At 52.7% G+C, this 57,671-nt stretch carries 50 protein-coding genes (2 of these 50 cut by a window edge); 18 read left to right on the plus strand and 32 right to left on the minus strand.

What is annotated here, in order from left to right; all coding sequences use genetic code 11:
* The 5 genes from H6F67_RS03665 to H6F67_RS03685 all read right to left on the minus strand — a co-directional run.
* Positions 1–730, minus strand: the 5' portion of a protein-coding gene (locus H6F67_RS03665) for a hypothetical protein (RefSeq protein WP_242020478.1). It extends 236 nt beyond the left edge of the window; 730 of the gene's 966 nt are visible here — the first part of the coding sequence; it begins with the start codon at positions 728–730; its stop codon lies off the left edge, out of view.
* 163 nt (positions 731–893) lie between these two features.
* The gene (locus H6F67_RS03670) at positions 894–1,130 is read right to left on the minus strand and encodes a hypothetical protein (RefSeq protein ID WP_190763430.1); all 237 of its coding nucleotides are present in this window, start codon (positions 1,128–1,130) and stop codon (positions 894–896) included.
* 31 nt (positions 1,131–1,161) lie between these two features.
* Positions 1,162–1,413, minus strand: coding sequence for a DUF1830 domain-containing protein (locus H6F67_RS03675; RefSeq protein ID WP_313926753.1), 252 nt, complete (start codon positions 1,411–1,413; stop codon positions 1,162–1,164).
* Between the two features lie 53 nt (positions 1,414–1,466).
* Complete coding sequence (locus H6F67_RS03680; protein ID WP_190763432.1) at positions 1,467–1,751, minus strand: hypothetical protein; 285 nt, start codon at positions 1,749–1,751, stop codon at positions 1,467–1,469.
* 158 nt (positions 1,752–1,909) lie between these two features.
* Positions 1,910–2,602: a response regulator transcription factor gene (locus tag H6F67_RS03685; RefSeq protein ID WP_190763434.1), complete on the minus strand. Its 693-nt coding sequence runs from the start codon at positions 2,600–2,602 to the stop codon at positions 1,910–1,912.
* Positions 2,603–2,630: 28 nt separating this feature from the next.
* Here H6F67_RS03685 and H6F67_RS03690 point away from each other — a divergent pair, with 28 nt between their 5' ends.
* The 5 genes from H6F67_RS03690 (at position 2,631) to H6F67_RS03710 (ending at position 7,666) form a co-directional block, all read left to right on the plus strand.
* Positions 2,631–4,040 carry an ATP-binding protein gene (locus H6F67_RS03690; protein WP_242020480.1) on the plus strand — a complete coding sequence of 470 codons (1,410 nt, stop codon included), beginning with the start codon at positions 2,631–2,633 and terminating at the stop codon, positions 4,038–4,040.
* A gap of 75 nt (positions 4,041–4,115) precedes the next feature.
* Positions 4,116–4,988, plus strand: coding sequence for a prolipoprotein diacylglyceryl transferase (gene lgt / locus H6F67_RS03695; protein ID WP_396797567.1), 873 nt, complete (start codon positions 4,116–4,118; stop codon positions 4,986–4,988).
* Positions 4,989–5,132: 144 nt separating this feature from the next.
* Positions 5,133–5,903 (plus strand): precorrin-4 C(11)-methyltransferase, encoded by a 771-nt coding sequence (gene cobM / locus H6F67_RS03700; protein WP_190763436.1) that lies wholly within the window; start codon positions 5,133–5,135, stop codon positions 5,901–5,903.
* A gap of 78 nt (positions 5,904–5,981) precedes the next feature.
* Positions 5,982–7,280 carry an exonuclease subunit SbcD gene (gene sbcD / locus H6F67_RS03705; protein WP_190763438.1) on the plus strand — a complete coding sequence of 433 codons (1,299 nt, stop codon included), beginning with the start codon at positions 5,982–5,984 and terminating at the stop codon, positions 7,278–7,280.
* Between the two features lie 104 nt (positions 7,281–7,384).
* Entirely contained in the window at positions 7,385–7,666 is a 282-nt protein-coding gene (locus H6F67_RS03710) for a DUF6679 family protein (protein WP_190763439.1), read from the plus strand.
* A gap of 44 nt (positions 7,667–7,710) precedes the next feature.
* Here the strand turns inward: H6F67_RS03710 and H6F67_RS03715 are convergent, their stop codons facing one another.
* From H6F67_RS03715 to pilM, 8 genes are all read right to left on the minus strand, one after another.
* On the minus strand, positions 7,711–8,934 hold the full coding sequence (locus H6F67_RS03715; RefSeq protein ID WP_190763441.1) for an NAD(P)/FAD-dependent oxidoreductase: 1,224 nt from the start codon (positions 8,932–8,934) through the stop codon (positions 7,711–7,713).
* Positions 8,924–10,033 (minus strand): threonine-phosphate decarboxylase CobD, encoded by a 1,110-nt coding sequence (gene cobD / locus H6F67_RS03720; RefSeq protein ID WP_199304224.1) that lies wholly within the window; start codon positions 10,031–10,033, stop codon positions 8,924–8,926. Before cobD ends, H6F67_RS03715 begins: the two co-directional genes overlap by 11 nt.
* Before the next feature lie 7 nt (positions 10,034–10,040).
* A complete protein-coding gene (locus tag H6F67_RS03725) occupies positions 10,041–10,319 on the minus strand; it encodes an HU family DNA-binding protein (protein WP_190763443.1) in 279 nt (92 codons plus the stop codon).
* A gap of 266 nt (positions 10,320–10,585) precedes the next feature.
* A complete protein-coding gene (locus H6F67_RS03730) occupies positions 10,586–12,346 on the minus strand; it encodes a hypothetical protein (protein WP_206753882.1) in 1,761 nt (586 codons plus the stop codon).
* A 69-nt stretch (positions 12,347–12,415) separates the two neighbouring features.
* Positions 12,416–14,758, minus strand: coding sequence for an AMIN domain-containing protein (locus tag H6F67_RS03735; RefSeq protein ID WP_313926755.1), 2,343 nt, complete (start codon positions 14,756–14,758; stop codon positions 12,416–12,418).
* Positions 14,759–14,803: 45 nt separating this feature from the next.
* Positions 14,804–15,670 (minus strand): hypothetical protein, encoded by an 867-nt coding sequence (locus tag H6F67_RS03740; protein ID WP_190763447.1) that lies wholly within the window; start codon positions 15,668–15,670, stop codon positions 14,804–14,806.
* A complete protein-coding gene (locus H6F67_RS03745) occupies positions 15,667–16,497 on the minus strand; it encodes a PilN domain-containing protein (RefSeq protein ID WP_190763449.1) in 831 nt (276 codons plus the stop codon). Before H6F67_RS03745 ends, H6F67_RS03740 begins: the two co-directional genes overlap by 4 nt.
* A 19-nt stretch (positions 16,498–16,516) precedes the next feature.
* The gene (gene pilM, locus H6F67_RS03750; protein WP_190763451.1) at positions 16,517–17,629 is read right to left on the minus strand and encodes a type IV pilus assembly protein PilM; all 1,113 of its coding nucleotides are present in this window, start codon (positions 17,627–17,629) and stop codon (positions 16,517–16,519) included.
* A 312-nt stretch (positions 17,630–17,941) separates the two neighbouring features.
* Between pilM and H6F67_RS03755 the strand changes: the two genes are divergently transcribed.
* The 3 genes from H6F67_RS03755 (at position 17,942) to H6F67_RS03765 (ending at position 20,268) form a co-directional block, all read left to right on the plus strand.
* The gene (locus H6F67_RS03755) at positions 17,942–18,124 is read left to right on the plus strand and encodes a hypothetical protein (RefSeq protein WP_190763454.1); all 183 of its coding nucleotides are present in this window, start codon (positions 17,942–17,944) and stop codon (positions 18,122–18,124) included.
* Between the two features lie 552 nt (positions 18,125–18,676).
* Complete coding sequence (locus tag H6F67_RS03760) at positions 18,677–19,471, plus strand: DUF2993 domain-containing protein (protein ID WP_190763456.1); 795 nt, start codon at positions 18,677–18,679, stop codon at positions 19,469–19,471.
* 86 nt (positions 19,472–19,557) lie between these two features.
* Positions 19,558–20,268, plus strand: a complete 711-nt coding sequence (locus tag H6F67_RS03765; protein ID WP_190763457.1) for a GerMN domain-containing protein — start codon at positions 19,558–19,560, stop codon at positions 20,266–20,268.
* Between the two features lie 9 nt (positions 20,269–20,277).
* Here the strand turns inward: H6F67_RS03765 and H6F67_RS03770 are convergent, their stop codons facing one another.
* Positions 20,278–21,267, minus strand: a complete 990-nt coding sequence (locus H6F67_RS03770; RefSeq protein WP_190763459.1) for a stage II sporulation protein M — start codon at positions 21,265–21,267, stop codon at positions 20,278–20,280.
* Positions 21,268–21,427: 160 nt separating this feature from the next.
* Here H6F67_RS03770 and H6F67_RS03775 point away from each other — a divergent pair, with 160 nt between their 5' ends.
* The 3 genes from H6F67_RS03775 (at position 21,428) to H6F67_RS03785 (ending at position 23,454) form a co-directional block, all read left to right on the plus strand.
* Entirely contained in the window at positions 21,428–22,249 is an 822-nt protein-coding gene (locus tag H6F67_RS03775) for a hypothetical protein (RefSeq protein WP_242020481.1), read from the plus strand.
* A 15-nt stretch (positions 22,250–22,264) separates the two neighbouring features.
* Entirely contained in the window at positions 22,265–23,026 is a 762-nt protein-coding gene (locus tag H6F67_RS03780; RefSeq protein ID WP_190763463.1) for an RDD family protein, read from the plus strand.
* A gap of 137 nt (positions 23,027–23,163) precedes the next feature.
* A complete protein-coding gene (locus H6F67_RS03785) occupies positions 23,164–23,454 on the plus strand; it encodes a YkvA family protein (protein WP_190763465.1) in 291 nt (96 codons plus the stop codon).
* Positions 23,455–23,513: 59 nt separating this feature from the next.
* On the opposite strand, the gene coaBC is transcribed toward H6F67_RS03785, so the two are convergent.
* The 3 genes from coaBC to H6F67_RS03800 form a co-directional block, all read right to left on the minus strand.
* Positions 23,514–24,728, minus strand: a complete 1,215-nt coding sequence (coaBC, locus tag H6F67_RS03790; RefSeq protein WP_190763467.1) for a bifunctional phosphopantothenoylcysteine decarboxylase/phosphopantothenate--cysteine ligase CoaBC — start codon at positions 24,726–24,728, stop codon at positions 23,514–23,516.
* Positions 24,729–24,958: 230 nt separating this feature from the next.
* On the minus strand, positions 24,959–25,171 hold the full coding sequence (locus tag H6F67_RS03795; protein ID WP_190763469.1) for a DUF2555 domain-containing protein: 213 nt from the start codon (positions 25,169–25,171) through the stop codon (positions 24,959–24,961).
* Between the two features lie 50 nt (positions 25,172–25,221).
* Positions 25,222–25,875: an alpha/beta hydrolase gene (locus H6F67_RS03800; RefSeq protein WP_190763471.1), complete on the minus strand. Its 654-nt coding sequence runs from the start codon at positions 25,873–25,875 to the stop codon at positions 25,222–25,224.
* A gap of 102 nt (positions 25,876–25,977) precedes the next feature.
* Here H6F67_RS03800 and purH point away from each other — a divergent pair, with 102 nt between their 5' ends.
* The 3 genes from purH (at position 25,978) to H6F67_RS03815 (ending at position 29,704) form a co-directional block, all read left to right on the plus strand.
* Positions 25,978–27,510, plus strand: coding sequence for a bifunctional phosphoribosylaminoimidazolecarboxamide formyltransferase/IMP cyclohydrolase (gene purH / locus H6F67_RS03805; RefSeq protein ID WP_190763473.1), 1,533 nt, complete (start codon positions 25,978–25,980; stop codon positions 27,508–27,510).
* 5 nt (positions 27,511–27,515) lie between these two features.
* Positions 27,516–28,394: a 2OG-Fe(II) oxygenase gene (locus H6F67_RS03810; protein WP_190763475.1), complete on the plus strand. Its 879-nt coding sequence runs from the start codon at positions 27,516–27,518 to the stop codon at positions 28,392–28,394.
* A gap of 98 nt (positions 28,395–28,492) precedes the next feature.
* The gene (locus H6F67_RS03815) at positions 28,493–29,704 is read left to right on the plus strand and encodes a PQQ-dependent sugar dehydrogenase (protein ID WP_242020482.1); all 1,212 of its coding nucleotides are present in this window, start codon (positions 28,493–28,495) and stop codon (positions 29,702–29,704) included.
* Here H6F67_RS03815 and H6F67_RS03820 read toward each other — a convergent pair.
* A complete protein-coding gene (locus H6F67_RS03820) occupies positions 29,701–30,474 on the minus strand; it encodes an ABC transporter permease (RefSeq protein ID WP_190763477.1) in 774 nt (257 codons plus the stop codon). The two genes, H6F67_RS03815 and H6F67_RS03820, sit on opposite strands and share 4 nt — an antisense overlap.
* A gap of 151 nt (positions 30,475–30,625) precedes the next feature.
* Positions 30,626–31,597, minus strand: a complete 972-nt coding sequence (locus H6F67_RS03825; RefSeq protein ID WP_190763479.1) for an ABC transporter ATP-binding protein — start codon at positions 31,595–31,597, stop codon at positions 30,626–30,628.
* An 82-nt stretch (positions 31,598–31,679) separates the two neighbouring features.
* Between H6F67_RS03825 and H6F67_RS03830 the strand changes: the two genes are divergently transcribed.
* From H6F67_RS03830 to H6F67_RS03840, 3 genes are all read left to right on the plus strand, one after another.
* Entirely contained in the window at positions 31,680–35,168 is a 3,489-nt protein-coding gene (locus tag H6F67_RS03830) for an MASE1 domain-containing protein (RefSeq protein ID WP_190763482.1), read from the plus strand.
* Between the two features lie 92 nt (positions 35,169–35,260).
* The gene (locus H6F67_RS03835; protein ID WP_190763484.1) at positions 35,261–38,218 is read left to right on the plus strand and encodes a hypothetical protein; all 2,958 of its coding nucleotides are present in this window, start codon (positions 35,261–35,263) and stop codon (positions 38,216–38,218) included.
* 19 nt (positions 38,219–38,237) lie between these two features.
* Positions 38,238–39,353 (plus strand): AI-2E family transporter, encoded by a 1,116-nt coding sequence (locus H6F67_RS03840; protein ID WP_190763487.1) that lies wholly within the window; start codon positions 38,238–38,240, stop codon positions 39,351–39,353.
* A 33-nt stretch (positions 39,354–39,386) separates the two neighbouring features.
* On the opposite strand, the gene H6F67_RS03845 is transcribed toward H6F67_RS03840, so the two are convergent.
* The 9 genes from H6F67_RS03845 to H6F67_RS03885 all read right to left on the minus strand — a co-directional run bounded on the left by H6F67_RS03845 (position 39,387) and on the right by H6F67_RS03885 (position 50,533).
* Positions 39,387–39,533, minus strand: coding sequence for a hypothetical protein (locus H6F67_RS03845; RefSeq protein ID WP_190763489.1), 147 nt, complete (start codon positions 39,531–39,533; stop codon positions 39,387–39,389).
* A 106-nt stretch (positions 39,534–39,639) separates the two neighbouring features.
* A complete protein-coding gene (gcvP, locus tag H6F67_RS03850; RefSeq protein ID WP_190763491.1) occupies positions 39,640–42,579 on the minus strand; it encodes an aminomethyl-transferring glycine dehydrogenase in 2,940 nt (979 codons plus the stop codon).
* A 101-nt stretch (positions 42,580–42,680) separates the two neighbouring features.
* Entirely contained in the window at positions 42,681–42,920 is a 240-nt protein-coding gene (locus H6F67_RS03855; protein ID WP_190763493.1) for a hypothetical protein, read from the minus strand.
* Positions 42,921–42,997: 77 nt separating this feature from the next.
* Entirely contained in the window at positions 42,998–44,083 is a 1,086-nt protein-coding gene (gene gmd, locus H6F67_RS03860; RefSeq protein ID WP_190763495.1) for a GDP-mannose 4,6-dehydratase, read from the minus strand.
* Between the two features lie 57 nt (positions 44,084–44,140).
* Positions 44,141–45,010 carry a WcbI family polysaccharide biosynthesis putative acetyltransferase gene (locus H6F67_RS03865; protein ID WP_190763497.1) on the minus strand — a complete coding sequence of 290 codons (870 nt, stop codon included), beginning with the start codon at positions 45,008–45,010 and terminating at the stop codon, positions 44,141–44,143.
* 64 nt (positions 45,011–45,074) lie between these two features.
* The gene (locus H6F67_RS03870) at positions 45,075–46,205 is read right to left on the minus strand and encodes a hypothetical protein (protein WP_190763499.1); all 1,131 of its coding nucleotides are present in this window, start codon (positions 46,203–46,205) and stop codon (positions 45,075–45,077) included.
* A gap of 41 nt (positions 46,206–46,246) precedes the next feature.
* Positions 46,247–47,014 carry a DUF6492 family protein gene (locus H6F67_RS03875; RefSeq protein ID WP_190763501.1) on the minus strand — a complete coding sequence of 256 codons (768 nt, stop codon included), beginning with the start codon at positions 47,012–47,014 and terminating at the stop codon, positions 46,247–46,249.
* Between the two features lie 65 nt (positions 47,015–47,079).
* A complete protein-coding gene (locus tag H6F67_RS03880; protein ID WP_190763503.1) occupies positions 47,080–48,525 on the minus strand; it encodes a tetratricopeptide repeat protein in 1,446 nt (481 codons plus the stop codon).
* Positions 48,526–48,547: 22 nt separating this feature from the next.
* Positions 48,548–50,533, minus strand: a complete 1,986-nt coding sequence (locus H6F67_RS03885) for a tetratricopeptide repeat protein (protein ID WP_396797584.1) — start codon at positions 50,531–50,533, stop codon at positions 48,548–48,550.
* Between H6F67_RS03885 and H6F67_RS03890 the strand changes: the two genes are divergently transcribed.
* Positions 50,417–50,701 carry a hypothetical protein gene (locus H6F67_RS03890; RefSeq protein WP_190763507.1) on the plus strand — a complete coding sequence of 95 codons (285 nt, stop codon included), beginning with the start codon at positions 50,417–50,419 and terminating at the stop codon, positions 50,699–50,701. The genes H6F67_RS03885 and H6F67_RS03890 overlap by 117 nt on opposite strands.
* Here the strand turns inward: H6F67_RS03890 and H6F67_RS03895 are convergent.
* The 4 genes in view from H6F67_RS03895 to H6F67_RS03910 are tightly spaced (at most 49 nt apart) and all read right to left on the minus strand, a layout consistent with a single transcriptional unit that may run on beyond the window.
* Positions 50,686–52,311 (minus strand): tetratricopeptide repeat protein, encoded by a 1,626-nt coding sequence (locus H6F67_RS03895; protein ID WP_190763509.1) that lies wholly within the window; start codon positions 52,309–52,311, stop codon positions 50,686–50,688. The two genes, H6F67_RS03890 and H6F67_RS03895, sit on opposite strands and share 16 nt — an antisense overlap.
* Positions 52,312–52,322: 11 nt before the next feature.
* A complete protein-coding gene (locus H6F67_RS03900) occupies positions 52,323–53,639 on the minus strand; it encodes a tetratricopeptide repeat protein (RefSeq protein WP_190763511.1) in 1,317 nt (438 codons plus the stop codon).
* Positions 53,640–53,643: 4 nt separating this feature from the next.
* Positions 53,644–55,572 carry a tetratricopeptide repeat protein gene (locus tag H6F67_RS03905; RefSeq protein ID WP_190763513.1) on the minus strand — a complete coding sequence of 643 codons (1,929 nt, stop codon included), beginning with the start codon at positions 55,570–55,572 and terminating at the stop codon, positions 53,644–53,646.
* Between the two features lie 49 nt (positions 55,573–55,621).
* Positions 55,622–57,671: the 3' portion of a tetratricopeptide repeat protein gene (locus tag H6F67_RS03910; RefSeq protein WP_190763515.1), read on the minus strand. 311 nt of this gene lie beyond the right edge of the window; only the last 2,050 of its 2,361 coding nucleotides appear in the window; its start codon lies off the right edge, out of view; the stop codon is at positions 55,622–55,624.

Here is a 57,671-nt window from a genome sequence, read left to right on the forward strand (position 1 = left end):
GATGACGAATATTTTCATGAAGCGCCGAGTTTGTTTTGAGCTGATGAATTGAGCCATCCATGAGTAGAGGCACAACATCTAAATTTTCCTCCAGAAAAATCAAACTTCCTTCTTCGTTATAGACTTCAATTCCATCAATTCCCAATGCGCCAAGATCGGCCAGCGCCAGAATACGAGCGACGATCGACAGCGATCGCCCATTCTGCAAACTCGGCTGATAAATCGCTTGCTCGATCGGGTCATACACACAAATCGTTGCTTCGATCGATTCTCGAATGATGTCAATATCTGCTTCAGTTAGCCGCGCCGAACTGTCTGCATCTAGTCGTGAATTAAGCTGATGAATGTACTGCAAAATCTGTTCGATCGTAGCCATTTCACTCACGCCAGTATCGCGCTTTCGGGCGGTGTTCTGCTGCGAATTCTGAGCGAATACCTGCACCATATCGTGAGCCACTACGCAAAGATCAAGCAGCAGTTCGGTTCGCGATCGATCAATTTCAGGATGATAATCGGCGATCGCTTGAAAGATTTGCTGCGATCGCCGCTGCACGTTTTGAATGTGTTCGTGATTGTGATAGTAAAGCTGTTTGGTTGCGGCTTCTTGAGTAAAGTTGTAAAGCGCAAACGTTTTGATTTCAGTGATACTTTCAGCGATCGACTGTGGTGGCGGCAGCGAAGACCCAACGTTTTGATCAAAAAAGTCAGGCTGTTGGTCGTCCCCGCTCATAAATCTTGCTGTTGCGCTTGCAGATCCAAGTATCTGCCGATCGCGGAGTTAATTTCATGCGTCTTTCGAGTAGTTTATGCAGCCAATATGAGTAGATTTCGGTGTGGCAGACTCGACTCAATCGATCGCGCTGGTAAAACCAGCGGCTTGCCGCCGCAGAAATTCAGCTAGCGTTACGAAGTTCGCGCAGTGCAACGCCTACTAACCGCTGACCAATTTTTGTGTCACAAACCGCAATCTCACTGAGCCAGTCGATCGCAACAATTCGCAAGTCTTGATTTCCATAGTCTTGCTGAATCTTAGGATTGCGACCGATATAACGAACCCAGTCTCCTTGCTGAAATGAAACAGACTGCTGCAAGGGAACAGGAGGCTGTTGCAGCGAATACAATTTTGCCATTGCTTTTCAATTCAAGATGAAACGATCGATTTTAGGATTCAATCACCTGCAATTGAGAACAGGCAATTCGATCGATTTGCATAAACCCAGTTGGCGTGCTGCTGTAGATGTCAAGCGTGTCTTCTGGCGCAGCGTGAAACAGTATTCGATCGCCTGGAAAAATAACTTTCTCTAAGGTCTGTCTGATTCGGAGCAGTTGAACTTGGCTCGTGGCGTTTTGATAGTAGCAAAGGCCAGTTGTTGCATGATTCGCAACGAGGGGGAGCACGGAGATCTCAATCACTTTGACCTTTTTAGATTGAATGAGAGGTTCAAAACTACAGAGCGACAGAACGCTTAGACAGTATTGATGTAGCGATCGATCGAATTTTCCAAAGCCGTTTGTTCGTCTGGATAAAGCCAAACGAGCTTGAGCTTACCGCGCAGAAAACTGGTCAGCGAGAGTCGCACACTTTCCAAGTCAGCTCGCAGTCGGCCTGCCTGCAAAGCCTGCTCAGGTGTGGAATAGCATTGGGCATCACTGACACGGCCATGTCGATCAATCATTCGACACTCAAAGCAATAACCCGCTGGTTTCTGCACCACCCGAATGACCCAGCCGTGATAAAACTCTTTCTTCATGGTCGCCGATTCCGCAATACTGCTTACATCCGAGGTATCGAAATCTATCTGCCCAAGGCAGGAATTTCGCTGTGCAGACCTCAGAATACGAAAGCTTTGTTCAACTTTCGTGCAGAAAAAATGCAGAAATCGTGCAGATAAGCAAAAGGTATTTTTGCTTATTTCAGACGATATCCCAAACCATGTACTGTTTCAATGAAATCTTCCGGTGCGCCTTTCGCTTTCAGCTTTTGTCGCAGTCCGCGAATATGCGAATTTACCGTTTCTGCAACGGGTGAATCATCCACCGACCACAACTGTTCAATGATGCCCGATCGACTTAAAATTCGTCTGCCGCTTGCCACCAAAAGCTCTAGCAAAGCATACTCTTTCGGAGTTAAAGTTAGCACCTGATCCGCATACGTTGCTTCATGCATATTGGGGTTTAACTGAAGATTTCCCCACTGCAACGTAAACTCGGTTGTAGACAATCCTCTTCGCAGTAGAGCGCGTACCCGCGCCATTAATTCTTCTAGATCAAACGGCTTCGTCACATAATCATCTGCACCTGCATCTAATCCTACAATCTTATCGGCAACCGTATCTCGCGCTGTTAGCATGAGGACGGGAACTGCACTTTTCAACTGCTTATGTTTTTGAACTTCTGCAATTCGTAACTGTTGGCAAAACTGAAGACCATTGAGCTTTGGCAATGTGACATCCAAAACAATCAGGTCATAGTCGATCGCCTCGACCAAATTCCAAGCTGCTGCTCCATCTCGCGCTATATCGACGACATACTGACGGCGTGTTAGCGCTTCCGTTAAAACTTCTGATAGCTGAACGTCATCTTCAACAATTAAAATTCGCATGGCTATGTCACGATTAAAAAGTTATTTCATGTTGATGTGTCCTTGGATGAAAGGCGCACTTGAAGAAAAATTACTGGCAGGCAGTTTGGGAGTCATCTTGCTCCTGCTGGGTGCTGTCAACCTGATGTCTCCTAAAAATACTACACAGCTTGTCGAGAACGCCAATCAGGTGCGATCGACCTACAACATATTAAGAGATCTAACCGATTTTTATGCAGCAATGAGCGTCGCGGAATCCGGGCGACGTGGCTATATTTTCTCTGGAAGACCAGAAGAATTAAACCGACATCGAGTCGCCGTGCAGGAAATGAAAGCCGAACTCAATCAGCTTCAACAGCTTACGAATCTCGATCGAGCGCAACAGCAGCGCATCGATCGAATTGATGAACTTTCAGCCCGACGAATCGAATTATTTCAGCAGTCGATCGATCTCTATCAGCGCGAGCGATCGGCAGCAGCCATGCAGACTCAAAATTCAATTACAGATTACAGTGTGCAGCTTCGAGAGCAAATTCAAACGCTGCTAGCTGAAATCAAAGATACAGAAAATCAGCAACTCCAAGCTTCACTTGAACAAGCACAAGCAAATATTCAGATTCGATCGTCGATCGAACGCATCGCCAGTCTCCTAAGCCTAATCGTGACCTGTGGCATGGTCATCATCTTTTACTGGGCACTCAAGCGGCGTCAGAAGCTACAGGCACTCGAACAAACACTGGCGCAAGAACAAGAACTCAGTCAGCTTAAGTTACGCTTATTCTCGATGATTTCGCACGAGTTTCGCACACCGCTGAGCGTCATTCTTGCCTCTTCGCAACTTTTAGCAGAAATATTGGAGCCAAAGATTGAACAGAGTCAGCTTAAAAATCTGTATCGAATTCAAACTTCTGCCAAGCTGATGAATCGATTGATTACTGATATCCTAACGTTGACCAGAGCCGAAGCAGGTAAGCTGGAATATCAGCCAGAATGGATAGATGTTGAAGCATTTTGCTTGAACTTGCTGGATGATATTCAATCTTCTAATTCCGGCGATCAAAAACTACATTTTACCAGTCGAGGAAAATGCGGACGAGTTTATCTAGATGAAAAATTACTTTATTCAATTTTGAGTAACTTACTGCTGAATGCAATGAAATATTCTCTTGTTGATGGAGTGATTTCCTTGAAATTGTACTGTGAACAAGAGAAAGTTGAGTTTGAAATTCAAGATCAAGGAATTGGCATTTTGCCGATCGATCGTACCCACATTTTCACTCCTTTTTATCGCGGTCAAAATGTCGAGAACATTCCGGGCAGTGGACTAGGATTGGCTGTTGTGAAGAAATGCTTAGAACTGCAAAACGGCAGCATTTGGGTTGAAAGTAACGTTGGGGAAGGGACGCGCTTTACAGTTCAAATTGCTTGTCCGCACAAAAGCGATCGCGGCCTGATTTAGTCGCAACCCTTTTCGATCGCAAAATCGGTACAATCAAGCTGATCCTTGCTGGGGCGACGCGATCGCCTTAGGTTGATGCTTCAGATGATGCTGGCCGAATTTACCTCACCGGGGCCAATTATTTACGAGATTGGCCCAATTACAATCCGCTGGTATGGAGTGCTGATTGCGTCTGCCGTGCTGGTTGGCGTGTGGCTGTCGCAAGAACTCGCCAAGCGGCGCAACGTCAATCCTGAGCTGTTGGGCGATTTGGCAATCTGGCTAGTCGTCGGGGCAATTCCTTGTGCAAGGCTGTATTACGTGCTGTTTGAGTGGCAAAGCTACGCGCAAAATCCGCAAGACATTATTGCAATTTGGAAGGGCGGCATTGCAATTCACGGCGCGATTTTGGGCGGACTGATTGCCGCTTTAATTTTTGCTCGCGTCCAGAAAATTTCTTTTTGGCAGCTAACCGATCTGGTTGCGCCCTCGCTGATTTTGGGACAGGCGATCGGACGCTGGGGAAATTTCTTCAACTCCGAAGCGTTTGGTCGTCCGAGCGATCTGCCCTGGAAATTGTTTATTCCTGCCGATCGCCGTCCGCCCGGATACGAACAGTTCGCCTATTTTCACCCCACGTTTCTGTATGAATCGCTGTGGAACATCGGCGTATTTGCCCTACTCATTTGGCTGTTTTTCTGGGGCTTGCGTCATCCCGGACGACTAAAAGTCGGCACGCTGTTTCTGTCTTATTTAATTGCCTACAGCAGCGGTCGTTTTTGGATCGAAGGACTGCGAACCGATAGCTTGATGCTGGGGTTCTTGCGAATTGCTCAAGTTGTTAGCTTGGTGCAAATTGCGATCGGGCTGTTTGGCCTGTTTTGGCTGTATCGGTTGGGGCGATCGCTCCCTGACGTTGTCTCTCCACAAACTGATACAACAAATGCCGCCCCAAGAACCAAAGTTTAAAGCAAAAAAAACCCCAGAGCGTGAACTCCGGGGTTGAAATCAGGGTGCATCTACCATTCCCTTCTACCCAAACTAGCCGCGCCATCCGGAAAGAATGGAAAGATTTTTCCCGTTATTGAGATCGAGAATACAGGAGTCAAATTGATGTCGATCGATGCCCTCGCGCCCGCTGTGTACATTGTTGGAGCAGGTCCCGGCGACCCGGAACTGCTCACCGTCAAGGCGCAGCGGTTGCTGTCTCAGGCGGACGTGATTTTGTTTGCCGATTCGCTCGTGCCGCGATCGATTCTGCATATCGTGCGATCGGATGCCGAGGTGATTCGCACGGCGAACAAAACGCTGGAAGAAATTTTGCCGATCATGGTCGATCGCGTCCGAGGTGGAAAATCCGTCATCCGCCTGCATTCGGGCGATCCCTGCTTGTATGGCGCGGTTCACGAGCAGATGACTATGCTGAGCGAAGCGGAGATTCCGTTTGAGGTGATTCCGGGGATCAGCGCTTTCCAAGCTGCCGCCGCCAAATTGAAAGTTGAACTGACGGTTCCCGAACTGGTGCAGACCATTATTCTGACGCGAATCAGCGGGCGTACGCAGGTTCCCTCTAGCGAAGAACTGGGTTCGCTGGCTGCCCATCGCGCTAGCTTGTGTCTCTACCTCAGCGCTCGCCACATTGAAGACGCACAGGCAAAACTGCTGGAACATTACGCTGCGGATACGCCCGTCGCTATTTGCTTCCGAGTCGGCTGGCCGGATGAAAAAATTTGGGTCGTGCCGCTTTCAGAAATGGCAGAACTGTCGCGACGCGAACAACTGATTCGCACCACGATGTATTTAATTAGTCCGGCACTTTCGGCAACTGCGGCAAGGTCGCGCCTCTACAATCCCGACCATTCACATTTGTTTCGATCGAATTAAAATTGCTTTTTTCAGGCAGTTTTGACGCGATCGATCGAATCAAGCTGCATACTGAAATAGCAGCGATCGCCGAATAGAATGATTAAAATTCTTCACCTTTCGGATATTCATTTGGGCAGCGGTTTTTCGCATGGCCGCATCAATCCTGAAACCGGATGGAATACGCGACTGGAAGATTTTATCGATGCCCTGAGTTTATGTATCGATCGCGCCATTTCCGAAGCGGTCGATCTAGTTTTGTTCGGCGGCGATGCTTTTCCTGATGCCACGCCTGCGCCCTACATTCAACAAGCCTTTGCCCGTCAGTTTCGCCGCTTGGTGGATGCTGAAATTCCCACTGTTTTGCTGGTCGGAAATCACGATCAGCATTCGCAAGGGCAAGGCGGCGCAAGCTTGTGTATCTATCGAACCTTGGGCGTTCCGGGCGTGATTGTGGGCGATCGACTCGACACGCACAAAATTTCGACGCGATCGGGTGAAATTCAAATTATCACGCTGCCCTGGCTGACCAAATCGACGCTGCTGACGCGCCCGGAAACCGAAAATTTGTCGCTCGCGCAGGTGAATGAACTGCTGATCGATCGCCTCCGCATTGCCCTGGAAGGTGAAGTTCGTCAGCTTGATCCCGCTTTGCCGACTGTGCTGCTCGGCCACCTGATGACGGACACGGCGCGATTTGGTGCAGAGCGATTTCTCGCCGCTGGCAAAGGCTTTACCGTGCCGATGGCTTTGCTGACGCGATCGAATTTTGATTACGTTGCCTTGGGTCATGTGCATCGTCACCAGATTTTGTGCGAACAGCCCTATGTCGTTTATCCGGGCAGCATTGAGCGGGTGGATTTCAGCGAGGAAGCGGAGGAAAAAGGATTTGTTCTGGTGAAGGTCGATCGCGGCCAAACCGAACTGGAATTTTGCCCGATCCCAACGCGCCAATTTCGCACTTTACGCATCGATGTTTCCAAGGCAGACGATCCGCAGGCGGCATTGGTGGCGGGACTTTTAGCGGAATCGATCGAGGATGCGGTCATCCGCTTGATCTATCAGGTGCGAGCCGACCAACTGCCGCAGATGGATAACACTGTGCTGCATGAACTGCTTGCCGCCGCGCACACCTATACAATTCACCCAGAATTGGTCAGTCAGCTTGCTCGCCCGCGATTGCCAGAACTTTCGAGCAGCAACATCGAGCCGATGGAAGCGCTGTCAGCCTATTTAACGCATCAAACGGAATTGCAGGACATCGCGCAGGACATGATCACAGCAGCCCAAGCACTGATAGCACGTGAACCGATGGAGTGGCTGGAGGAGGAAATGGTGGAGGGAACGAGCTTGCGGAGTGGCGAGGCTGTCCAGGATGCTCAACTCCGCTTGCTGTAGATTCTAGCGGTTTGCAGCATCTATCTCAAGATAGAGATTGCCTTAATGTTGCAAAACCCTTACAGTGGTAGGAACGTCCTTTGCGACCTGTTCCTCTCCTCACCATGAAAGAAAAGCTCCGCGACCTAATTGGTCAACCGCATGTCTGGCTCTATGTGAAAAGCACGAGTAGCTGGATTCGCAATGCCCAAATTCTCGATGTTACTGACGATTCTGTAACGTTTCGTTACGAACACGAAGTCGAAAACGAAAAGCGCCTGTGGGAAAAAACGACGCGCATCGACAACATTTCTGAAATCGATATCAAGCTGCTAACGCTGCCCAAGCAAGATGCTCAGGTGAGCGCAATTAAAAATCGGCTGAAGAATTTGCTAGAGCAGGAGTAGGAGATTGAGTGTCGGAAACTGCGATCGACTTTCCGACACTCCTTCTACCTGCGCCAGTCGAACCAGCGCTCGATCGATTCTCGCTGCCAATTTGGGCGGCGATCGCGCTGCCACTGCTGCGTGGCCTCAGACAAAATTTCGCCCCAAGTGGCATGAGGCGCGATCGCTCCCAAATCTTGAATCGAAAGATTTTGCTGAAGGGCAAGCGCAATCGGGACGATCGTTTCACTCGCGTTTGCGCCAAACAAATGCGCTCCCAAAATCTTGCCATCCGGTTTCAAGATTAATTTGCACAGGCCGATCGGTTCGCCGGAAATTGTGGCGCGATCGATCGATCCATACCTCTGTCGGACAACGCTGACCTTGCGGCCATATTGCCGTCGCGCCTGTCGCTCTGTGAAGCCAACCTGCGCGAGTTCCGGCGTCGTCTGAATTGTCCAGGGAATTTGGGCGTAGCGGATGCTGCGGCGCGGCCAAAAGAGCGCATTTTCGATCGCGATCTGCGCTTCCACTTCGGCCAAATGCGGCAATTCGTAGCCGCCCAGCGCTTCACCACAAGCGTAAATTCGCGGATTAGACGTTTGCAGTCGCGCATTGACGGGAATCAGGTTCGATCGCACTTCAACGCCTGCCGCTGCCAGATTCAGCGAGGAAAGCTGCGGCAGTTGATCGAGCGAGAATGCCTGAGCACTTGGCGGATCAGTTTCGATTCGCACACCTTCCGCTTCCAGGTACGATCGCAACAGCCGAAACGTTTCGGCGTCTGTTCCCGCTAGCGGTCGCGGCAGATAAAGCGTCACCTCGATCGATCGACTCAAGATCTGACTGAGTTCCAGCGCGATCGGACTGCTGCCAATTAGCGTGATTTTTTCCGTCGGCAGATGACCCGCAGCGATCGATTCAATCGACAAGCGATCGACAGGTTGAGAAGCAGGCGCGAGTAAATAGGTGCGCGATCGAAACTTCCGCCCATCCGCCACAACCATAAGCGGCGGCTGAAATTCTGCCTGACCGATGCAGACATCCACACCTTGTGTGGCAAGAAAAGCGATCGATCGCTTTTCAGTGAAACTGGCGGCTCGCGATCGCGCCACTGCCAGATCTGCGCCTTGCCGCCACTGCTGATAAAACAGCGGCAGAAAATCGGGCGAGGTCGATCGCGCAGGCTCGATCAAGGCGACGCGCGATCGCAGTTGGGCGGCTTTGAGTGCAGCCAATCGGCCTACACTGCTGCCGCCCAAAATCACCAGATCGTAGTCAACCGCCATGCTGAAAAATTGCGGCTAAGCCGTCGATCAAGCGTTGATTTTCTGGTTCGGTGCGGACGGCAACGCGAAAGAAGCGATCGCCCAGTTGGGCAAAACTGAGGCAGTCGCGAATCAAAATGCGATGCTGCTGCAACAGTTGCCGCTGAAGTTCCACGCTCGCTTCGCACTCAACCAGCAGAAAATTTGCCGCGCCTGGAAAAGGATTGAGTCCAAGCTGCTGAAAGCCGTCGAAGAGTTGCGATCGCGCCAGCTTCAGCCAGTTCCAAGTTTTTTGCTGAAACTCCACATCTTGAAGAACGACTTCGCCCACAGCGGCGGCCAAGACGTTCACCGCCCAAGGATCGCGCCACTGCTGCCAGCGCTTGAGGCGATCGGGATGGGCGATCGCATAGCCGAGCCGCAGTCCGGGCAGACTGTAGAACTTGGTGAGCGATCGCAAAATCACCAGATTGGGAAAATCCGCTACGCGATCGATCAGGCTTTCCTGCTCGGCAGGCGGCAAAAAATCCATGAACGCTTCATCGATCACGACAAGCGCAAACTGATCGAGCAGCGGCAGAATTTGCGCGACGCTGAACAGTTGGCCTGTGGGATTGTGCGGATTGTTGAGCAGCAAGCCGCCCGTTGCGGTTGCAGGAATGGGGATCAATCGATTCTGTGTGATCGCGCAGCGCTCCCGCTCCGGTATCGCGCAGCCATCCCGGAGGGGGATCGGCCAGTCTACAGTTTGAGCGCCAAACGCATCGAGCGCGCGGCCATAGTCACCAAAGGCCGGAACCAGTCGATGTGTCTGCGGTAGAGTCGCCAGTTCGCGGCAAGACCAGGTGAGCAGTTCGGCTGCGCCGTTGCCGGGAAGAATCCAGTCGGGAGAAATTGAGTGAAACTGGGCGATCGATCGCCGCAGTTCCGTATAGCGAGGATCGGGGTAGTGGCACAGATCCGTGAGATGCGAGGCGATCGCATCCAGGGCAGAGGCAGGTGGCCCCAGCGGATTGATGCTGGCCGAAAAATCCAAAATGACAGAGGGGGGACACTGGGCAAGCTGAGCTGCCCAAGCGAGATTCCCCCCATGCACAGGTCGCACGGAAGGTAGAGGCAATCGCAACTTAGCTTGATGAAACTTTTTCTTTGAACAGTTTGCCAGCAGAGAAGGCGGGCACGATCGTTTCAGGAATTTCCATCGGCTCCCCGGTTTTGGGGTTGCGGCCTTCGCGAGCTTTGCGCTTGCGCGGCTCAAACGAACCAAATCCCACCAGTGTCACTTTTTCTTCGGCAGAAACGGCTTCCATGATCGCTTCCAAAGCGGCAGTCAGCACGGCGTCTGCTTGTTTTTTCGTGACATTTGCTTTTTCTGCAACCTTATCGACCAAATCACCTTTGTTCATAACACGCTCCTGAGCGTAGAGGATGAATTGAATGAGTCTAACTTAAATCTCTTAACGAGATCGATCGCAATTTGTTCGAGCGGGAATCTTTGGGCGAGATCGCTGAAACTCCCTCAGACTCGAATTTTCAATGCTCTATTCTAAGGGCAAGTTAGCAGATATGGAACGCCAAAATCTTGAATTAATAATCTGTAAAGAAGTTCTTGAAGTATTTTTTTGGATTTTGCACCAGATCGCCTGCCAAAATCAGTACTTCTACTTAGCAATCAGGTCGTTGGCGTGAAAATCCGCAGTTCGCGTCCAAAGGTTGGCGAGGTTGCAGCAAACACGACATTGTTGCCAAACAACACGAAATCGCTGGGATCGGAATCATCGCTGCCCGGATTGATGTTGCTGATCAGCTCCGGTTGCGAGTTGGGCTGAGCAGTGGCCGGATTAAAGCGGTAGAGTTCTGTCCCGAACAATTGCGAGGTTCCCGCAAAATACAGGACACCGTTGATGTTGGTGAGATTAGTGGGATCGAGCGAGTTGCCTCCGATGCTGAGGCTGGCGGCAATCTCCGTGCCCTCGGTTGTGCCGTCACTGCGGTAAAGTTGTCGCCTCAAGAGGCTGCTGGTAGCGGCAAAATACAGTTCGTTGCCCACCGCGACGATCGCGCTGCGGCGATTGGTGCGATCGGCAAGGAAGGTGTTAATCGAGGCGGGATCGTCGGCGGTGAGCGGCGTGAAGTCGGTTCCCGGACTCGCTCCGGCTGCGCCATTCAAGATTTCGGAGACAGGTTCACGCAGCGAATTGAGTCCCACAGCCGGATCAAATCGCCACAGTTGCCGCCCGATCGTGCCGTCTCCGGTGGCCGCAAAGTACAGCACATTGTTCAAATTCACCAAATCAGTTGGAATCGAACTGTCTGCATTAATGCCTGTGCCACCAGTGTTGATGTCGGCTTCCAAGCGCGTTCCGTTTTGTGTGCCGTCGGTGCTGTAAAGTTCGCGCCCGTTGAGGCCGTTATCGGCGGCGAAATAGAGTCGATTTCCAACAACGGCAAAATCGGTTGGGTTGGAGTCATCAATGCCCGGATTGATGTCAGCCACGCGGAACGTGCCCTGCGTTGTGCCGTCGCTGCGATAGAGTTCGCGTCCGTCTACGCCATCCGCAGCAAAAAACACCAGATTGTTAAACACCGTCAATCCAGTCGGATTTGCACCATCGCCAGTTAGATTGATGCTGCTCACTCTGGTTGCGGTGTTGGCATTATTGGCGATCCGAAACAGTTGTCGTCCGGTCGTTACCCCGTCGCTTGCCGAAAAAAAAAGCGAATTGTTCAGGCTGACAAAATCTCGCGGCGCGGAGTCTTCGCCTGGTGTGCGGTTGATGATGATCTGCTGGGTGGTGTTGCTGCCTTGGTTGATGCGAAACAGTTCGTCTCCGTTGAGGCCGTTGTTTGCGGCAAAGTAGAGCGCATTGCCGTTCACCGTGAGATCGGTTGGATCTGAATCGGCAGAACCCGGATTGATGTTGCGAAAAAGCTGAGTTGCTTCAGTCGGGGTGGGATCGGTTCCACCGCCACCCACACCGCCATCATCGCCAATGTTGCCGCCGATGTTGTTGGGTCGGACAGACACGGTTAGCCGATAGTTGGTTCTGCCCAACCGCGAGAACACGCGGACGTAGTAAACTCCACGCGACAAATTAGAATTAAATATTGTGTCTTCGCGAGGGCCAGAGGTAGTGATCTGAGCGATCGAAGTTCTGCCTCGTTGATTGAGAATTGTGGTGTTGATGTTGCGATTGCCGCGCCGGATTGTGAGGAGAAACTGGCTGCGCTCGGAGACGAAAAAGCGAAACAGATCGTTGCGATCGGTCGGTCCCACATCACCGGATACAACAGTTCTCCGGTTGGACGAAACCCGAAGCCGCTGAGCGTTTTGCAAATCTTGCCGAGTGATGCGCGGGTTGGACGATCGAGCCAGGGGGCTGTTGCCAATGGACGAACGCATTAAATCGCGTTTGGAAATGCGATGAGACATAGGAAAGGTTGGAAAAAACAAAAGCCGGAAGGACGCAATCAATTGCCTCCTTCCGGGGTTAGCAAAAAACTACTGGCCGCGCGTCGTGCCGCGATCGAGAATTTGTTGCGTTTCGCGCCCGGGCGTGTAGCTGTAGCCAAACACGGCGCGATCGCTGTCGTCCAAAATCTGCGGCGTCAGCAGAATGATCACCTCGTTGCGCTGATTTTCGCGCTCGGTGCTTCTGAAGAGCGCACCCAAAAGGGGAATGTCGCCCAAGATCGGAATTTTGGTGACGGTGGTTTGGTCGCGCTCCTGGATGATGCCCGAAAGGATCAGCGTTTGGCCGTCGCGAACTCGGATGCGGCCTGAGTTGAGTTCTCGCACTGCCAGCAGATTAATCTGGGTGTCTTGAAATTCGCGGGTGTCGGCGATCGAAGTAACCCTAGGAATAAGCGTAAGCGTGACAAAGCCATTGTCATCAATGCGATCGACTCGAACAGATAACCTGACACCCGCTTCATCTAGCGCAAGCTCCGTTGTGGCCCGCCCTGTCTCATCATCAAAGGTCGTAATGATGTTGATGGGAACCTGCTGCGTCAGTCGTACAACAGCTTCTTGGCCTTCTTGCACCACAACGGTCGGATCGGTGAGAATCTTAGCGTTGCCGCTGATGATCTGCGCCTGCAAGCTGGCTAAGAAGCGAGTCGGATAGCGGAAAAGCTGCGGTAGGCCAAACGTGGTTTGGCCTTCTTGCTGCTCGGTGATGCCTGGAAGGAACGGATTGTCTTCTGTGCCAAACGGCGGACGAGCTTGCGAATCTGGGTCGCTGAAGGCGGCATCGTCGTTTGGATCAATAAACGGCTCCACGTCATCCACACCGGGCGGAAACGGAGTCGCGGTAATTGGCGGACTCAGCCGACTGCCCGTGACATCCGCCTGACTCGGCGGATTGACGCCCCCAAAGTTAAAGCTGGCCGCACCGCCATCACTGGTAAAGAAGCCATCACCCACACCAAACGAAAAGCTGGTGCCAAAATCTTCAGTTGCCAGCAGGTTGACATCCACAATCCGCACGTTGACGGCAACCTGACGCTGGCGCAAATCAAGCTGCGCCAAGATTTCCGAAGCAAGCTCGACTCGGCGCGGTGTCCCGATCAAGGTGATCGTGTTGAGGCGCGTATCGGTCGTGACAGATAAGCCTTGCAGCAACAGTGGTGCGTTGCCCTGAGTCGCTCGCAGGTTCAAAATTTCTGGTGTTCGCAATTCGATCGTTCGGGCGGCGGCTCCTTCGCCAACTGTTTGAATCTCAACGCGGGTAATCGGAATTTGCGTTTCGGCTCCCTGCGCCGTCAGCACGTTGGCGGCATCGTTGACGCTGACCTGGTTGAGTCGCAAGCTGCGGGCGATCACGTTGCGGGCGGCATCCGGCAGGCGCGGTCCCACAAAGATCGTGCGGCCTTGGCGATTTGCTTCCAGTCCGCTAATCCGCAGCACGTAGTTAAACACGTTTTGCACCGGTTCGTTCTCAATGTCCAGCGAGATGCGCGTGTCGCCGCCTTGTCCGGCTGCGCCTGCCTGAGCTGGATCGATTACGCCTCCGGCAGCATCTTGGCCGACAGTTGGACTGATGTAGGCCACGTTTAACCCGGCAGCGCGAGCCAGCAGCGAAAGCACATCGCGAACGGGCGCATCGCGCAGCACCAAGCGCGGCACCAATTCACCCGTGCCCAGATCGATCGCCTCTGAAGACGCATCCACGTTCGAGACGGCAATATCGCCCAAAGGCGGCGCGATCGCTCGTGATTGAAGCGGGGGTGTATAAGCTCCCGTATTCAACGGAGCCGGAATCGGCACACCATCAATGCTGATTCCGGGGTTGGGCACAAGAACATCGGGCGCGGGCACTTGGGGCGGAATGGCCGGAGCAGGTGCTTGAGCGGGAGGTGGGGCTTGGGCGATCGTCGCTTCGGGCAAAGCAGCGGGCGCGGGTGGCCCAACTGGAGGCACGGCAGCACTGGGCGCAGCAGCACCAGAACTGGGCAGAAGGCTGAGGACAACGCCCGCATCCGACTGGCCGATTTGCCCAACCGGAGCGCCTGCCTCGCCATTGACCGTAATCCGCACGCTGTTTTCGTCAAGCTGGTTGACGACGACCGAGCTGATGCCGGGAGCCGGATTGTTTTGCAAAAAGCCGTTGCCCTGCGGTAGACGTAGCTGCGTATTCACCACATCGGCAATTAAAGCGTTGCCGCGACTGACGGTGAACACCTGCGGGCGATCGCCATCTTGTGTTTGCAGCACCAAATTGACGCCGCCGTTGGCAGGGCTAAGCTGCACTCCGGTAACCTGTGTGGCTTGTGCCCAAGCGGGCTGCGCGGCAAACAGTGCGATCGCACTGCCCACCATGCTTTGAAGTCCGAGTCGTTTCACAGTTCACTCCTCCTTATCATTACCAGGCGATGAATCGAACGTGGCCTACGGCGCGGGAGACGCAGCAGGCGATGCGGTTCCGTCTGCCGGAGCCACCGTGCCATCAGCGGGAGCCGTACCATCAGCCGGAGCCACCGTACCATCAGCCGGAGCCGTCCCGTCTGCCGGGGCGGGTGATGCTGCGGGTGTTGGGTCGGTCGGCACTAAACCGATCAGTTGAAACGAAGTGGTGATTCTTGTTTCGGGCTGTCCGGTGGGCGTCAGGCGGCCTTGCGAATTGAGGCGGATCGCCTGCGTTGCCGAGTCAAGCTGCGAGTTGAAGTTCCGCACAACCAGCAGCGGCTGCAACCGTTCGATGTTGCGAATAATCGATTCGGTCTGCGCGTAGCTGCCTTTCATTTCCACGTCATACACGCGAGCGTTGATGCGGTTGTTCATCTCTGGCCCCAGCGAACCATCGGTCACAACGCCCGACTGTTCCTCATTCAAATCGAACTTGGACAACGTGGCGCGGCGATCGGGGTCTTGAATGCCCGCATTCACCGCTTGCACCCGCGCATTGATATCGAGCAAGAGCGTATCGAGACTTTCTTGGTTGGCAAACAGCGTCCGCACGTCGGCGTTTAGCTGCTGTTCGCGCTGCAAGTTGGCTCTGGCTTCATCAAGGCGGCGCTGAATTTCGGCGCGATCGACCAGTTGCGATCGCTTGGTGTCAGCTTCTTGCTGAAGCGCCTGATTTTCTTGCCAAGCGGGTTGCACCAGTCGGGTGAGCAAAAATGCCGCCAGCCCAAAACCCGCCAGTGCTGCCAGAACACCGACGACCGGAGGCGTCATCCGAATGCCAAAGACGACGGGAACATTTGGCTGCTCCAGCGTGCCGTCACCAGGGGGAATGTAGTCGCCAGCCGTCATGGGGTTAATACTCCTTTATTACGCAAAGCTTCGATTCGAGCCGCCAGCCCAACGGCCAAGTTGCGCTCCAGGTCTTGCAGCAGTTCGGAAGCCGGAAGGTCAGTCAGCGTACTTTCGATGCGATACTGCACGACCTGCGGCAGCGTCACTTGAATTTGACCGGAATTGCTTTCATCGGCAAATTGAATTTGCGTCGGGTTGTCGATCAGCGTGGCAGACACCAAGCGCGTGTTTTCAGCTTGCAAAAACGGCGATCGCTGCAAGGTCAACAAAAAGTCATTCACGTCGGAAAACGATCGCGCCTGTCCGACAACGGCGATCGTTGAAGGCGGCGGTTCGGGAACGGCAGGCGCAGCGGCAGGCGATGAGCCATCAGTGGGCGTGGGACTCGCTTCGGGCGTGGGAGCCGGAGCAGGTGCGGCTTCTTGCGTTTGTTCAACTTGCGACAACTGCACGCCTGCGGGCACTCGACCTTGAATATCTTGCAAAATCGCCGACCAGGGTTTGATGCGATCGAACACGGTTGCCAAGGCTTGCGAATCCGTTTGCAGAGCGGTCACCTGCGCGTTAATCGCATCCACATCTGATTGCAGCGCCTGCACGGTGGCAAGCTGCGTATCAAGCTCGGCAATTTCCGCTCGCAGTTCGCTATTGCGGAAGTTCAAAAACGCCCAAGCTCCCAAAACCAGCGCCAGCGGAAATACGCCAGCCGCCAAGCCCAGATAAACTGGACGCTGATTTTGGCGCACTTGCTGAGTCGGCACATAGCTCGACTCGACGGGGCGATCGGTGCGGTCTTTGAGGAAATTAATGTCCAGACTATACATAACGATTTTCTCTTTGGAACTACCACGCCTCTCGCAAACCCAGCCCCAGCACAACCGCCAAGCTTGGCCGCTGCGTGGGCGCAATTTCCTGATCGGTTTCCAGTGAAATTGCCGCGATCGGATCGACCTGACTGGCAGGCAAACTGAGCCGCTGCGAGAAAAATTCATCCAACTGCCCGATCGATGCACCCGGTCCGGCCAGCAACAACTGCGCCACTTCGAGATTTTCCCCTTGGTTGAGATAGAAATCGATCGATCGGCGCAGTTCGTCGGCCAGTTCGCCCAAAATTCGCAGCATTGCCGCCGTTCCCGGATTCGTACCGCCCATTTTGGGCACGCCCACGCTGTCCATTGGCGTAATTGGAACGGTCATGCCTTGCAGCAAATCGGTGTTGCGCGAGGGCGGCAGATTCATCGCTCGGCTGAGGGCGCTTTGAATTTGGTAGGTTCCGATCGGAACGGTGCGCGAAAATTGCGGCACGCCGTCCACAACGATCGAAATTTCGGTGTTTTCAAATTCGATATCCACGATCGCAGCGGCTTCTTGCGGCGTGAACTGTCTGAGTTGCTCGCGAATGGTGCGAATCAAAGCAAAGCTGCTAATTTCCAAAATATTGATATTAATGCCTGCTTGCTGAAACGTGCTGATGTAAGAATCGGTGACTTCTTTGCGCGTGGCAACGAGCAACACCTGCACTTTCTCAATGCCGTCATCATCCACAAAAAAGCCGAGTTTTTGATAGTCCACATCGGCTTCTTCACGCGGAAACGGCAAATACAAACCCGCCTCTTGGTTCAGCACCATTTCGCGCAGTTCGCGATCGTCCAGTTCAGCCGGAACCGGAATAATCCGCGTCACGGTGTCACGCCCGCCCGGAATTGCCGTTGCTGCCTGCTTGACTTTGAGTTTGCTCGCCGCCATTGTGGACTGCAAAATGTCGGCCATCGTTGCCGAATCGAGAATTTGCCCTTCTTGAAAGACGCCTTCGGGCACTTCGGCAGAGGCCAGCGTCACAAGCTGAAAGCCTTGGCCTTTGCGCTTGAGTCGGGCGATATTGACTCGCTCAGGCGTGAGTTCAATCCCGACACCTTTGGCTTGATTGGGAATCAGACCTTTGAATCTGCTAAACACCGTTTTGTCCGCTCATTGAGAAATTGGAAAGCGACCTGCAAGCACTCAAACCTTATCGTTCGCAAATCATGCTCAGATATGGTATCTCACTTTAATTCAACTAACGAAGATTGCGATCGCTCAGTCGCAATCGATTTGATCTTTGTGAATATCCACCGCCAGATTTCACCGGGACTTCGTTTTGCAATCGCCAGCGGGGATCGCAGCAACCGCTAACTACTTTAAGTTTTGTCCGGATCGTTTCCCTGCCGCTGTCCTAGCGTTGCTCGTTTGGCTCGAAGCCTGACCGACCGTAGTGATAGTGTCGGCTGATTGAGTCGCAAACTGGGTCAACTGCATTTCGATCGCGCTTCGCCGCTGCTAGAAAATATTTTGTCAGAGCAAAAAGGCGATCGATTCTTGCTTGGCGAACAGTTTGCTTTGGCGGATGAATTGGGGGCAGCGACCGGATGCGACAAATGGCACAGGCGATCGATCAATTCAGCGGCAGCATGAATACTTTATTCCTCCTTAAAAACAGTTAATTTTACCTGCAATATTACCCACTCTTTTTACAAAATGAGTACAATTGGACAAAATTTAGCAGAAATAAGGGACATTGACGCAAACAATCTTCCCAATTTGCAATTTTTTTGGCAAAAAAGAGAAAAACATTTCCAATCAGCCTCAAGCGATCGCGATTGGCCTTAGAAAAACACCACCGATCTACAGGATTGAGCGATCGATCGCTGCTTGCAATTAGCGATCAAAAGCAATCGACTCGTTGCAAGCGAGCAACTGAATCTTTGACCTGAAATTAGATTGGAGCGGACAAGAACGCAAGTCCCCGAACATAAAGTTTTGCTTAAAGTAAAAAAACATACATTTCATTCCGTGTTGAAGCGTTGTCTAGAATTGAAATTTAGCCAATGCTGATTGAATCGGTGTGCAGTACAAATTTTTCGTCCGGGCACGAAATATCATGCTTTGACAGAATCATGCCTCTGACCCAGCTTGACGTTAAATTCGGCATGACGCGATCACAGCAGCAGCTAGGGAGTTGAGCAGATGGACTTTTTGACAATTTTGCTTTCTGTTTTGATCGGCCTGGTCGCTCCAGTCGGTTTTGTCAGCGATCGCCTGCTCGAAAATCAAATTCGCCAGCAGTTTGACTCGGTTGAAGATTTGCAGGTTCGTGTGGATAATCGGCCAACCTATCAACTGCTGCAAGGCCGAGTCGATCGCATCCGCATTGCCGGAAGCGGCTTGTCGATCGAGCCGTTGCGAATTGCCACACTCGAAGTTGAAACCGATCCGATCGCCGTTGATCTCGGTGATGAACTGGAGTTGAAAGAACCGCTACAGGCTGGTGTGCGAATCGTGTTAACAGAAGCAGATATCGAGCAGGCGTTGCGATCGCCGCGAATCCGCAACCTTTTGAACGATCTCAACCTGGGCGAACTGGGCGGCGCAGAATATCAAATTCGCAATCCGCGCCTTCAGCTTTTGGCAGGCGATCGAATTCGGCTGCGAGCAATTTTGCAGCAGGAAGATTCATCCGAGCAGCTAGCGATCGATTTGCGATCGGGAATTCGCGTTGTTGCAGGTCGGCAATTGCAGTTTGATTCACCGACCGCAACGCTGAATGGCGAATCGATTCCCGATCGCCTTGTCGAAGGATTTGCCAGCGGAATTAGTCAGCGCTTTGATCTGCAAAACTTCGAGGAAGCTGGCCTGACTGCTCGCATTTTGCAACTAAATATCAGCGAGGAACGAATCGAGCTTGCGGCTTTTGTGCGGATTGAACCGGAATCAGATTTGCTAGGACAAACGGCGATCGAACCTCTGACCGCAGCGCGATAGTTTCCACCGTGCAACTGTTTACAATTTCAGGAATCAAAGGTGGCATCGCTGTAATTAACAGTTCGATCGTGTTAGGAGTTCCTTCGATGCAAGACCAACATTCCGATTCGCCATCTCCTCGCTTCGGCTGGCTACGTCGATCGCCGTTTAGCCTGGCTGCCGCTGTGACTGCGATCGCGCTGGCAGGCGGCAGCGGCACAGCTTGGTGGGTGATGAACTCCGCAAAAGCGCCCGCTCCTGTCGTCAGTCCGACTGCACCCAGTCCGCAGGCGATCGCACCGCCTGCCCCTGCCGCGCCTCAAACCTCTTCAGAACCTGGCATCGCTCAGTCGCCCACTGCCCCAACTGCTACGCCTGCCGCCCCAACAGCAGAACAAACCGTTCAGGTTTACTGGCTCAAAGACGAAGGCGGACAGCTTAAATTAGTTGCCGCTCCGATCGCCGTGACCGCCGAGCAGCCTGAAGCCCGCTTGCGATCGGCATTAGAAGCTTTGCTGAACGATGCTCCTGCTTCCGATGCTGCCTCAACGATTCCGCAAGGCACGCAGCTACGCAGCGTTGAAATTCGACCCGATGGCGTTCACGTCGATTTGTCGGCTGACTTTAAAGTGGGCGGCGGCAGTACGTCGATGAGCGGACGACTGGGGCAAATCGTTTATACGGCCACAACGATCGATCCGGGTGCAAAGGTGTGGATTTCGATTGACGGTGAACCGCTCGAAGTGCTGGGCGGCGAAGGTCTCATCGTCGATCAGCCGATGACCCGTCAAAGCTTTGACGAGAATTTTGTCCTGTAGCGATCGAAGTTAGCCTGCGATTTCAGAATCGATCGATTGCGATCGCGTCGGGCGTCGCAGGTTGAAATAGAAAATGAGGGCAAGAAATAATGCCGTTCCAATAAAATAGCGAATCGCTTCAGGAATGGCAGGATTGGGTGAAACAAATCCTTCAATGATGCCTGCAACAATTAGCATCGGCACAATTCCATAAACAAGCTGGGCTGCCTGCAATCCATAAACGCGAACGGCATCTTTGCGGCGCAGTTTGCCAGGAAACAAAATGCCTCTGGCAATTAGCAATCCGGCTGCACCCGAAAGGAAGATGGCAGGCAGTTCCAGCGAGCCATGCGGAAACACAAACGCCCAAAACGGATAAGCCAAATTGCCTTGACTCACGAGCGTAGCGATCGCCCCAATCAGCAATCCGTTCAAAAATAAAACAAAGATTGTAAACAGTCCCAACGTCATGCCGCCCGCGATCGCCCGAAAGCAAACTGCCAAGTTATTCACCATAATTTGACTCGATGCGGTTGGCTCATTTCCTAAGATCGATCCCATCCACAGTTCGCGATCGTCACGCACCTGAGAAATTAACCGTTCGGGCACAATCAACGGCATAAAATTTGGATCGCGCCACGAAAACCACCAGGCAATTAAGCTTGCGATCACAAATATTGCAGTGGCGATCGCAATGTATGCCCAAGACTGCCGCACCACAGCAGGCAAACCCCAGCGGTAAAAGTCTTTGACTGCCGCCCATTCTTGCCTGCGCGATCCTTGATACACCTGACTGTAGCTGCGGGTTGTGAGCAGTTGCAAATCGTGAATCAGCGTTTCACCCACCTGATGCGTGCGGGCGCGGGCGAGATCGGCAGAAATCGATCGATACAAACTGGCAAGCTGCTTAATCTCTTCAGTTTGTAGCGACTTTAGCCCCTTTTTCTCGACCTGTGTTAGCAGGGCGTCAAGCTGTTTCCAGTTCGGCTCGCGGCGGGCAATCCAACGTTTAACATTCATAACAATTTTCGGGTTCGACGATCGCCTAGCCTAAGATAGCATCAACCGATTTTGAGTCATACCGCGATCGCAACAGCAAAACCAAGCATTCCAGTTCAGGTTCGCTGATGAGAAAGCGAGCGAAATCAACAAGCAATTTCAGGAACATTCACCAATGTCAATGAGTTCCGGATCTTCTTCACTTGGCCCCCTGAGTGTTGGAAATGTGGTTAGCGCAGGAGTCCGAATTTATCGATCGCACTTGCAGCAGTATTTCAAGCTTGCACTCTTAGCTTATGTGTGGCTAATTGTACCAATTTACGGCTGGGCAAAATACTCTGCAATTAGCGGTCAAATTTCGCGCCTTGCCTTTCAAGAACTAATCAATCAACCTGAAAGTAACGAGCAGTCCCGCAACCATACCAATCCGCGCATGTGGAGCTTCTTGGCAGCAGGAATATTAGTCGGATTGCGGCTGATTGGAATCTATCTTTTGCTGGCAATTGCGATCGGTATTCTGCTGGCTGTTGCAGGCGCACTAATAGCAGTTGCTCCACTCTTTGGAATTGTCGGCGCACTTTTGATAGTTGCTGCGCTCGTTGGTGGCATCATTTTCTTCATTCGATATTATTCGCGCTTAATTATTACCGAAGTGCCGCTAGCTGTTGAACCCAACCTGACTGCTTCATCTGCAATTCGCCGCAGTTCAGATTTAACCGAAAGCTCAGTGGGTCGCATTCAATGGATCATTGTCGTGGCGTTTCTCGTCACGCTGCTGCTCAACGTTCCGCTGCAAATTGTCAGCTTTGTGATTCAGGGCGCACAAGCCGCAAATCCCGAAAGCGCCTTGATTGCCATTCTCTCGATTGTCTTCTTTGTGGTGAGCATTTTGTGTGGCGCACTGCTGCTTCCGTTTTGGCAGGTGATCAAAGCTGTGATTTATTATGATCTTCGATCGCGCCGAGAAGGATTAGGATTGGAACTGCGCGATCGCAAACGCTAAAATTACTTTGCTGCTATGCGCTTTTTCAATCAAATTCGTCTGCAAACGCCAGAAAGCGTTGAACTAGAATTGACGCTGGCTGGCATTGGCAATCGCGCCCAAGCGCTCTTTATCGACTACTTGATTTGGGGCGCTTCTTTGCTGGTGGTGCTGTTGGCCTGGGGCATCGTTTCAACCGGATTACTGTATTCTTTGCCGAATGACAATGCGGCGCAGCTTTGGCTGGGCGCGATCGCTCTGCTGTTAGCCTTTGTGGTTTACGTTGGCTATTTTGTGTTTTTTGAAACGCTGTGGCACGGCCAAACTCCAGGCAAGCGCTACGCCAAAATTCGCGTGGTGCGTGAAGATGGAAAACCTGCCGGACTGTCGCAGGCCACCATGCGATCGCTCTTGCGGCCTGTCGATGATTTGCTGTTTATTGGAGCGCTGCTGATTGTGTTTACCAATCGCGAAAAACGACTCGGCGATTGGGCAGCCGGAACGATCGTTGTTCAAGAAGAAAGACCTGTTGCCGCCGCAAACTTTCGGATTTCAGAATCAGCACGAATGCTGGCCGATCGATTGCTGCTTGAAGCCGATATTAATCAGCTACAGCCCGACGATTTTGCCGTGATTCGTAACTATCTTCAGCAGCGATCGCAGATGAATGTGCAAGCTCAAACTGAACTCTGTTCGCGTCTCGCCCAACAGTTGCAAGACATCATTCACTTTGATAAAGTAACCGATCCAGAATTATTTCTAGAAGCTGTTTATCTGGCCTATCAGCAACAGTCATAAACGATCGGATTTGCGGCTACAGCGATCGCCAAATCTTGCTTTAGACGGTTTAGCCCCCAAACCTAGGACGGATCTCAGCACTGGTGCACAATCGATACCATTGCAACAATAAAAGCATCAACTTGAGGACGATCGAAATGAACTTTTCTGCTGAAGCAATTTACGGCTGGTATCGCAATCTAATTCGCAATCCGAAGTATCGCTGGTGGGTGATTTTGGGAACGGTAGCCTATCTGCTCAGCCCGATCGATATTTTGCCCGATGTAATTCCCGTGATTGGTCAGATTGATGATGCGGTGATTGTGACGGCTTTGGTGGCGGAAATGTCACAACTGCTGTTTGCTCGCGCGAAGTCCGGCAAGTCTACCCAGACAACTGCCCAAACGACTGATGGCAAATCGGTTGATGTGAATGCGGTGGAAGTGTAGACGACTCGATCGAAAATTAATGCGAAAAGGCAGGAGGAAAAGTGATCCTTCTGCCTCTTTTATTGCTTGATCGATCGCACAAAGTCATACAGCCGATGCGCCATTTCCAGCTTGCTGCATGGTTCGATCGCCACCTTGCGCCCTTGCCGATCGAGCAAGACGGCTTGATTACGATCGCTGCCAAAGCCGCTGTTCGGCAAATCGATCGGATTAGTGGCGATCGCATCAAGATTTTTGCGCTCCAGCTTTTCCAGAGCAGGCGTGATGATGTCACCGCTTTGGGCTGCGAAGCCGATCAAGCGCTGATTCGGGCGTTTGCGCTTGCTTAAGTTCGCCACAATATCGGGAACTGAAGCAAGCGGTAGGCTCGCGGGCAGCGATCGCTTGGGCAGTTTCTCCGCGCTGTAGGTGTCCGGACGGACATCCGCAACCGCAGCAGCCATCACGATCCAATCAGCATGATCGAACTGCTGCTCTAAAGTTTGCTGCATTTCGATCGCGCTGTCTGCTTCAATCAGATGCGCGTCGGGAATCATCGCAAGCAGTTTGGCAGCAACCGCAGCATGAACCAGCGTCACTCGCGCTCCGCGATGCAGCGCCGCCTGTGCCAAAGCGATGCCCATTTTCCCCGTTGCCGGATTGCCAATGAAGCGCACCGGATCCAGAAATTCGCGAGTGCCACCTGCGCTAATCAAAATGTGTTTTCCTGCCAAATCCCGCTGTCCTTGCGCGTAGAGCAGCGATTCGAGGTGCGCCTGAATTTCAGTCGGCGACGCCATTCGACCAGAACCAACGCGATCGCACGCGAGCAATCCGCTTCCCGGCCCAGTTGAGTGATAGCGCGGATCTTCGAGCAGTAAATCCCAATTGCGCTGTACCGATCGCTGCTGCCACATATCCGTGTTCATGGCAGGCGCGAGCAAAACTGGACAGGTGGACGCAAGAACAATGTTGGTTAAAAGATTGTCGGCCATGCCGTAGGCGAGTTTGCCCAGCGTGTTTGCGGTGAGCGGAGCGATCGCCAGCACTTCCGCCCATTCGCCCAGTTCCGTATGCAGCGGTTTTCCGTGATGCGGCTGCCAAAAATCAGAATCGCTGTAGGCAGAATGGCGGCTCAACGTTGCAAAGGTCAGCGGTGTCACAAACTGCGCCGCTCCATCTGTCATAACGACGCGCACATCTGCCTCAGACTGCGCCAGATGAGAAACGACCTGACAAACTTTGTAAGCGGCGATGCCTCCGCCGACGCCAATCAAAATGCGTCTACGCAACATGAAAATCGATTGAGAAACGGAAGATCCAATCTTAATGCGTCGCTATGAGCGATCGAATCTTCCGTTCGCGCTATGCCCAATTGACAAGGCTAGAGTGTGTTTTCAAAGGCAGTGAGCCTCCCCAACCCATAAAAAGGAGGGAGCCGAACCACCGCTCAAAGTCCCCTTTTTTGAGGGGACAGGGGGATCGATCACACAATCCTCTTCTTTGAGATCTGTTAAAACGCGCCCTAGGCTTCGTCGTAGGCTTCTAAATCCAGCAGGTGCATGTATGGCTCAACCAGTTCTGGACGGCGAAACGCGATCGCCCGCAGTCGATGCCAGTCGTTTAACCCTTCAAACGGATTGGTGTATTCGTCGCGATCGAGCCGCTGGGCAATTTCGGCCACTTCGACGATCGTGATCTGCGTGACTTCCTGTTCCGAAATAATTTGCGTTTTCATGTCTTTGCCACCGCCCCTAGTTCAATCATGCCTCCGACTTATCATCTATGCTAATCCTTGTCACCTGTCGAAAATACGGTTGTTTTCATAAAGTTTTGCACGATTTGTAAGACGATTGGGCGAATTTCATGACCCATCTCAAACTCTTGATACTCCACTGGCGCAGCAATTTCCGTTAGGCGATCGCGCATTTGAATGGCCGATCGCAACGGCACCACGTCATCTTGTCGCCCGTGAACGATCAGGATTTTCCCGATCGCGGAATTCACGGAATCGATCGGACTGTGCATATAGCCGCTCAAAATCAGCAGTGCCGCGAGGGGAAGTTGCGACCCAACATCCAGCGTCATTGCGCCACCTTGTGAAAATCCGGCGAGGACGGTGCGATCGAGCGGAACCCCGGTTTTTTCCTCCAGCGATAGCAAAAATTCCCGCAACTGCTGCCGACTTTGCTGCAAATCTGGCTGCTGCTGAAAGGCTGGATTGCTCAAAAAGCTGTATTCGCTTGGAAAGCCGTACCACATCCGCCCCACTTCCGAATAGGAATGCTGAAACGGCGCTTCGGGAAAAATCAGCGTGTGATTGGGCAAATCCAAAAACTGCGCCAGTCCAACTAAATCCTGTGAATTTGCGCCCCAGCCGTGCAGGGCAACGAGCAAGCCTTGCGGATTTTCGACGGGAATCGCGATCGCCTGTAGTGTCAAGCGGTTCTCTCCAAAGCAACATCACCATTTTGCGGCACGGGTGACGGGATCGATCGCGCTTCCCTTATCGTTAAATATGCGGAAGTAAAAGATAAAGTTGCCATGTCGCGTTTAGCCCTTTTGAGTACGTCAGATAAAACCGGAATTGTCGAGCTTGGTCGCGCTCTGGTCGAAGAATTTGGCTTTGAGATTATCAGCAGCGGCGGCACGGCGGCAGCACTGAAGGCGGCGGGCGTTCCGGTCACGAAAGTTTCGGACTACACCGGATCGCCGGAAATTTTGGGTGGGCGAGTGAAAACTTTGCATCCGCGCATTCACGGCGGCATTTTGGCAAGACAAGATTTGGCGGAAGATCTAGCAGATTTGGACACCAACGATATTCGTCCGATCGCGCTGGTCGTCGTCAATCTGTACCCGTTTGAGCAAACGATCGCCCGTTCCAACGTCAGTTTGGCAGAAGCGATCGAGCAAATCGATATCGGTGGCCCGGCCATGATTCGAGCAGCGGCCAAGAATTTTGCCCATCTCACGGTTTTGTGCAGTCCAACGCAGTACGACGAGTATTTGAATCAGCTAAGGCAGCATTCCAATCCGACGATCGAATTTCGTCAAGCCTGTGCGCTGCGGGCGTTTTCGCATACGAGCCAGTACGATGCGGCGATCGTTTCTTACCTCAGCTCGCAAGATGCAGCAGAAAATGCGCCTGCGACGTTTAGCTTGTCGGGGGCGATCGTGCAAACCTTGCGCTACGGGGAAAATCCGCATCAGCCCGCCGCCTGGTATCAAACCGGAGCTACCCCTTCTGGCTGGGCAGCAGCGGAAAAAATTCAGGGCAAGGAACTGAGCTACAACAATTTGGTTGATTTGGAAGCGACCCGCCGCATCATTGCGGAATTCACTGACCCCGCAGCGGTGATCGTCAAGCACACAAATCCTTGCGGCGTGGCTCTGGGTGAAAGTCTGAGCGAAGCGTATGAGAAGGCGTTCAATGCCGATTCCACTTCGGCATTTGGCGGCATTGTGGCCTTGAATCGATCGATCGATTCCCCAACTGCCACCGCGCTCACCAAAACCTTCCTCGAATGCATCGTCGCGCCCGATGTTGAGCCGGAAGCCAGAGAAATTCTTGCCGCCAAATCGAAACTGCGCGTCTTGCTGCTGCCCGATTTGAATCGCGGCGAACCGCAGACGATTCGATCGATCGCAGGCGGCTTTCTTGTACAGGCCAGCGACGACCAGCCGATCGATCCCGCCAAGTGGCAAGTCGTCAGCGGTCAGCCCACCGAGATGCAAATGGCCGAATTGATCTTCGCCTGGAAAGTCGCCAAGCATGTCAAGTCGAATGCAATTGTGGTGACGAGCGATCGCACCACACTGGGAATCGGAGCCGGACAAATGAATCGCGTCGGCTCAGTGAAACTCGCTCTGGAGCAGGCGGGCGAAAAAGCCAAAGGCGCATTTTTGGCAAGCGATGGCTTCTTCCCGTTCGATGATTCGGTTCGGCAGGCAGCAGCAGCGGGGATTGCGGCGATCGTTCAGCCCGGAGGCAGTCTGCGCGATGCGGATTCGATCGCGGCAGCAAATGAGCTAGGGTTAGTGATGATACTGACAGGCGATCGACATTTCCTGCATTAATTGCGATGACCACTGTACTCCCCGACTTTGATCAGCTTGGCGAAATTGCGGTTACGATTTTGCTCGATGGCGGACATCAACACACGATCGTGCTGCCGCCGGATGCACCGTTGCTACAGCAATTATTTGAACTGGTGATCGATCGATCGCCCAATCGTTTGCCGCAGGTGATTCAATTACCCATACAAAATGGACAGGCGATGCTGTGTTTTCCGGGCGATCGATTGGTGGGATTGGTGACAAATCCGCCGATTGTAATTCAGCCACCGGAGGAACAACAGGAGCGGGCGATCGCAAACGATCTAATTTCAAACTATGTGCAGCTTGACCATTTTTTGACGGAAAAAGAACAGCGTCGCCTGCTAGAGTTCGTGATCAAACAAGAGAAAAACTTTGTTTCTACCAGCACTTCAACAGGCGATTTGGAATATCGTAAATCCGTTGTACTGCACAATTTTCCTGAATTTGCCGACCTGATTTCGCGGCGCATTCAAGCGGTTTTGCCCGATGTATTTACCAAAGTGGGCATGACGCCGTTTCCAATTTCGCAAATTGAAGCGCAACTGACCGGACACAACGACGGCAACTATTACAAAATTCATAACGACAACGGCAGCCCCGATACGGCAACGCGCGAATTCACCTACGTCTATTATTTCTATCGTGAACCCAAGGCATTTTCGGGCGGCGAACTGCGAATTTATGACAGCAAGATTGAGAACAATTACTATGTGCAGGCCGACACCTGCCACACGATCGAACCGCGCAACAACAGCATTGTTTTCTTCCGCAGTCGCTATCTGCATGAAGTGCTGCCAATTCAATGCCCGTCTCGCAAATTTGCCGACAGTCGCTTCACAATCAACGGCTGGATTCGCCGCTAATTTTCGCTGACAAAATGGAATTGCTGCATTCGTTTGGACTGGCGTGATGCTTTTTCGGTGTCTCCGTTAAAGTGGAATCGTGCAGATCTCGCGAGGATATGATGATGCGATCGAATGGCTCAATCACTCGGTTCACTCAAGCCGTCTTGCTGTTTGCTCTTACAGGTTGTGCCACTGCGCCCGCGATTCAAAACGCTGCACCACCTTCCAATGCTGCACCGCCTACGGCTTCTCCGCCTGATGCGATCGCGCAGGCTCCTCAATCGGTTCGCGCGGTCAAGGTGCTGGAAGGATTGGAAAATCCTTGGGGCATGGCGTGGCTTCCGGATGGCGCGATGCTGATTACCGAGCGTCCAGGACGGCTGCGAATCGTGCGCGACGGCAGACTTGACCCAAATCCAATCGCAGGTGTGCCAAATGTGTTTGCCCAGCGGCAAGGCGGGCTGATGGATGTGTCTGTGCATCCGCAGTTCGCGCAAAACCAACTGATTTACTTCACCTTTGCCGACGGCACTGAACAGGCCAATCGCACTCGTTTGGCTCGCGCTCGGTTTGACGGGCGATCGCTCCAGGATGTGCAGGTAATTTTTGAGGTGACGCAGCCGAAACCGGACGGACAGCATTTCGGCTCGCGCATCGCTTGGCTTCCGGATGGAACGATGCTGGTGTCGATCGGGGATGGCGGCAATCCGCCTGTTGCGATCGAAGGAGAACTGATTCGTCAGCAGGCGCAAAACCTGCAAAGCCGCTTAGGAAAAATTGTCCGGCTCAACGACGACGGCTCGATTCCGTCTGACAATCCGTTTGTGAATGGAGGTGGCGATCGCGCCATCTGGAGCTACGGCCATCGCAACATCCAAGGACTCGCCGTCGATCCGGCCACGAATCGCGTTTGGGCAACCGAGCATGGAGCGCGGGGCGGCGACGAACTCAACCTCGTGCAGGCCGGAGAGAACTACGGCTGGCCGCTGGTGACGCACAGCCGCGAATATTCCGGCGGCGAAATTTCCCCGGATCGATCGCGTCCCGGACTGGTTGACCCCAAACAGGTCTGGTCAACGATCGCCCCTTCTGGCCTGATGGTTTACAGTGGCGATCGCGTTCCGGCGTGGCAGGGCAATTTGTTTGCAGGCGGCTTGGTTTCCCAAGATATTCGCCGCATCGAAGTGGACGCCGCAGGCAACGTGGTCAACGAACAAACGATCGCGATCGGCCAGCGCGTCCGCGACGTGCGCCAATCGCCTGAGGGGGAAATCTACGTGCTGACGGACGCGCCAAACGGCCAACTGCTGCGTCTGGAACCGAGCTAGTAGCCGCCCAGTAAGCCGCGCTGTTTGGCTCGCTGTTCTGCCCAGCGGAAAATCGCTAGCCCGATCGCAAAATAGGCGAGTCCGTTGGCGAGCGCAATCAGGACGTTTTGCGGATCGATCGCCGCTTGTTTTGCCATCAAATCGCGCAGCAAATCGGCACTGGGAATCATCGGCAACAGGCGGCTAAAAAGGCGAGCCGCACCTCTCCAGGTTTCGGTCGGCGTTGCCAGCAAAAACAGCAGCACAAACTGAAACAGTCCCAAAAGCTGCTGAATCTGCTTGAACAGCAAGGCGCACGAGCCGATGATGAACGCCAAGCCATAAGCCGCCAAAATCATGCTGACAAGGGGAAAAATTAACGTCGGCGGAAAGTTCAGCCGACTGCCCGTCAGTCCCAAAATGATCAGCAAGATTGTCGCGATCACCAGCAGACGCAGGCCGAGGCTGGCGATCGCTCGTGCCAAAAACACACGTGGCGCTCCAAATGGCGACAGAAACACCTGCTCCAGCGTTCCGGTCTGCGCCTCGACCTGAAGTCCCAGCGAAATATCGCTAATGATGAAAATCACCAGCGTCCACAGCACATAGCCCACAACGATCGCATCGAGTCGATCGCCCACTTCAAACGCAGATCCGGCAATGTAGCCTGCGCTGAGAAACAATCCGTAAAAGACGATCGTGGTGATCAAAATGCCGCCGATCGCTTCAAGCGGGTAGCGAATAAATTGAGTCCAGTTGCGTCGCCATTCGGCCAAAAGCAAATCGATCATGGAAATTAAGCCGTGAGGTGAATGAAAATTGGTTTGACTACGGTTCGGGCTTTTCCCTCATCCCCTAACCCCTTCTCCCTGGGGGAGAAGGGGAACCGGATTGGAAGTCCCTCTCCCTAGGGGAGAGGTATTTAGGGTGAGGGTGATTCAACTAACCCCGATCGCCCTTGACCAGTTTGAGGAAAATCTCGGTTAAATCCGCTTGGTCTTTTTTCACCTGAAGCAGCGGCAGCGGCTTGAGCAAATCCAGAACGGCATACAAACCTTCGCTGCTTCCGGTGTAGTGAATTTCGTGCGGATGAACGAACGCGCCGATCGCCTCGATCGCCCGCTGCCGTTTGCTATCCAGTTCGCCCTCAAACTCGATCGCATACGACGAGCCGGAAAACTGGCGAATCAAATCGCGAGTGGTGGCCTCGGCAATGATTTGGCCTTGCTGAATGATGGCGACGCGATCGGACAGTTCTTCCGCGACGTTTAGCTGATGGGTTGTTAGCAAAATTGCACAGCCGTCTTGCGCGATCGATCGCACCAGCACTTTCACATGCTGGCTGGCTTCCACATCCAAACCCAGCGTCGGTTCATCCAGCAAGAGGAGGCGCGGCTGATGGACGAGCGCAACGGCGATCGCCAGCTTTTGCTGCATTCCGCGTGACAAAGCTTGAACGGGAGTGCGGCGCTTGTGAACTAAGTCAAACTGCTCGATGAGATCGCGGCTGCGCCGACGGGCGGTTTGAGTCGATAGGCCGCGCAAAACGCCGAAATATTCTAGATTTTCCTGCGGAGTCAGTCGCCAATACAAATTGCGATTGCCTTCCAGGACGGCTCCAATTTCGGCTAAAGAGCGGCGATCGGAGTGCGGGTCGCGATCGTTGACGCGCACCCAGCCCGCATCCGGGCGAATCAGTCCGGCGATCATTTTGATCGTGGTGGTTTTTCCGGCTCCGTTGGGTCCCAAAAAGGCCAGCACTTCACCGGGCTGCATGGTGAGCGAAACGGTTTGGACGGCGGCGATCGTTTGGCGACGCTGGCGATAGTGTTTTTGCAGTTCGTGGGCAACGAGGGCGGGCGTTGCGGCCACATTCGCGGGCAGTGCGCCCGCCTTGGAAAGGGTATCGGTCATTGTGATGTCTGAGGGTGAGTCGCCAAGCTGTTCTTCTATTCTCCTAAATTCCCGCTATTTCCTAAGATAGAGATTGGTCTGATTGGCCTCATCCCTTCAAGCCGATCGACAATTTATTTTGGTGAATTCTGCTTGCTATTCCTCAAAACGCTGGTGGCTGTCGATCGCGATCGCGCTAGCTGCACTGTGTTTAGCACACAGCACCGCATTGGTGTTTCGCATCCAGCCGACCGTTTCGCTGTGGTTTCCGCCTGCGGGCGTGGCGGTTGCTTTGACCTTGTGGCTGGGGCCGATCGGCGCACTGCTAACCGCGATCGCCAGCGCGATCATGGCTCCGGCTTGGGGGCTGCATGGCGCATGGCGGCTGTTGGGCATCGCAGATGGAATTGAGCCGCTGGTGGCCTGGTGGGTTTATCGGCAAGTGTGGAGCGGTTCGCTGCGGTTGGGGTCGCTGCGCGATGCGATCGCCTTTACCCTGAGTGCTCCAATTCTGGCAAGCCTCGCGTCCGCCACTGCGGGAACGCTGCTGCACAGCTTGAGCGGAAAAATTCCCGCCGAACAAATTGTCGCCACGATTCCCTACTGGTGGCTGGGCAACGCTTTGGGCGTGATGGCGATCGCGCCGCCTGTCCTCGTTGTGATCGCGCCGATCGTAGAGCGACTGCGTTCGGGCGATCGGCTGCGAGCCAGTTGGAAATGGCGGCTGGAAGTCGTAATCATTCTGGCGCTGTGCGTGTTGACGGCAGCGATTACCGTGTTGCAGGGCAGAGGCAGCAGCTTTTCCTTTCAGCAGCTTGCCTTTCTGGGCTTCATTCCGATTTTGTGGGCGGCGGCACGATTTGGCGTGAGGGGCGGCGTTTTGACAGCGAGCTACTGCACGATCGTGACGCTGCTGGCTTATGTGCTGGCCTATCTGCATTTGATTTCAGACGGCAGCTTTCCGGTGGCAACAGAAGTGCTGCAAGTCCACAAACTGAGCTTGCTGGTGCAGTGTGGCGTCGGACTGTGGGTCGGAACGGCAATCAGCGAACGGGCGGAAACGCAAGCCGCGCTCGCCGTTGAGCAGGTGCGATCGAGCGAGTATGCTGCCCGCGCTCAACTGAGCGAACAGCTAATGAAGCTCAACGATTCGCTGAAGCAGGCGAACTTGCAGCTTGCCGAGTCGAATCGCGAAAAAGATCAACTGCTCGATCGCCAAACGCTCGATCGTCAGCGAATCGAAGCGAGCGAACTGCGGCTGCGAACCTCACTGGAAACGATGCTCGATGGCGTTTCCATTTTGGCGGCTGTGCGAAATGAACACGGCCAAATTCGCGACTTTCGGTTTGATTTTCTCAACGCGATCGCCTGTGAAAACTACCAGATGACCCTGGCGGATGTCGGTGATTTTTGGTGTCGCCGCTTTTCCGTCCACTGCTGCGACGATTTGTTTCAAGCCTACGCAAATGTGGTCGAAACTGGAGAACCGCTGATTCGCGAAGCACTGGAATTTGGCGATCGCATCTACGACATTCGCGCCGCCAAACTCGAAGATGGCCTGATCGCTTCGTGGCGCGATGTCACCGCCCGGCAACAAGCCGAACTTGCCCTTCAGCAGTCCAAAGCGCGATTTACCCGGTTGGCCGAGAATGTTCCCGGCGTGATGTATCAGTATGTGCAGCGATCGCACAGGGACGAATTTACCTACATTAGTCCGGGCATTCGCGACCTGTATCAGCTAGAGCCGGAAGCGGTTTTGGCCGATGCTCAGGTGATGTGGAACGCTGTTCACCCCGACGATCGGGTGGAGTTACGCAAATCGTTTAGCCGCAGCGACACGACAGGACAGCAGTGGCGACACGAATGGCGCGTCGTTTTGCCCTCTGGCGAACTGCGCTGGAGCCAAGGATCGGCCAGGGCAGAACGTCAGCCGAATGGCGATCTGGTTTGGGACGGCTTGCTGTTTGACATCACCGTTGCGAAGCACCTCGAAGAGGGTCGCAAAATGGCCGAAGCCGCGATCGCCCAGCACGCCGAAACGCTCGACCTTGCCAGCGACAGCATCATCATCCTGGATCTACACAGCAAAATTACTTACTGGAATCGTGGAGCCGAGCAGCAATATGGCTGGACAAAAGCCGAAGCGATCGGCCAAAACATCCATACGCTTTTGCAAACGCAATTTCCGCGATCGCTCGCTGCCGTCAAAGCTGCCTGCCTTCAGGCTGGGCGCTGGGAAGGCGAACTGATTCACACCCGCCGCAACGGAACACAAGTCACGGTCAGCAGTCGGTGGACAGCTCAGCGCGACGCCAACCGCGCCGTCACAGCCTTCCTAGAAATCAACACCGACATCACCGCCCGCAAGCAAATCGAAGCGACCCGCGCCGAACTGCTCGCGCGTGAGCAAGAAGCCCGCGCCGCAGCCGAAACCGCCAGCCGCCTCAAAGACGAATTTCTGGCGATCGTCTCTCACGAACTGCGATCGCCGCTCAACGCGATTCTCGGCTGGGCACAACTGCTCCGCGCCCGCAAACTCGCCCCGACCAAAGTCGAACAAGCCCTTGAAGCGATCGAACGCAACGCTAGAGCGCAAGCGCAACTGATCGAAGATTTACTCGACATTTCCCGCATTGTGCGCGGCCAAGTCAGACTCGATCGCCAACCGACGATGCTCGAAAATGTCGTGAATGCTGCGATCGACACGGTTCGCCCCACAGCCGAAACCAAAGGCGTCACCCTTGACTGGCAAGACCAAACCGACGGTCTGATCGTTTCTGGCGATGCGGCTCGCCTCCAGCAGGTCGTGTGGAACTTGCTCTCCAACGCGATCAAATTCACACCTTCCGGTGGGCAAGTAAAAGTGAAATTGGAGCTGGAGGGAGGCGAAAGGAGGATAGCCGATTCTCATCCCTTCGCCTCCCTCACCGTTTCCGACACGGGCGTCGGCATTTCTCCCGACTTTCTGCCCTACGTCTTCGAGCGATTTCGGCAGGCCGATAGCTCCACGACTCGCGCTCAGGGCGGCTTGGGCTTGGGCTTGGCGATCGTCCGCAATCTGGTTGAACTACACGGTGGGTCGATCGCCGTTGCCAGTCCAGGCGTCGGACAAGGCGCAACATTCACCGTCCGCTTGCCCCTTCTGGAAGTCGGCAGTGCATCGGCAATCCGTGATCCCAATCCTCCCGACTCCCGACTGCCGATTTCGGACGTTTCCCTCCATCTGCTCCTCGTGGATGACGAACCAGACAACCTCGACTTCCTCAAAACTGTCTTGGAACCGCACAACTTTACGGTCACAGCCTTGACCAATGCCGAAGACGCCTTCAACCTGCTGCCGCAACTGCTGCCGGACGTTTTGATCAGCGACATCAGTATGCCCGATCGCGACGGCTTCTGGCTGCTGCAACAGGTGCGATCGCTTTCACCTGATCAAGGCGGCAACATTCCCGCGATCGCCCTGACCGCCTACGCCAGAGAAGAAGACCGAGCCAAAGCGATCGCCGCAGGCTTTCAACTGCACATCGCCAAACCTGTCGAGCCGATCGATCTGATTATGGCGATCACCAAACTCGTAAAACCATCGTCCTAGCCAAAATCTGCTTCTAGCCGGACGACGATCGCCCCTTGCTCCCCCTAAAGTGAAAGCTCAACGTCAAGCCGACGCAGCCGTTAGGGGGAAAAATGCTGGAGTTGTGGCAGGCGCAGCTTTGGACAGCGCTGCCCGTGATGCAGATTGCGCCCGTAGTCAACACGCCGCAAACCTTTGTGGCGATCGTGGCGGGCTTGGTGATGGCGATCGCGTTTCAGCTTTTGGTGGCAAATTTGGGCATTGCGATCGGCGTGACCGCGTTGGGCTTGCGGCTGGTGAAAAAAGCGGACGCAGCGGAAGAAGCCAAGCCCGAAAAAAGCAGTTCGGTCGGAACGATCGGACTCGCGGCTGGACTCGGAATTTTGCTGACGATTAATGTGGTTCTGTTTGCGGCTTGCTTTTTGGCGGGCAAGCTCAGCCTTGCCGTTAGTCCGTTTGTTGGCGGAATCATTGGCGTGGTGATTTGGGCGGCGTATTTTCTGCTGCTGCTGTGGCTCAGTTCCAGTGCGGTCACGTCGATCGTTGGCTTGATTTTGGGCAGCGCCACCTCTGGACTGCGGAGCTTGGTGAGCGCGATTTCAGCCGTCTTGAGTAAAAAAGACGATTCGCCCTACATGACCGAAACGGCGGCAATGAATGCGATTCGGCAAGAAGTGCGATATCGTTCCGAGAGCGCTGCGCGATCGACCCTAAAATCTGATGAGATTCAGGACGCCCTCAGAACCTACGTCAGCAGTTTGCCCACGCCGCAGCTTGACCTGTCCCATGTTGGCAGCGGCCTCGAATTAATTCTGAAAAGTCCGGAAGTGCTAGCCCTAGCCGGAACCGGACTGCTGGGACAAATCAACCGTCAAACCTTTGTCGATCTGCTGCGCGATCGCCACGACCTCTCGGCCAAAGACGCGCATCGAGTGGTCGATCACCTCGAATCTGTTTGGCAGCAGTCGATGCCGCGATCGAATTCCAGCCGCGACCTGATCAATCTGCTCAAATCGACGCGACCGGAAGATTTACAGCAAATTTTGGCACAATCGAAATCGTCCGGCGGTCTACTGAAAACGATTCAGCAAAACATCGACTTTGACGCGATTCGCCGCACACTAATCAGCCGAGTTGATTTGTCGGATCTTGATATTGAACAAATTTGGCAGCAGTTGCGATCGCTCCGTCAAGATGACGCTACTGAGGAAGCCAAACCAGAAGCGAAACCGGAATTGAATTCGATCGCTGCCGATCTGGAAGCCTTTTTGCTCAGTGCGTATTCCTGGCAGCTTCAGTCAGACCTGATTCCCGCGACGCTGCGCGACATTCTGTATGACCCGGAGGCCGACCCGGAACAGGTGCGCGAACGAGTGGAAGCCGTCGAACCGGACACGATCGCCGCCATCCTTGCCCAGCGCGAAGATTTTAGCGAAGCGCAGATCGATCGACTTGTCCAGCAGTTTGAGACGGTGCGGCAAGAGGTGCTTGAAACTGCGCGAACTGCCGCCCAAACAGCCGAGTTGGACGCTTGGCGATCGCAGCTTGAAGCCGCTTGGCAAGCGAATCGCGTTCAGGATGGGGTGCGATCGCTCTTGAGTGTCCATCCCGCCGAGCAGGTCGATCGCGCCGCGTTGACGAAACTGCTGGCCGATCGTGCTGATGCGCCTGTCGATGAGTGGGTCGATCATCTCGAAGCAGAAATCACGGCTCGTCAGGCAGCGGCAGACGCGATCGCGTCGGAACTGTGGCAAAAGCTCAAGCCCTACTTTCGCTATACCAAAGTGCAGCAGCTCACGTTCGCCAACGTGCAGCGCAAGCTGGAAACTACGCTGGCCGAAATCGAGCCGCAGCTAGCCGATTTGCCCACGCCAAAATTTGACTGGGACAAGCTCGAAGCCGTCCTCAAACGCCGCAAAAGCATGAGCAGCGAGCAGCTTGAGCAAATCCTGACTCAGACTCAGCAAATTTGGGCAGACTTCACCAGCCTCGATCGCCGCATTGCGCGATCGCACCAAGCGCAGATCGATCGCTTCATCCAGACGATGCACGCCTATCTGCTTCTGCCGGAGTCTGACCGTCCTGACTTGAAATCGCAGCTTCAGCAGGCGGGAATTGAGCTTGCGACCTTGCGGCAGTTGCGATCGAGTGATTGGCATCTCCTCCAGTCCGACCTGCAAAAGCACCTCGATTCTGCTGATGTGCAGCCGCAGATGCAGCAGGCGCGATTTCTGATTCGTCAGATCATCAAGCCGCCGCGCCGCTGGGCAACCCGCCGCCCTCGCTGGAATTTTTCCGATCAGCTCCGCGCCTATTTGCAGCAGAGCAATCCGACTGAACTTGACGCGCTGCAAGCAAACCTCTCTCGCCTGATCGCGGATGCAGCCGATCGCAACATCGACACCAGCGAAATCCTGCAAACGCCGTTCGATCGCGCCCTTCTGACTGAAGCACTTGCTCAGCGACCGGATTTCGAGCAAATCGACGTTGAAGCACTGCTCGATCGCCTGGAGAACGCGCGATCGCAGCTTTGGCAGGACGCGCAGCAGCAGCAGAGCCAACTGCAATCTGCCTTTGAAGCATTGCAGGCCAAACTGAAGCAGTATCTCGGCTCGATCGCGCTGCCCGACCTCAACTATGACAGCATGAAGCAGGATATCTATAAGCTGCTCAGCCTGCCGCAAGCCGGAATTGAAAAAATCGAATCGCTGCTTGACAATGACGCGATCGACACCTGGCGCGATCGGTTGGGGCAGCTCAACCGCGACGCGATCGAAACGATGTTGCAGGCGCGAGACGATTTTTCTCAAGCGGTTTCCAGTCGTGTTGTTGAACAGTTTGAAGGCGTGCGATCGCAAGTCGCGCAGCAGATCGAACAGGTGCAGCAAGCCGCCCAGCGTCGCCTCGACGAGGTGAAGCAGCAAGCTCAGCGTCGCGCCGAAGAAACCCGCCGCGCTGCCGCGATCGCCGCCTGGTGGCTGTTCTGCACCGCCATCACTTCTCTTACCACTGCCGCAGTTGCCGGAACGCTTGGCGTCACAGGCATTCACCTCGGCTCCTGGTCACTCTAACCCTGACACCCGACACCCAATGACCCCACCCGATTCGCTCAACCGCATTCTACGCTGGCTGCTTTTGGCCTTGCTCTTTCCCCTAATTTGTCTGAACGGCTGGCTATCGTTTAAGGTGGTTCAGTTTTTTCAGCCGCTTGTCACCAGTTTGATGCTGGCGGCACTGCTGGCCTTTTTGCTCAATACGCCCGTTTACTTTTTGCAGAAGCAGGGATTGCAGCGACCTTGGGCAGCGGCGATCGTCGCGGCGATCGCAGGCGTGACGCTGGGCAGTCTTGGCCTAACGTTGGTTCCAGCCTTAAGCGACGATGTGCGAGAAGTTGTGCAGCTTGTTCCGCAGTGGCTCGATTCGGCCAGTCAGCAGCTTGCCTCGGTGGAAAATTTGGCGCAGCACAATCGGTTGCCTGCGGGCTTAAGTCAGGTCGTGGCGGGACTGAGCGATCGCCTGCCGCAAGAAATCGAATCGTTTGCGGATGAAGCGCTGGCGCTGGGTTTGGGAGCGATCGGCAACATCTCAGAAGCGCTGCTGACAGCGGTGTTGACGTTTTATCTGCTGCTCGACGGTGACAAAATTGCCAACGGTTTTTTCGATCGCCTCCCTGGAAAAACCGGAGAAACTGTCCGGCAGGCACTTCAAAAGAATTTTCAAAACTACTTTCTCGGCCAGCTTGCGCTTTCTGCCTTGGTCGGCACGCTGATCACAATTACGTTTTTGCTGCTGAAAGTGCCCTACGCGATGCTGTTTGGTCTCACGGTCGGCGTGGTTTCAATTATTCCATTTGGCGATTCGGTGACGTTCACGCTGATTAGTTTGCTGTTGGCGGCTCAAAATCCTTGGTTGGGGGCGCGGGTGTTTGTCATTTCGCTGGTGATCGATCAGTTGATTGATCAGCTAATTACACCGCGCTTGCTCGGTCGCTTCACCGGATTACGTCCGCTGTGGGTACTGATTGCTTTGATCGTGGGCACGAAGATTGGCGGGTTGTTGGGCTTGATTTTGGCCGTGCCGCTGAGTGGATTTGCAAAGAGCTTGCTGGATGAGTGGCGAATCATTCCAGAAGGTTCGGAAACTGCTGAACCAGATTTGACGGAGGAGGTTGCTTCGGCAGAATTAGCGCAGTGGCGATCGCCCTAAGAGCAGGCTCGATTTCTGCGGGTGATGACGTGTCTAGACAGAAGAACGTCGATCGTTCAGCGAGTTGCCTTTGCCGCACTTTTGAAGTGGGTCGGCTGCCAGTGAAGTCATCTCTGTCTCTGCAAGCGGGACGGCGGCAGAAGCCGTGAAATCAATTTCCGGCTGAAAGCGCAAACCCATTCAAATGGATTGGGTTGATAGGTGGAATCCGCTTTGGAACTGGAGCTTTGGAAATTGATTTCCGGGGCTAATGTGCCAGTCCTGTACAAGCTGGTGGAGGGAGGACTTAGGCTTCTTGGTAGGCCTCCATCGGTAGGCAGGAGCAGACGAGATTGCGATCGCCATATGCATTGTCAATTCGACTGACGGCAGGCCAAAACTTGCTTTCGCGCGTGTGGCGGGTGGGATAAGCGGCGATCGATCGCGCGTAGGGACGATCCCACTCGTCGCGCATCAGGTCGGCGGCGGTGTGGGGCGCGTTTTTGAGCAGGTTGTTTTGGCGATCGACTTCTCCCGCTTCGATCTGGCGAATCTCCTCGCGAATCGCGATCATCGCTTCGCAGAATCGATCGAGTTCCTGCTTCGATTCGCTTTCGGTCGGCTCAACCATCACCGTTCCGGCGACAGGCCAAGAAACAGTGGGCGGATGGAAGCCGTAGTCAATCAGGCGTTTGGCGATGTCATCGACTTCGATGCTGGCCGTTTTCTTGAACTGGCGCAAATCGAGAATGCACTCATGGGCAACGAGTCCGTCTCGGCCTTTGTACAGAACGGAGTAGTGGCCTTCGAGCCGTTTGGCGATGTAGTTGGCGTTGAGAATCGCGACCTGGGTGGCTCTGGTCAAGCCCGTATCGCCCATCATTGCAATGTACATCCACGAAATCGGCAGGATGCTGGCACTGCCCCAAGGTGCGGCGGCGACGGCTCCGACTCGGTTGGAAGCAGGGCGATACCGTTCCGGAACGCCACGATCGCTGTGCATTTCGACAACGCTGTGATTGGGCAGGAAGGGAACCAGATGCGGCATGACGCCGATCGGCCCCATTCCCGGTCCGCCGCCGCCGTGTGGAATGCAAAAAGTTTTGTGCAAGTTCAGGTGACAAACGTCCGCACCAAAGTCACCCGGACGGCAGAGGCCAACCTGCGCGTTGAGGTTCGCGCCGTCCATGTAAACCTGTCCGCCAAACTCGTGGACGATCGCACAAATTTCGCGAATCGCCGCTTCAAACACGCCATGCGTCGAGGGATACGTCACCATCAGAGCAGCAAGATCGGCCTGATGTTTTTCGGCTTTTTCGCGCAAATCCTGAACGTTGATGTTGCCTTCGCTGTCGCAGGCGATCGGAACGACCTTCATTCCGGCCATAACTGCGCTGGCGGGATTCGTGCCGTGCGCCGATTCGGGAATTAGACAGATATTGCGATGATCGCCGCGACTTTCGTGATAGCGACGAATCACCAACAGTCCCGTATATTCACCTTGCGATCCGGCGTTGGGCTGAAGCGAAATTCCAGCGAATCCGGTGATTTCCGCCAGCATTTGCTCAAGCTGATCAAACAGAAGTTGGTAGCCTTGCGCCTGCTCGATCGGCGCGAACGGATGCAATTTTGCAAATTCCGGCCAGCTAATCGGCAGCATTTCCGCCGTTGCGTTCAGCTTCATCGTGCAGGAACCCAAGGGAATCATCGCCGTTGTCAAGGAAAGATCTTTGGCCTGCAAGCGGTGAATGTAGCGCAAGAGTTCGGTTTCCGATCGATACGCGCTAAAAACCGGATGCGTCAAATACGCAGTCGATCGCACCAGTTCCGCAGGCAAGCTCGAATCCGCGCTCAGCGTATCGGGAATGAAATGCAAGGGCAAATCTCCCGCAAAAATCTGGAACAGGTAGAGCAAATCATCTGCCGTCGTCGTTTCATCCAGCGACACGCCAATTGAACTGTCGTCAATCACGCGCAGATTAATGTGATGGGCGATCGCTCTCCTCAGCAATTCCTCAATTTCACCACTCGGAACGTGAATTTTCAGCGTGTCAAAAAACGGCGCATCGCTGACCTGATAGCCCAGTTCGCGCAAGCCTGCCGCCAGCTTTGCGGTCATCTGGTGGATGCGATCGGCAATGCGCCGCAGTCCGTCTGCCCCGTGATACACGGCATACATTCCCGCCATCACCGCCAGCAAAACCTGAGCCGTGCAGATGTTGCTGGTTGCTTTGTCGCGACGGATGTGCTGTTCGCGCGTTTGCAGGGCGAGCCGCAAAGCCGGATGTCCGTCTCGATCTTTGGAAACGCCGACGATCCGACCGGGAATTTGCCGCTTGTACTGCTCCTTCGTCGCAAAATAGGCAGCATGAGGCCCACCGTAGCCCAAGGGAATGCCAAAGCGCTGTGTGCTGCCAACAGCAATGTCGGCTCCAAATTCTCCGGGCGGCTTGAGTAGCGTTAGGCTGAGCAAATCGGCAGCGATCGTTACCAGTGCGCTTGCGGCATGGGCGCGATCGACAAACGCCTGATAGTCATAGATCGCGCCATCGCTGGCCGGATATTGCAGCAATGCACCGAAGATCGGGCGATCGATTTCCTCGCGATGATCCCCGATTACGACTTCCAGACCGAGCGGCAAAGCGCGAGTTTGAATCACGTCGATCGTCTGCGGATGGCAATCTTTCGACACCCAAAACGCTTTTGCCCCGCCCTTGTGCAGCCCATAGCTCATCGCCATTGCTTCTGCTGCTGCCGTTGCTTCATCCAGCAGCGAGGCGTTGGCAATTTCCAGTCCGGTCAGGTCAATCACCATCGTCTGAAAGTTAAGCAGCGCTTCGAGCCGACCCTGAGAAATTTCTGGCTGATAGGGCGTGTACTGCGTGTACCAACCTGGATTCTCCAGAATGTTGCGCTGAATGACGGGCGGCGTGATGCAGTCGGAATAGCCCAGGCCGATGAACGATCGAAACACATGATTCTGACTGGCGATCGACTTGAGTTCCTCTAGCGCTTCGGTTTCGCTGCGCGGACTGCCCAAGGTCAAAGGCCGCTTCATGCGAATTTCCGTCGGCACGGCGCGATCGATCAGCGCTTCCAAGCTGTCGTAGCCCAACACGGCCAGCATCTCCTCAATCTCTTGCGGACGCGGCCCGATGTGTCGCTGGGCAAAGTCATCGGGCGCAGAATTGGCCGAACGCAGCGGAGCGATCGAGGCAGATTGCAGGGTCGGGAGCTTGGGAGTCATATGCGACTGAATCAGGGTGCTTTTCTGACCATTTTGCAACAATTAGCAATAAACCGCTTGTCAGATGCAATCCGGTTTGATTCAGGGCGATCGATTTTAAGCTACAGCACTGCTTTAGAGAGCCAGTAGATGATTCCAGCAAAAATGGCGATTAGCGCGGGCGCAATCAGCATTGGAACAACAGCCATGATTGAGGTGGCGGAGGCGACTGCGTAGACGAGGGCGGCATAAGGGGTAAAGAGAATGAGAGTGGCGATCGCGACTCTGAGCGGAGTCCATTTAATGAATTTCGTGTAGTCTTTGTTTTCAATTCGACCAGGACCGTCATGGCGAGGAAACACTGGAGTGCTCCTTAAAGCTAAGTTCAATTTGAACAGGGGCAAACTCAGAATTACGGTTCTTGCAGTTGCTGAGGAGATTACGGTAGATTTGCTACGCCAGCATTTTGACGACGAATTGTTGCATGTTCGGTACTAAACTGAACGATGCCGTTACTCAGTGGGATTAGACCCAGCGCTTTAAGATCGGCCTCAACCATGAGGCGAACAAGTTCTTCAAAGGTGACTGAAGGTTCCCAACCCAGTTTTTGTTTAGCTTTTGTCGGATCACCAACTAGCAAGTCAACTTCGGCAGGTCGAAGATAACGTTTATCGAAGACAACATAATCTTGCCAGTTGAGATTGACATAACCGAATGCTAAATCAAGAAATTCAGTGATGGGATGCGTTTCTCCAGTTGCAACTACATAGTCATCTGGCTCATCCTGCTGCAACATCAACCACATAGCCCGGACATAATCTTTGGCATAACCCCAGTCTCGTTTTGAGTCAAGATTGCCCATAAATAGTTTCGCTTGTTGTCCAGCGACAATCCGAGCAATGGCACGAGTGATCTTACGAGTCACGAAGGTTTCGCCGCGTCGTGGTGATTCATGGTTAAACAAGATCCCATTGCAAGCAAATAGTTGATAGGATTCCCGGTAATTAATTGTCTGCCAATGTGCATAAACTTTGGCGCAAGCGTAGGGGCTACGGGGGTAGAACGGCGTTGTTTCCTTTTGAGGAACATCTTGAACTTTGCCAAACATTTCAGACGAGCCAGCTTGGTAGTAGCGGACTTCAATACCCGTGCGCTGCTGATAGTCACGTACTGCCTCAAGCAGACGCAGTGTACCCATACCAACTGAATCTACTGTGTATTCAGGTGAATCAAAGCTAACGCGGACGTGAGACTGAGCGCCCAGATTGTAAATCTCATGGGGCTTGATTTCTTCGAGGATGCGGCGTAGCGTCGTGCCATCGGTCAGGTCGCCGTAGTGAAGCCGCAGTCTTGCCTCTTCATTGTGAGGATCTTCGTAAACGTGATCAATGCGATCGGTGTTGAAGGTTGAAGTTCGACGAATAATGCCATGAACCTCGTAACCTTTCTCCAATAGAAGTTCACTGAGATAAGAACCATCTTGCCCAGTAATTCCAGTGATCAAAGCACGTTTGGAATGAGTCATTGAGAATCCTCTCGATAATAATGTAGAATCTTGAACTGATTGCGATCGTCCGCTTTGTTAGACATCAACACCTAGATTATTAAGCTGTTCGCTAGCTTCTGCTGCTGGATCAATTACTTCAGCAAGTCGATCGATGAACTCGCTCAGGTACTCATGAAAAGTCAAGTACTTGTCGTAGGAGAATCTGTACTTCATTGCAGGTGTCGCAAACTCAATACTGAGCTTCTGAGCAACACTTGGGTAGATAGGAAACGAATAGCCATATAAAATTTCTTCCTCAGCAGAACTGGATAGATGATACAACCCTAGATAAGCTAAAATCTGGTTGGCAATTTCTAAACCAAGAACATTAGCGGGATGATTAACCGAATGAAACAGATTGAGATTTCTGAAGTTTTGACGGATGAATTTTGAAACCTTCACATCTGTCTCAACCTCACGCCTTTGTAGTTCATTCAACGTATCTTCCACTCGTTTCAAGAGAAACTGAACATCGTAGACCTCACTAGAGCTGATGATTTTAAGAATTTCCGCTTTTGTTTTGCCAGATTTTAACAGTTCTGCAATATTCGAGTCGTTATAAGCAATATCAAATCCAGGTCTACTTTTGATATACTGCGGCCAATATCCATTGAAGTAGATGTAAGGTAAGGAGATACAAATACAATCAGATGGAAGTAAGTTGAGTAGGTAATTTGTACTAAGCTTTTCATATTCTTTGCCAAGCGGTTGGTAAACGAAGAGTTTAGCTTCTTGAATAAGATGTTCGGGTAGTTGCAGGTTTTGCTGAATTGCTTCGTAATTTCGCGGCATCTTACAACAGATTGTGAATTTGCTGTTGAAATCTTCTGATCGAAGCAGGTTTTGCCGAATAATCGACTCTTGACAGTTAGCGTAAATAATACATGGTTCTTTACCGTTACCCACCTTTTGCTCCTCCTGCTCGCTATGAAAATTCGCTCACTTCAAACTTTTACATATTTCCTTTCTTTCAATCGGAGGAAATTAGAATTGAATAAATTAGCTTTTGCCAATCAGGTTGATCACTTAGAAAATAAGCATCAAATTGACAGTCATACTCTCTTGACAACTGTACAAACTCATTCACCCAGTTCAAAATGATTTTTGTGGGTTGCATACACGTGTATTTGAGCGACTGATGAAGGTAATCAGCCATCTCTCTAAAGTCACTCTTTTGGTAAGACAACCAGGCTTGTCCTAAACATTCCTCGTAGCTGATTGGCTGATCAACCTTCAATTTTCTAAACGCCGAACTTAAATTCCTATCTAGCTCACAGGATTTCTCAAGACTTCTATCAAACTCTATATTGCTGGACTGGTTAATAAACTTAGGCTCATAAGTAATGAAGTTGGTTGTTTGGTAGACCATCTGGATAAAGTTATAAGTCACATGAGGACCTAAGTCCTCATCCAAACTTTCAAGTTGCTCCGACATTAATTTCTCAAATAGCTTTGTTTTCATACCGGGAGAAAAAAGATCAGCAAACCAAATTCCCACTTTTCGCCAAGTTTGAACACTGTAGTTGATTTTGTGCTTGATATGATAAGCAACTGTGTTTGTGATGTATTTCGTGTTCAAGCCCTTCTGTAGGGCAATGAGTGGAACCCAATAATCCCACCAGGGAACTCCCAAACATAAATCAGAGGTTGGAAAAAATTTCAATAGCTTCTGATCGAAAAAGAACATGTCAAATCCATAAGCATATGTTTCTCCAGATTTCGACTCTGAAGAATCAATATCTACTCTGGAAGCGAAAACCATTGAATCTTCAGCCTGCTCAAGAATGAAAGAAGCAAAATCTTTTTCTGCTCGAATATGAATGTCCGAGTTAACAATGCCGCCAATCTTCCCGCCGTACTCCTGTAGATAGGACAAAATATCGTCAATATACACAAGCGGCTTTCCATATTTTTCTCTTCCATCCCGATTAACAACGTGAAACTTCACATTGCTGAATATAGACTTTAACTTGTCCACCTCAGCTTGGATGTTTAGCGAGACAACGGAAAACCCTAGAGCGATCCATGTGTCGATCGCGGCTTTCTGTTTCTCAATTCCAACGGGAGCAATGCTAGTAACGATAACAACGTCTTCGGTCATGCCTTTCACCTGCTATGTTTTAGAATTCCTTCTCTTAGCATCTAAACTTCACTCTGTAAAATTTTTTCTAACAGTTCGCGCTCTTCGGTGCTTAAGCTTCGATCGTCTCTAGATTGATATAGGCAGCCTTGCCTAACCACAGCAGGTCTAACTGGTCCTTGATTTGTGTCGATAAAGTGAGCCAGATCGGGTCTAAAGTAATAAACAAAACTTCCAAGAAGGTTAAATTCGCTAAAATAATCCCCACTTACTTTGGATAAAACTTCCTCAATATCGTCGTTGAATTGCTCATTGTAATAGCTCCTTAAACTCGAATAAGCCGTTCGATCGTAGACGAGTGGAAAGCGTCTCATAAATTCATAATCAGTTTGTCTTTTTAAGAATTTGGATGTAATTGTCTGCCAAGGCATATTAATCCCTTGTTCGTAGAAGAAGCTGTATGGTCTAAAGTATAAAATTGGTTTTTTGTCAAAAAACAAGTCAGCTTCATCTACCTGTTGTGTAAAGATGCAGTCGCTGTCGATGTGAAGGATGAAGTTAGAGTCTACGAACATATCTGCTAGTAGTTTAGTTATCTGCTGACCGATGAAATCGTTTTGGTAATTGGCGCAAGTTTTTAACTCAACCCAATCAAATTGGAGGCAAGTTTTTTCAATTACTTCCTTACTTGAACTAGGACAAACAACAGTCACCTTCATCACATGAGCAAAGCATTGAATTGACTTTAAACAAAGAAACAGTCTTTCTGCATCCTTATGATAGGTTCTAATTAAAATGCCAGTATCTTTTAGTAGATTTGAAGTAGCCATTCTTCCTCCTCAAAAACTGTAAACGCAAGCTTTAAAGCTACTGAAATAATTGCTTGACCTGTTAATTATCTTTTGTCCCTAAGAGCTTGATATTTTTTGTGATATGCTACTCCCTCGCTAAATTGTCCCTGTTTATAGCAGATCTCACCTAAGTAGAAGTATGCATCTATAGTAGTCTCCCTAATTTCTAGACATTTCTCAAAGTGGAAGATAGCATCCTTAAATTGGTTAGCGTTGAATTGAATATTACCTAGGTAAAAGTGAGCATCAGCCAGGTCAGGTTTTAGCTGCAAGCACTGCTTGAAGTAGTCGGCAGCGGTTTCAAACTGGTTGAGTTTGAGGTAAATGCTGCCCAAATAGAAGTGAGCATCAGCCAGGTCAGGTTTTAGCTGCAAGCATTGCTTGAAGTGATCGACTGCTGCTTCTGGTTGATCAAGTTTGAGGTAAACATCTGCTAGATAGAAATGCGCGTCTAACAGCTTTGGTTGCCGTTCTATAGCGCTTAAATAGAGCGGTATTGACTCCTTAAGCTTGCCTCCTGATTGCAAAACCTTTGCTTTTGATAGGTAGATAATTGAAGGAGGAATATCAGTGGACTCTTCTGGATCGACAGTAACACCTGGATGACACTCAAAATGGGTTTCTCCGTCAGAAGCAAGTATTTCCTCTAGAAATCTTTCAGCACTCTTTTTAAGCTCTTTGCTCTTGTTTAGCATGTAGTACGAAATCATCTGGGTAACGAAATGAGGTCGTACAGAATAACCCTTGTCGTCGGTATTCACCCAGGCAATCTCATCCTTCATGTGATACCACATAAACGCTCCAATATAATTAAAGTCTGAGAAATAGATTTGATCGACTGGAAGATCGTCTCGGTGTCTGCCGTGTTGCGTCTTAATGAAGTCCTTAAAGGACATATTATGGCGGTTCTCAATTAGTTCTCTTGCTTGTTTATACATCCACCTTGGATACAATTTTTCAGGTCTACGGCTAAATTCGTAATCCACAGGCTCTCCTACTGCATTTGCTGTCCCTGCTCTCCAAAACTCAACTTTGATGTGAGGCTTTGCATCAGTCATGCCTTGATTTCTTGCCCATTCAAGCATTTCTGGAGATTTTGCATATTCAATTAGGGTTGAGTATGGAGTGTATTCAAGGATGGGTTTTCCATCGCGAAACATGTATTCAGATCGAACATTTCTGGTGAAGATAGAATCAGAATCGATATGAAAAATGTATTTTCCTTCACAGAATGTATCTGCTGTAAGCTTGCTATACTTTTGCTGAATTGTGCCATCAGCAAATTTGTCTTCTCGAACTATCTTGACCCAACTCGGAATTAGTGATTTTAATTCTGCTTCGTCCTGCTTCTCGTAAACAACAACTACTTCTCGATGCATCGGAAAGAATTTTTCAATACTTCTAAATAGGTAAGGAAGCCACATCTTATCACCGTGATAGGTGCGGCACATAATGCTGACTTCTTGCAGAATCGAGTTTTTGTGGGTCATCGTGTTTCTCCAACTAATCCTACTAAATTTTCATCTTCAAGTGTTTACAAGTCTCTTCTACTTTGCTTAAGTAGCTTGTCTCAGTCGAGTTAAGACGATAAGCCTCACGGTAGCATTTAAGCGCTTCTACAAAATTTTCTTGTTCTTCTAATACTCTGCCTAATTTGAAGTAGGTTTCAGGAGCGCGATCGCCGAACTGAAAAGAAGCTTTATAAAAGACAATTGCCTCATGTAGCTTCTTCTCTTTAGCTAGAGTGTCAGCTAATCCAACGTACAAATTAGTGCTACTGGGATTCACTTGAATAGCGCTATGATAGCTCTCAATATTTTTGTCATCAAGCTGTATGGATTTCCAATAACTATCAAATGCTTTCTTGATAAAAACTTCGCTAGCTTGCTTGTGAAGATCTCCAATCCTTTGATGAATTGAAGAATTCTCATGAAGTTTAGCTGCTAGATTTAGCACATTGATTGCCTCCTCCCAACGTTCCAGCTTTACTAACACATTGCTAAGTTTTTCATAGGAGCTTAGAAAGTTAGGATTGTAATCGATTATTTTTTGAAAGACCGATGCAGCCTCTTTCCACTGCTGCTTCTCTATCAATAGATCCCCAAACTTCTGATGTACAAGCCAAAGTTCTGGTCTTGAATCAACTACGTTTTGACAAACTAATCGAGCTTCATCCCATCTTTCAGATTTGATCAACATTTGCGTTAATGAAAGATAAACCCACGCAGGCTGTTCAGGTTGCAGCTCGATTGCCCTTTGGTAGCTAGCGATCGCACCAGCCTGATCTTCAACTTTTTCTTGAAATCCTCCCAGCACAATGTGTGCTAAAGCGTTGTTGGGCGCTCGTTGAGGAAGCTGTTGATAACATCCTTTAGCGGCCACTTCATCAAAACATCTATTTCTTCGAGAAATATCCTGTAGTTTTTGATATGCGAGTAATAAATTTTGATTTATTTCAATTGCACAACAATATGACTTGATTGCTTCGTCCCATTGGCCCAACGCGATAAATGCATCACCGAGGTTATAGTGCGACCAGTAAAAATCTGGTTTAAGTAAAATTGCCTTTCGATATGATTCCGTCGCTGCTTGCCACTGCTCCAGCTCAATTAGTGCATCTCCTAAATTATTGTGTGACCAAGAATATAAAGGATTCAACGCGATCGACCGCTCATACGCTTCTACAGCCTGAAACCACTGCTTCTGCTCCAGAAAAATGTCACCTAAATTGTGATGGGTTAACCACGCTTCCGGCTGCAACTCGATCGCCCGCTCGTAAGCCTCAATCGCCCCCTCCAATCTCTCCATTTTCTGCAACGCTGTTCCCAACCCAAAGTGAGCCTCGGCCAAAGCTGCATCCTGCGCGATCGATCGCTCGTAACAGGCGATCGCCTGGTCCCACTGTTCCTGCTGGAGGAAATGGTTGCCGAGTTTGCAGTGTTCCTCTGCCGTTGCCCAATCTGGCTGCAAACAGAGCGCTTGGAAATAAGTTGTCAGCATTGCTTCCGAATGGCCAAGCTGCTTGTGGGCCAGCGACAGATTCCAGAAAGCCGTTGCCAGCGTTGGATCGATCGCAATCGCATTTTCATAGCACTGCACCGCCGCCTCGACCTGCTCTTTTTTCAGCAAACAATCGCCCAGCATTTGATGATCGATCGCCTCAAGCTGATCGGGCTGATCGAGAAACGCTTGCAGCGCACCCGACTGATCGATTTGCGTCCACAGTTGGTCTAGGTTGGGCTGGAGGGCAGTGGCGAGTTCGGGCTTGAGGGCGATCGCCCGTCGAAACGACTGCAAGGCCACTGACCACTCTTGCTGATGCGCCGCCAGCGTCCCCAGATTCGCGTGAATTTCCGCGCTGTCTGGCTGCAACGCCAACGCTTGCTGATACGCAATTTTTGCCGCCTGCCACTGCTTTTGGTGAAGCCGCGCATCGCCCAGCAGCTTGTAGGCCGTTGCGCTGGGCTGAAGCTGAATGGCGCGTTGGGCATGAGCGATCGCCTGCGGCCAATTTTCTGCCTGAAGGCTGGCCTGTGCCGATCGCTCGGCCATTTCTGCTGCGGTGACAGCCGTAACTTTTTTGAACTGGGTCAGGTGAGGAGAATTGTGCGGCACTGGATGAACCATGACGGCAAGGTGAAGAAGGGTGATTACAAAACGGTGTAGGCGCGATCGACCGTAGGTGCAGCCGGAATCGGTTCAGCCGCGCGTTTTGCCGGATCAGCAACGGCTTGGTGATAGCAGCGGGCGGCTTTCTCAAAGCGTCCCAGCTTGATGAAAACTTCCGCCAAGGCGATGCGGTGTTCAGCCTGAGCAGGTTGCAGCGCGATCGCCGCCTGATAGCAGGTTGCCGCTTCCTCCCACTGCGCCAAAGCTGCCAACGCTTGCGCCAAGCCAACTTGGAACTCGGCAGTTTCAGAATCGCGATCGATCGCTTGGCGATAGCAGTCAATTGCCGCTTGCCACTGCCGACTCGTCGCTAGCTTTTGCGCCATTTTGCCGTATGACTGAGCCATCAGTGCCCGCTGACAGCGCTCCATCTGCACAAGGGCGGTTTGAAGCTGCTGCGGGTCGGGCAGCAGGTCACAAATGCGCTGATAGCAGGCGATCGCGTCTGACCAGCGATTGAGCTTCATCAACGCCTGACCGAGGGCGGCATGAAAACGGAAATTTTGGGGCTGTCGTTCGATCGCCTGTCGATATAGGCGGATGGCGGCTGACCAATTGTGCTGTTTGCCCATCGCGATCGCCAGATTGTAATAGCCGTTGGGCGAACTTGGAGCCAGCGCGATCGCTTGTTGATAGCAGTCGATCGCCTGCTCCAGCTTGTTTTGCTTGATCATTTGATTGCCAAGCTGCAAAAACTCTTTGGCCGTTGCCCAACTTGGTTCCAGCCGATATGCTCGATAAAAGCAGTCGGCAGCCTGCACCAAATCGCCCAACTGTTTCCACACTTCAGCCAGCTTCAGGAACGCTCCGGCAAATTCTGGATCAAGTTCGATCGCCTGCTCCAAAAAAGTGGCTGCTTCGGTCAGGCGGTTCTGCTCAACGTAAACGCTGCCCAGCCGCGCATAGGTTTCAGCTAAATCCGCTTCGATCGCCAGCGACTGACTGTAGTACCGTTCGGCGGCCTCAAATTGTTTTTCGGCTTGCAGAGCGCGTCCCATCAGCCGATAGGTGAGGGCGGTTTGCGGCGTCAGGAGTTTGGCGGCTTGTTCGCAGGCGGCGATCGTCTCTTGCCACTGCTGGCGATCGCACAAAGCTTTGGCCTGCTGCAAATAAAAAGCTGCCTGCTCATACCAGGGCAACTGCTCCACCGCAGGTTCCGCTGTCGGCTCAGCAGTGGGCACCAAGTTAGGCGGAGCCAGAGCAGGCAGGGGCAGCAGATCGATCGCGGTCTGATAGTGATGGGCGGCGGCATCAAGGTCGCCTTGCTGCGTTAGAGCTTCGGCCAAACCTTGGTGCGCGTCTACCAAATGCACATCGAACTGAAGGGCACGGCGATAGTGCGCGATCGCCACTTCCACCTGACCTTGCAGCAGATAGGTGTCGGCCTGATGCAGCAGTTCTTGGGCTTGGGCTTGCAGTTCAGCAGGATCGGCGGCAGTTTTTGCAGCGGCCAGATGGGGAACGATCGCCAGTCGGGGCGGCGACTCGGCGGCGATCGAGCGATACCCTTCGGGAAGCGCGGCGCGATCGGGCGGCGGTTCGGCAAGCTGGAGCGTGGTTGGAAGGGTGGGGTGGTTGTGCATGGCGCGATTGGAAGTGGAAACCAAAGCGAAGTTGATTAGCGTTTGCGAATCACCAGTTGATAGTGCTGGTGAACCAGTTCAAATCGATCGCGAACCGAATTTAGGAAAGCATCGATGCCCAAGCGCGGATCGTCGTGGGGAAACTGCGAATCGCTCCACAGATAGTCGTCAAAAATCAGCAGTCCGCCAGCCTGAAGCAGCGGCCAAGCCAGCCGCGCATCTTGCTCGACATGCTTTGCTAGATGACAGCCATCGATGTAGATCACCTGAAAGGCTTCAGCAGGCAGCATCGGCAGCAGATCGTGCGAACTGCCTGTCAGCGAATTCACCTTGGCAACGCTGCGGGTCTGCACCAAATTGTGGTTGAACGCAGGCGGATAGATTGGATCGATCGTGGTCAGCCGCGCTGAGGGATGCGTCAGAATGTGGTCAAGCAGCCAGCAGGCGGACATGCCTTCAAAGCTGCCGACTTCGAGAAAGCGCAAGTCGGGCTGATTGACATAGGGTTGCAGCAGCGGCCACCAGTGCAGCAGGTTGTGGGTAAACCAGTTGTAGGTGAATCGATAGCTGCGATCGACCTGCTGCCAGCCACACCGATCGCTCGCTCGTCGATGCAGTACGATCGCGTCCTCCACCTGACCTTGGCTTGCCAGCAAGTTACCCAGTTGAGTTTCCAGCGCCGCCTGGTCAGGATGCCGCGCGATCGCGTCTTGGCAGCAGGCGATCGCGTCCTGAATGCGTCCCTGCTGCTGCAAAACTTCGCTCAGGCTGATCCAGGCGGGCAGCAGGTGTTGGTCTTGCGTCAGTGCTCGTCGATAGGCGGCGATCGCCGCTGCCAAATTGCCCTGCTGCTGAAGCGTGTTGCCGAGTTGCCAGTGGTCGTGCGGTGAAACCAGCAGCGGCTGGCGCTGAAACGCTTCATGAAAACTGATCGCCGCCTGTGCCAAATCGCCCTGCTGCTGCCAAGCTTCGCCCAGCTTTAGATAGGCTCCAACAAAATCGGCATCGATCGCGATGGCGTGCTGATAGCAGGCGATCGCATCCGGCCAGCGCAGTTGGGCGGCATAAAGGCTGCCCAGCCGCGCGTGCGTTTCGGGCAGATCGGGCTGGATGGCGATCGCTTTGGCATAAAAGAGTTCGGCTTCGCTTAGGTGGCCTTGCTCTTGCAGTGCCCAGCCCATCAGCCGATAGGCGGTTGCCGTTCCCGGTTCCAGGCTGACGATCGCCTGCTGGCACAATCGCGCCACTTCAGACCATTGCTTTTGTTCACAAAGTTGCTGTCCCTGTTCGATCGCCTCGATCGCAGACGCGAGCCAGTGGGTGGTGGGCGTGTCAAGGTTGGGCGGATTCATCGGCTTACTCCTCAACTTTGCGAACGATTACCTGGTAGCCCCGATGCAAAACATCGGCAGCAAACGGCACTTCGTCCAAAAAAGCATCGATTCCCAAGCGCGATCGCTGCTCGATCGGTTGATCCACCCAGCCGTAATAGTCAAAGATCAAGATGCCGCCAAGCTTGAGCAGCGGCCAAGCCAGTTCGCCATCTTTGCGAATCCAGTCGGCTCTGGGGTCGGCACTCAGATAAATCAGGTCGTATTGATTTTGCAGGCGCGGCAGCAGACGGTGGGAATCGCCCAGTCGATGCAAAACTCTTTCAACCGCCTGGGCGCGATCGATGTTGAGCGTGAAATTTTCCTGGCGATAGCGATCGAGACAAACCAAGCGCGAATCGGGATGCGTCAAGATGTGGTCGAGCAGCCAGCAAGCCGCCATGCCTTCAAAGCAACCGACTTCCAAGGCCTGCACGTCCGGGCGATCGCTCAATTCCTGCAAATGCTGCGTCCAAACCGGAATGTTGTGGCTAAACCAATCGCGGGTAAACACATATTCGCGATCGACAGCAGCTTGCCAGCCTTTGCGCTCCAAGGCGTTGCGGTGCAGCGCGATCGCCGCTTCGGTTTCGCCCTGGTCGGCGAGCAGGTGAGCCAGTTGCGTGTAGCGATCGGCTGCTTGGGGAACCTGATCGATTCTCCAGTAGTGAGCGGCGATCTGGTCGTTAAGCTGCTTTTGTTGATCTTGCACCTGTCGAAGCTGATGGTGCAGCGGTGCATCAGCCGCGATCGCCCAGCGATAAAACAGCGCGGCTCCCTCATACTGCTGGTGGGCGGCGAGTGCCTGCGCGATCGATTGATAAAAATCAACCTGCTGATTCTGCGGCTGAATCATTTCTTGGACAATTGCCGTATCTGCGGTTTGCAGCAAACGGCGCAGCGATCGACCCAGCGGCAAATAAAGTTCGCTCAAGTCACGCTGTCGTTGAGCGGCATTCAGCAACAAGGCAGTTGCCTCCGGCCAGCACTGCTGTTCGATCTGAACTTCTGCTAAATGCAGATAAAACCAGGCTTCCGGCTGCGTGTCGATCGCTTGCTGAAGCCAAGTGACCGCTGCGAGCGCGTGCAGTTTGTGCAGTGCGTAGCCAAGGTTGTGATAGACCCAAGCAGAATTTGCGCCGAGCGCGATCGCTTGCTGGTAGGCGCTGGCGGCTTCGTTCCACTCGTGCAGCTTCAGGCAGGCTTCGCCAAAGGCGCACCAGGCAAACTGATAGTCCGGATCAAGCTGAATCGCCGTGTGGAAGTAGGTTTGCGCGTCGAACCAGTCGTCTTGCTGCTGAGCAATTTGCCCCAAAGCGTAGTAGGACGGAGCATAGCGCGGCTCCAGTTCGAGCGATCGCGCCAGTGCTGTTTTGGCTTCTGACCAGTCCTGCTGATGCGTCAGCGAAATTGCCAGATTGTAATGCGCTTCAAAGAACTCTGGATTGCGATCGACCGCACCTCGGTAATAAGCGATCGCTTCGTCCGATCGCTGCTCGGCCATCAGTCGATTGCCCAGTTGAAATTGGTGTTTGGGCGTTGCCCAGTTGGGATCGCACCGCATCGCCTGCTGGCGGTGGTGAATCTCGGCGCTGGATTTTTCCAGTTCGGCGTAGAGATTGGCGAGGCTCCAGTGGGCAGGGGCATAGTCGGGGTTCGCGGCGATCGCTTGCTGATAAGCGGCAATTGCGGCTTCTCGCTGCTGCTGCTGTCCATAGAGCGCACCAATTCGCGCAAACATCTCGCTGCGGTCTGCGGGCGGCGCGACTGCCCAGGTGTGCCACTGCACCGCTGCCGAAAATCGCCCCATCATCTGGAGAACGTTGCCCAGCGTTTGACAGGCGATCGTTAAATTTGATTCAGTTTGTAGCGCTCGATCGCAAGCAGCAACCGCATCTTCGAGATAGGTAATCATGGAGGGCGAGCAGTGACGGAGCAGGAATTTTTGTCGTAATTACTGATACTCAAATTTCAGCAGAAATCCGGGCATTAAAAATTTTTTGTAGAACTTGATTGAGGCGATCGATATCGATCCAAATATCTTCAAGCAGCGGATTGGGATACATCAACTGTCGCAAAAACTGACAGGATAGTGCTCTTCCCCAAACAACGTAATGCGTCAGATTCAACAACTGACTAATCTGCCAAAAATAGTGTCGCTGATAGTTTGGCGAAACTAACTCAACCACAATTGTTTGTGGCTGACAAAACACCAAATTGGTCAGACTGCTGCCATGCGGTGCAACGATCACTTGGGCATGAGCGAACAAGGCTGCTTGCTCGGCTACCGAGCGTGAATCAAGCGTCAAGGCAACGAAGCCATAAGGCCGAAGCGCATCGAGTACTTGATCTTCATTCAGCAAACGACGATAGCAAGCATCGGTACGACTGAGGTAGATGAACGGAAAATCTGTTGGCGATCGATCGATCGGATGCTGTAAATCACCATAGCCGTTGTGAAGTAATTTTTGTGAAAAGTTACTGTAATTTTTTGGTAAAAACTGCTTTCGCAGATACTCGATCGTCTCGGATTGTGCCCAGCCTAAGCTGCCCACAAAATCAGGAACAATTAACTGTTCAGCTTGAACATGTGGATGGCGATCGCTTTCAATGATTTGGTTGGAATTAATACCAAAACCTTGTAATGTTTCGCGCTGAAACGATCGCTGAGCGGAGTTAACCAAAAAGTAATCAATTTGCTGAAAATCAATTTGTCGCTGCAAAATTTCCAGACGCGGCAGCAAATCAATCATCCAGTGAAAATAAACGCTGCCCGATAAACTTGACAGCGCAGCCACTCGACCCTTGATCCGCAGCGGCGGCGGCAGGTGAGCCGGAATGCCCTGCAACGGCAAATTGACCTGTTTGCAGATCGGCAACTGACCGGGATAGCTGCGCGATAGCGGCTCCATCCGTTCCCCCTCGGCGGAAAAGACGGCGATCGCGCTGCAAGCTTGCCATGTGCTCGTTTGTGGAGCTGCCCAAATGCGGCCATTGGCGATCGTTGTGACGACCCGATCCAGGGATTCGCTTGGCAGAGGCGATCGATCGCTGAGCTGATAGATGCCTTCCCCCAACCGCACAGGCTCAAAACTCAGCGTCATCCGCTGAAGACAAGGCTCACAGTTCAAGCCCTGGCAAGATTTTTCAGCAGCGATCGAGCGATCGCGGTGCGGAATCGCTCGCTGCACCTGATCGAGTTCAGCCTGGATTGCCGTGTTTTGCGGATCGATCGCTAGCGCGAGATGGCAGGTGACGATCGCGGCGGCAAATCGCTGTTGCCGAGCCAGACACTGCGCCAGCCGTTGATACAAATCAAGCTGCTGGGGCTGTAGCCGCAAAGCAATTTGATACAGTCGCTCGGCATAGCGCAACTGCACATCGCCGCCATACGCCGTCAGCACAGTTGCCCAGTGCATCAACGCCTGCACCAGCGATCGCTCCGGCTGGTCGGTATCTTGCTGCAAAGCGGTGAGAAATTCAGCGCAGGCCAGTCGCGCCCATTCAAACTCGTCAGCCGCAGGTCGCGATCGAATCCAGCGAGCATAAGCCGTAATGAAAGCGTGATCCGGAGCGATCGCCTGCCGAAAACACTGCATTGCCCGATCGACCTGTCCCAGCGTCAGCCAAACGATCGCACACTCGCCCCAGGCCACCGTCAAATTTGCATCCAGTCGCAGCGCAGCCTGAAAGCATTGGATCGCCTCGGTGAGATTGCCCTGCTGATGCAGAGCGCGTCCCAAGTTGTAGTGAATTTCGGCTTTGTCCGCATCGATCGCCAATGCCTGATGGTAAGCGGCGATCGCTTCGCCCAAGCGTCGCTGCTTTTGAAACGCCTGCGCGAGATGGTGATATAGATTCGCTCCAACTGAATCGGGTTGCGGCTCTGGCAAATTCGTCGCCTGCTGATAAACCGCGATCGCCGCTTCAGTTTCGCCTTGCTGAAGCAGCGCTGTTCCCAAATTGCAATAAGCCAAAAGGGTTGGCCGCAAATCGATCGATCTGCGGTAGTGA

This window comes from Microcoleus sp. FACHB-1515 (assembly GCF_014696105.1).
In the GTDB taxonomy this organism is placed as follows: Bacteria; Cyanobacteriota; Cyanobacteriia; order Elainellales; family Elainellaceae; genus JAAUTJ01.

Coding starts and splice junctions, on each gene's coding strand:
- H6F67_RS03670 (WP_190763430.1), bottom strand. CDS start 1,130: ATGGCAAAATTGTATTCGCTGCAACAGCCTCCTGTTCCCTTGCAGCAG.
- H6F67_RS03680 (WP_190763432.1), bottom strand. CDS start 1,751: ATGAAGAAAGAGTTTTATCACGGCTGGGTCATTCGGGTGGTGCAGAAA.
- H6F67_RS03685 (WP_190763434.1), bottom strand. CDS start 2,602: ATGCGAATTTTAATTGTTGAAGATGACGTTCAGCTATCAGAAGTTTTA.
- H6F67_RS03690 (WP_242020480.1), top strand. CDS start 2,631: ATGTTGATGTGTCCTTGGATGAAAGGCGCACTTGAAGAAAAATTACTG.
- lgt (WP_396797567.1), top strand. CDS start 4,116: ATGCTTCAGATGATGCTGGCCGAATTTACCTCACCGGGGCCAATTATT.
- cobM (WP_190763436.1), top strand. CDS start 5,133: ATGTCGATCGATGCCCTCGCGCCCGCTGTGTACATTGTTGGAGCAGGT.
- sbcD (WP_190763438.1), top strand. CDS start 5,982: ATGATTAAAATTCTTCACCTTTCGGATATTCATTTGGGCAGCGGTTTT.
- H6F67_RS03710 (WP_190763439.1), top strand. CDS start 7,385: ATGAAAGAAAAGCTCCGCGACCTAATTGGTCAACCGCATGTCTGGCTC.
- H6F67_RS03715 (WP_190763441.1), bottom strand. CDS start 8,934: ATGGCGGTTGACTACGATCTGGTGATTTTGGGCGGCAGCAGTGTAGGC.
- H6F67_RS03725 (WP_190763443.1), bottom strand. CDS start 10,319: ATGAACAAAGGTGATTTGGTCGATAAGGTTGCAGAAAAAGCAAATGTC.
- H6F67_RS03730 (WP_206753882.1), bottom strand. CDS start 12,346: ATGTCTCATCGCATTTCCAAACGCGATTTAATGCGTTCGTCCATTGGC.
- H6F67_RS03740 (WP_190763447.1), bottom strand. CDS start 15,670: ATGACGGCTGGCGACTACATTCCCCCTGGTGACGGCACGCTGGAGCAG.
- H6F67_RS03745 (WP_190763449.1), bottom strand. CDS start 16,497: ATGTATAGTCTGGACATTAATTTCCTCAAAGACCGCACCGATCGCCCC.
- H6F67_RS03760 (WP_190763456.1), top strand. CDS start 18,677: ATGGACTTTTTGACAATTTTGCTTTCTGTTTTGATCGGCCTGGTCGCT.
- H6F67_RS03765 (WP_190763457.1), top strand. CDS start 19,558: ATGCAAGACCAACATTCCGATTCGCCATCTCCTCGCTTCGGCTGGCTA.
- H6F67_RS03770 (WP_190763459.1), bottom strand. CDS start 21,267: ATGAATGTTAAACGTTGGATTGCCCGCCGCGAGCCGAACTGGAAACAG.
- H6F67_RS03775 (WP_242020481.1), top strand. CDS start 21,428: ATGAGTTCCGGATCTTCTTCACTTGGCCCCCTGAGTGTTGGAAATGTG.
- H6F67_RS03780 (WP_190763463.1), top strand. CDS start 22,265: ATGCGCTTTTTCAATCAAATTCGTCTGCAAACGCCAGAAAGCGTTGAA.
- H6F67_RS03785 (WP_190763465.1), top strand. CDS start 23,164: ATGAACTTTTCTGCTGAAGCAATTTACGGCTGGTATCGCAATCTAATT.
- coaBC (WP_190763467.1), bottom strand. CDS start 24,728: ATGTTGCGTAGACGCATTTTGATTGGCGTCGGCGGAGGCATCGCCGCT.
- H6F67_RS03795 (WP_190763469.1), bottom strand. CDS start 25,171: ATGAAAACGCAAATTATTTCGGAACAGGAAGTCACGCAGATCACGATC.
- purH (WP_190763473.1), top strand. CDS start 25,978: ATGTCGCGTTTAGCCCTTTTGAGTACGTCAGATAAAACCGGAATTGTC.
- H6F67_RS03810 (WP_190763475.1), top strand. CDS start 27,516: ATGACCACTGTACTCCCCGACTTTGATCAGCTTGGCGAAATTGCGGTT.
- H6F67_RS03815 (WP_242020482.1), top strand. CDS start 28,493: ATGATGATGCGATCGAATGGCTCAATCACTCGGTTCACTCAAGCCGTC.
- H6F67_RS03820 (WP_190763477.1), bottom strand. CDS start 30,474: ATGATCGATTTGCTTTTGGCCGAATGGCGACGCAACTGGACTCAATTT.
- H6F67_RS03825 (WP_190763479.1), bottom strand. CDS start 31,597: ATGACCGATACCCTTTCCAAGGCGGGCGCACTGCCCGCGAATGTGGCC.
- H6F67_RS03835 (WP_190763484.1), top strand. CDS start 35,261: ATGCTGGAGTTGTGGCAGGCGCAGCTTTGGACAGCGCTGCCCGTGATG.
- H6F67_RS03840 (WP_190763487.1), top strand. CDS start 38,238: ATGACCCCACCCGATTCGCTCAACCGCATTCTACGCTGGCTGCTTTTG.
- H6F67_RS03845 (WP_190763489.1), bottom strand. CDS start 39,533: ATGGGTTTGCGCTTTCAGCCGGAAATTGATTTCACGGCTTCTGCCGCC.
- gcvP (WP_190763491.1), bottom strand. CDS start 42,579: ATGACTCCCAAGCTCCCGACCCTGCAATCTGCCTCGATCGCTCCGCTG.
- gmd (WP_190763495.1), bottom strand. CDS start 44,083: ATGACTCATTCCAAACGTGCTTTGATCACTGGAATTACTGGGCAAGAT.
- H6F67_RS03870 (WP_190763499.1), bottom strand. CDS start 46,205: ATGACCGAAGACGTTGTTATCGTTACTAGCATTGCTCCCGTTGGAATT.
- H6F67_RS03875 (WP_190763501.1), bottom strand. CDS start 47,014: ATGGCTACTTCAAATCTACTAAAAGATACTGGCATTTTAATTAGAACC.
- H6F67_RS03880 (WP_190763503.1), bottom strand. CDS start 48,525: ATGACCCACAAAAACTCGATTCTGCAAGAAGTCAGCATTATGTGCCGC.
- H6F67_RS03900 (WP_190763511.1), bottom strand. CDS start 53,639: ATGAATCCGCCCAACCTTGACACGCCCACCACCCACTGGCTCGCGTCT.
- H6F67_RS03905 (WP_190763513.1), bottom strand. CDS start 55,572: ATGATTACCTATCTCGAAGATGCGGTTGCTGCTTGCGATCGAGCGCTA.